The following is a 54,779-nucleotide window of genomic DNA, read 5'->3' on the forward strand; positions in this document are numbered from 1 at the left end:
GGCAGATCCAGATCGGCCTCGGTCGCGAAGCCTCGCGTGCCACCCATGCGCTGGCCGCCGCGGAGCCGTTGGCGGCGGATTACCAAGCCGTGCTGCAGCGCGACTATCCGCAACTGCAGCGCTATCCGCTGAACCGCCAGCAGTACGACCAGGCCAGCGAAGGCGCGACGGGCCCGCACCTGTGGATAGTCGATCCGCATGGCAATCTGGTGCTGCGCTATGACAACCAGGTCAAGGGCAAGGCGGTACTCAACGACCTGCGCCTGCTGCTGAAACTGTCGAATATCGGTTGAAGGGGATGCCCATGCGCAAGCCCGGATTTCGCATTGCCGTGCTCGCCACTTTGTTGGCGGTGGTGGTGGTGCTGCTCGGTGCCTACACCCGCCTGACCCATGCCGGCCTCGGCTGTCCGGACTGGCCGGGCTGCTACGGCTTCATCGGCGTACCGCAGAGCGACGTGCAGCTGGCCCATGCCGAACAGCACTTCCCCGATGCGCCGGTGGAAGCGCACAAGGGCTGGAACGAGATGGTCCACCGTTATTTCGCCGGCAGCCTCGGCCTGCTGATTCTCGGCCTCGCGGTGCATGCCCTGCGGCGCCGCGGCCGCGAGCAGCAGCCGCTGAAACTGCCGCTGCTGCTGCTCGCTGTGGTGATCGCCCAGGCCGCCTTCGGCATGTGGACGGTGACCCTGAAACTCTGGCCGCAGGTGGTCACCGCCCACCTGCTCGGCGGCTTCACCACCCTGGCGCTGCTGTTCCTCCTCAGCCTGCGCCTGTCCGGCGCCTTCGCCTCGTTGTCGGCCCTGCCGAGTCGCCTGCGGCAACTGGCGGCCCTGGGGCTGGCGCTGGTGATCGGCCAGATCGCCCTGGGTGGCTGGGTCAGCTCCAATTACGCGGCAGTGGCCTGCATCGATCTGCCGACCTGCCACGGCCAGTGGTGGCCGGCGATGGACTTCGCCAACGGCTTCCACCTGAGCCAGCACATCGGCCCCAACTACCTCGGCGGCCAGCTCGACAGTGAGGCGCGCACCGCCATCCACCTGACCCACCGCCTCGGTGCGCTGGTCGTCAGCCTGGCGTTGCTCGGCCTGGCCTGGCAGCTCTGGCGCCACGGCCTGGGCAAGCTGGCCGGCCTGTTGCTGCTGGCTCTCGCTGTGCAGATCAGCCTCGGCGTCAGCAACGTGCTGCTGCACCTGCCGCTGCCGGTGGCGGTGGCGCACAACGGTGGCGGCGCCGCCCTGTTGCTGATGCTGGTGCTGATCAATTACCGCCTGCGCGCGCCAACGGCGAAGCGTGCGGCGCAACCGCTCGATAACGGCTCCACGGCGACCCGGCTGCACTCCGGCAACGCCGCCTGAATACCCGAACAAGGAGAACCGCCATGGCCACTCTACTGCGCGAACATCAGGCCCACGCCAGCTGGCGCGACTATCTGGAGCTGACCAAGCCGAAGGTGGTGGTGCTGATGCTGATCACCTCGCTGGTCGGCATGTTCCTCGCCACCCGCGCCGGCGTGCCCTGGACCGTGCTGCTGTTCGGCAACCTGGGTATCGGCCTGTGTGCCGGCGGTGCGGCGGCGGTCAACCATGTGGTCGATCGGCGCATCGATTCGGTCATGGCGCGCACCCACAAACGGCCGCTGGCCGAGGGGCGGGTGTCGCCACTGGCGGCGCTGAGCTTCGCGCTGCTGCTGTCGGTCGCCGGCATGCTGGTGCTGCTGACCTTCACCAACGAGTTGACCGCCTGGCTGACCCTGGCCTCGCTGCTCGGCTATGCGGTGCTCTACACCGGCTTCCTCAAGCGCGCCACGCCGCAGAACATCGTCATCGGCGGGTTGGCCGGGGCGGCGCCGCCGCTGCTCGGCTGGGTGGCGGTCACCGGTCATCTGGAGCCGGGGGCGTTCCTGCTGGTGCTGATCATCTTCGCCTGGACCCCGCCGCACTTCTGGGCCCTGGCCATCCATCGCAAGGCGGAATACGCCAAGGCCAACATCCCGATGCTGCCGGTGACCCACGGCGAGCACTACACCAAGGTGCATATCCTGCTCTACACCCTGGTGCTGCTGGCGGTGAGCCTGTTGCCGTTCGCCATTCACATGAGCGGACTGCTCTATCTCGCCAGCGCCCTGCTGCTCGGCGGGCGCTTCCTGCGCTGGGCCTGGGTGCTGTACCGTGACAGTCAACCGCACGCGGCGATCAATACCTTCAAGTACTCTATTGCCTACTTGTTCCTGCTGTTTATCGCCCTACTTGTCGATCACTACCTGTTGCTGAGCCTATGACCCGCACCCAGAAAACCGTCTTCGTTCTCATCGCTCTGGTCACCCTGGTATTCGGCCTGACCGTCTACAAGGTGCTCGATGGCCGCAGCCAGGGCGACCCGGCGGCGCTGATCGATGCCGGCATCATCCTCCTGCCGCAGAGCCGCGACCTGCCGGCGCTGAGCCTGAGCAATCAGGACGGCCAGGCGGTGCAAGTCGATGAATTGAAGGGCAAGTGGAGCCTGCTGTTCTTCGGCTACACCTTCTGCCCGGACATCTGCCCGACCACCCTCGCCCAGCTGCGCGAGCTCAAGGGCAAGCTGCCGCCGGAGGCGCTCGAACGCTTGCAGGTGTACCTGGTCAGCGTCGACCCGCAGCGCGACACGCCGGTGCAGCTCAAGCAATACCTGGGCTATTTCGATCCCAGCTTCCAGGGCCTGACCGGCGAGCTGGTCAACATCCAGAAGCTCGCCAACGCGGTGAGCATCCCGTTCATCCCGGCGGATACCCGCAAGCCCAACTACACCGTCGATCACAGCGGCAACCTGGTGATCATCGGTCCGGACGGCACTCAGCGCGGCTTCATTCGCGCGCCGTTAAACAACCAGAAGCTCGCCGTGCAGCTGCCGCAGTTGCTGGCGACGGACAACTAGCCCTCGCACCAGGACGTGCCGATGCCCGATGCGGCCCATTTCAGTCGCCTGGACGGCACTGCTTGGCGGGTTACGCCGCTGCGCGGCTAACCCACCCTTGTATCTCGACTATCGTCCCGTGAGGGGGATAGTCCCCGACTGATCATCGGGGGAGGGCCTGGAAGTCGTACCCACCCTAAGGCCTCGAGCCAGCTTTGTAGATAGTGCTCCAGCCCTCCACACTCACTCGAACAGTCCGAACGGTATCTAGGGCCCACGACAGGTGAGAGCTCGCATTCACAAGGTAGGGCCGGGTGCAGTGATGATCATCCTGAATGGATTAGCTGAGGAGTCTTCATGTCCAGCATCGTCGGCATCGACATCGCCAAGCACAGTTTCGACATCGCCACCCTGCAAACCAACGGTAAGTACCGCACTAAGGCCAAGTTGGCCAACAGCGCCGCCGGTTTCCAGGTACTCCAGGAGTGGCTGCAGCAGTACGCCGAGCCGGGTGCCTGGCTCGTGATGGAGGCCACCGGCACCTATCACGAGGCGCTGGCCGAGCACCTGCACGGCCTGGGCTACCGGGTCTGTGTGATGAATCCCGCGCAGCTTGCCAGCTACGCCCGGAGCCAGCTGCAGCGGGTCAAGACGGACCAGGTCGACGCCAAGCTGATGGCCAGCTACGGCCAGCGGCACGTGGATGAGTTACGCGCCTGGCAGCCCGAGCCACCGGCGATACGCCGCCTGCGCGCGTTGGTGCGGCGTCTGCAGGACCTCAAGGAGATCGAGCAGATGGAGCGCAATCGCCTGGATGTCGCCGATGCCAGCGTGCAGGATTCGATCCGTTCGGTGCTGGAGCATGTCGAGCAGCAGATTGCCGAGACCCTGCAGGCCATCCGGGCACACATCGATGACGATCCGGGCCTGCGCGGTAAGCGCGATCTGCTGGTCAGCATCGATGGCATCGGCGAGCAGACGGCCGCCTTGCTCCTGGCGGAGCTGGGCGATCCGCTACAGTTCAAGAATGCCCGGGCGATCACCGCGTTCGCCGGGTTGAACCCGAAGCTGCAGGAGTCGGGCCAGCACAAGGGCCACGTGCGCATCTCCCGCGTGGGCTCGGCTCGTCTGCGCACCGGCCTGTACATGCCGGCGGTCGTCTCGCTGACCCACAATCCGGCCATCAAAGCCCTGGCACAGCGCCTGCGAGCCCGCGGCAAAGCCGGCAAGCAGATCGTCTGCGCGGCGATGCGCAAACTGCTGCACATCGCCTATGGCGTACTCAAGTCGGGCCAACCCTTTGATGCTCGCCTGGCCCTTGCCCACTGAGTGACAAGACGGTATCTACACAAGCGCTGCTCGATACCTAACCGATACGTGGCCAATGCAAAAGCCCGCTCGAGTGAGCGGGCTTTTTGCTTTCCAGTGTGTAGAACCTGTTCAAGATCGTCGCGAGCGCAGGTCAGGCAAGGCGAAAACAGGCGAGGGCGCGGAGTTTACAGTTGTAAATGAGCAGCCCGAGCCTGTTTTCAACGCAGCATGACCAAGCGCAGCAGATATTGGACGGGTTCTCAGAACGCTGGAACGATGGCGCCCTTGTACTTCTCCAGGATGAACTGCTTCACCTCCGGGCTGTGCAGCGCGGTCACCAGCTTCTGCATGGCGGCGCCGTCCTTGTTGTCGGGGCGCGCCACCAGGATGTTGACGTACGGCGAGTCGGCGCCTTCGATCACCAGCGCGTCCTTGGCCGGATCGAGCTTGGCCTCCAGGGCGTAGTTGGTGTTGATCAGGGCCAGGTCGACCTGGCTCAGCACGCGCGGCAGGGTCGCGGCTTCCAGCTCACGCACCTTCACGCTCTTCGGGTTCTCGGCGATGTCCTTCGGCGTGGCGGTGATGCTCTGGTTGTCCTTGAGCTTGATCACCCCGGCCTTGTCCAGCAGCAACAGGGCGCGGCCGCCGTTGGTGGCGTCGTTGGGGATCACCACGGTGGCGCCCTGCGGCAGCTCGGCGAGGCTCTTGATCTTGGTCGAATAGGCGCCCAGCGGCTCGATGTGCACGCCGGCGACGCTGACCAGGTTGGTCTTGCGGCTGCTGTTGAACTCGTCCAGATACGGCTGGTGCTGGAAGAAGTTGGCGTCCAGACGCTTCTCGGCGACCTGCACGTTGGGCTGCACGTAGTCGGTGAACACCTTGACGTTCAGCTCCACGCCTTGCTTGGCCAGGGTCGGCTTGAGGAACTCGAGGATCTCCGCGTGCGGCACCGCGGTGGCGGCCACGCTCAGCGCTTCCGCCTGGGCGGAGAAGCTGGCGACTACGGCCAGGGCTGCGAACAGTTTCTTCATCATTGACTCCTTGTGGGATCTACGACGCGGGTCCGCGGGTAGCGGTCGCCGCGCAAGGTTTCTACTTACGGGAAAAATGTACGACCAGACGGTCGCCGACGCTTTGCAGCACTTGCACCAGCACCAGCAGCAGGACCACGGTGACCACCATCACATCCGGCTGGTAACGCTGGTAGCCGTAGCGCACGGCCAGGTCGCCGAGGCCACCGCCGCCGATCAGGCCGGTCATCGCCGTGTACGACACCAGGGTGATGGCGGTAACGGTGATGGCGGCGATGATCCCCGGCCGCGCTTCCGGCAGCAGGGCGTTGAGGATGATCTGCCGGGTCGTCGCGCCCATCGCCTGGGTCGCTTCGATGATGCCGCGGTCGACCTCGCGCAGGGCGGTCTCCACCAGCCGCGCGAAGAACGGCGTGGCGCCGACCACCAGCGGTGGAATGGCGCCGGCGACGCCCAGCGAGGTGCCGGCGAGCAGCACCGTCAGCGGGATCATCACGATCAGCAGGATGATGAACGGCAGCGAACGCAGGACGTTGGTGACCAGCGACAGCACCCGATACAGGCCCTTGTGTTCGAACAGCTGGCGCGGCCCGCTGAGAAACAGCAGCACGCCCAGCGGCAGGCCGAGGAGCACGGTGAACAGCAGCGAGCCGCCGAGCATCAGCAGGGTGTCGAGGGTCGCCTGCCAGATCTCCAGCCAGTCGATATTGCTAAAGAACTCGCTCATCCGCGCAGCACCTCCACATGCACGTCGGCGACATTCAACTGGCTCATCGCCGCCTCCAGATCGCCGCCGGTGAGGGCCAGGGTCAGCTGGCCGTAGGGGGTGTCCTTGATGCGGTCGATGCGCCCGGCGAGGATGCTGTAATCCACCCCGGTCTCGCGCGCCACGGTGCCGAGCAGCGGCGCGTAGGTGGCCTCGCCCTGGAAGGTCAGGCGCAGGATGCGCCCCGGCACGTGGGCGAAGTCGTCGAGCTGCTCGTTCTCGTCGACCTGCTCGGCCTCCAGTACGAAGCGCCGGGTGGTGGGATGCTGCGGATGGAGGAACACCTCGGCCACCGGCCCCTGTTCGACTATCACGCCGGCGTCCATCACCGCCACGCGGTCGCAGACGCGGCGGATCACGTCCATCTCGTGGGTGATCAGCACTATGGTCAGCTTCAGCTCGCGGTTGATCTCCGCCAGCAGTTGCAGGACTGACGCGGTGGTCTGCGGGTCGAGGGCGCTGGTGGCTTCGTCGCAGAGCAAAATCTTCGGCCGCGTGGCCAGCGCGCGGGCGATGCCGACGCGCTGCTTCTGGCCGCCGGAGAGCTGCGCCGGGTATTTGTTGGCGTGCTCGCTCAGGCCGACGCGGGCGAGTAGCTCGGCGACCCGCTGGTCGATCTTGCGCCGGGGCAGTTCGCCGGCCAGCTTGAGCGGCAGGGCGACGTTGTCGGCGACTGTCTTCGAGGCCAGCAGATTGAAGTGCTGGAAGATCATCCCGACCTGCTGACGAAAACGCCGCAGGCCATCGGCGTCGAGCGCGGTGATGTCGTCGCCGGCGATGCGGATGCGCCCGCCGGAGGGTTCCTCGAGGCGATTGATCAGGCGTAGCAGGGTGCTCTTGCCGGCCCCGGAATGGCCGATCAGGCCGAACACCTCGCCATCGGCGATGGCCAGGGTGGTGGGCTGCAGCGCAGGAATGCTGCGGCCGTTGACGAGATACGCCTTGTGGACGCGGTCAAAATCAATCACGAAAACGAACCTTTTGGGTGCGAAGTTATAGCGAGCGTAGGCGGTTGGCCGAAGGCGCGCATTCTAGCCTGCCGGCTTATGCAATCTTAGCTTTTGTTGTCTTGGTGGCCGATGAAAAAGGCATAAGCCGATAAGCGGCTGGCCGTAGGATGGGTTGAGGCGCGCAGCGTCTATACCCATCGATCCGTGCCGCATGGGTAGCGCTGCGCTCAACCCAGCCTACGGAGCGCGGAGGGTGCGCTGCGTTTAACGCGTCGGGCTGAGCAGCAGGCGCGGCGCGGCATCGGGCTTGAGGTCCTGGACCAGGCGCAGGGCATAGCCGGGCTGCAGGCGCTTGACCCGTGCCGACAGCAGCGAGGCGACCCAGGGGTAGTCCTTGGCTTGGCGCACCTGCACGCGCACCGCGCAATCGAACTGCACCACGTCGGCGGCGACGCGGTCGAGCAGCTGGCGCAGCGCCTCGTTGTCCTGGCTGTCGAGCATCGGCAGCGGCACCACGCTGGTTGCGGCCGCCGGGTCGATCAAGTGCGGCTTGGGTTCGCTCGGCGCGTTCGGCAGGGCGGTGGCCTGCACCGCCGCGGCCTGGCGTTCGGCGGCCAGGCGCAGTTGTTTGGCCTGCTCGGCACGCGCCGCGGCTTCCTTGGCGGCGGCTTCGGCCTGCGCCTTGGCCGCGGCGGCCTGGGCGGCGCTCTGTTTGGCGCTGCGCGCCTGGCTGATCGCGCTGTCCAGTCCGGTGGTCAGCGCCGGCGCCTGCGGCATCAGGCTGCGCGCCTGGGCCAGGGCCGTGCTGGCGGTATCCAGATCACCTCTTTGCAGCGCGCTCTGGCCCTGCTGCATATAGGCATCGGCGAGACGCCGTTGCAGCGATTCCAGGCGGGTGTCGCCGGCGGCGCGTGGCTGCAGGGCGGCGAGCTGGCTTTCGGCGCTGCTCAACTGGCCGCGGTCGATGCTCTGCTCGAGTTGGCTGAGGGCGGCGACCAAGTCATCGGTCGGCAGGTTGGTGACCTGTTGCGGGGCGCTCTGGCACGCGGCCAGCAGCAGACTGATTGCGACAATGGACAGACAACGGGAGGCGTACTGCGTCATTCCGGTAGTTCTCGATTAGCGCAAAAGCGCGCAAGTCTACACTGCGCGCCGCCTGGAGCCCAAAAGCGGCGCGGCATTGGCGCCGGTTCTGTGGCGTCAGCAGGCGTCAGGCGTGGCGCCGCGGCAGGGCAAAGCTGCAGAGAAACAGGCTGGCGGCGGCCACTACTATGGACGGCCCGGCCGGGGTGTCCTGGAACCACGACAGCGCCAGCCCGGCGCCCACCGCGAGCAGGCCGAGCAGGCTGGCGCCGATCGCCATCTGCTCCGGGGTGCGGGCGTGGCGCTGGGCGGCGGCGGCGGGAATGATCAGCAGCGAGGTGATCAGCAGCACGCCGACTATCTTCATCGCCACCGCGATCACCACCGCGATCAGCAGCATCAGCGCCAGGCGCAGGCCGGCCACCGGCAGGCCTTCGACCTTGGCCAGCTCCTCGTGCACGGTCACCGCCAAGAGCGGTCGCCACAGGCCGAGCAGGGCCAGCAGCACCAGCGCGCTGCCGCCGACTATCCAGGCCAGGTCGGTGGGGCTGACGGCCAGCAGGTCGCCGAACAGGTAGCCCATCAGGTCGATGCGCACGTCCTGCATGAAACTCAGCACCACCAGGCCGAGCGACAGGGTGGTCGGCGCGAGGATGCCGAGCAGGGTGTCGGAGGCCAGCGGCTGGCGCTGCTGCAGGGTCACCAGCAGCACGGCGAGGAGCAGGCAGCCGGCGGTCACCGCCAGGGTCGGGCTGACGTTCAGCAGCAGGCCGAGGGCGACGCCGAGCAGCGCGGCGTGCGACAGGGTATCGCCGAAATAGGCCATGCGCCGCCAGACCACGAAGGCGCCGAGCGGGCCGGCGACCAGCGCCAGGGTGAGGCCGGCGATCAGGGCGTTGAGGAGAAAATCAGGCATGCTTGCAGCCGTCTCCGTGCACATGCGGTTGCCCGGAGACCGGGTTGAGGATGGTCAGCCCGCCGCCGGGCGGGCTGACCACCGCGCCGTGCAGGTCGTGGGCGTGATCGTGATGGTGGTGATAGACCGCCAGGGCCGGCGCGGCGCTGCCGAACAGCTCGACGAAGGCCGGGTCGTTGCCGACCTGTTCCGGGTGGCCTGAGCAGCACACGTGATGGTTGAGGCAGACCACCTGATCGGTGGTGCTCATCACCAGATGCAGGTCGTGGGAAACCATCAGCACGCCACAGCCGTGGCGGTCGCGCAGGCGGGTGATCAGCTGGTACAGCTCGGCCTGGCCGGCGACGTCGACACCCTGCACCGGCTCGTCGAGGACCAGCAGTTGCGGCTCGCGCAGCAGCGCGCGGGCCAGCAGCACGCGCTGCAGTTCGCCGCCGGAGATGCTCTGCAACGGGCTGTCGATCACCTGTTCGGCGCCGACTTCGGCCAGCGCCGCCAGCGCGCTGGTGCGCTTGACGCCCGGCACCAGGCGCAAAAAGCGCAGCACCGAGAGCGGCAGGGTGGAGTCGACGTGCAGCTTCTGCGGCATGTAGCCGATGCGCAGCTTGGGCTTGCGCCACACGCTGCCGCTGTCGGGCTGCAGCAGGCCGAGCACGGCGCGCACCAGAGTGGTCTTGCCGGCGCCGTTGGGGCCGATCAGGGTGACGATCTCGCCGGGCTGCACGCTCAGCTGCACATCGCTGAGCACCGGCTGGCCGGCGAAGCTGACGCCGACGCCGTCGAGTTGGATCAGCGCCGTGCTCATTCGGCGCTCCGGCAGCCGGCACAGACGCCGACCACTTCCACGGTCTGCTGCTCGACGCTGAAACCCACCGCGCCGGCACTGTCGACAATGGCCTGGCTGATCGCCGCCTGCTGCAGCTCGATGGCCGCGTGGCAGTGGCGGCAGATGAGGAACTGGCCCTGGTGCGCGTGCGCCGGATGGTTGCAGCCGACGAAGGCGTTGAGCGAGGCGATGCGGTGCACCAGGCCGTTGTCGAGGAGGAAATCCAGCGCCCGGTAGACGGTCGGCGGCGCCGCGCGGCGGCCGTCTTCCTCGGTCAGTACGCCGAGGATGTCGTAGGCGCCGAGCGGCTTGTGGCTCTGCCACACCAGCTCCAGCACGCGCTTGCGCAATGCGGTCAGGCGCAGGCCCTGGCGCGCGCACAGTTGCTCGGCCTCGGCGAGGGCGTTGTGCACGCAGTGGGAATGATCGTGGGGGCGCGAGGCCAGTGGCGTGAGCATCATCGGCGGCGACGGTGGCGGATAGAGACGTTATTCTATAACTCTTTACCCGCTGAGTGTGCGACCGTGAAGTCTTTCCTCTCCCTATGCCTCCTGACTGTCCTGAGCGCCACGGCGCAGGCCGAGGTGCGGCTGCTGACCAGCATCAAACCGCTGCAATTGATCGCCGCGGCGGTGCAGGACGGCGTCGGCCAGCCCGACGTGCTGCTGCCGCCGGGCGCCTCGCCGCACCACTATGCGTTGCGTCCCTCGGATGTGCGGCGGGTTGGCGAGGCGGACCTGCTGTACTGGATCGGCCCCGATCTGGAAGGCTTCCTGCCGCGCGTGCTGAGCGGCCGCAGCGCGCCGAGCGTCGCCGTGCAGAGCCTGCCGGGGCTGCAGTTGCGGCATTTCGCCGAGGGCCACGAGCATGCCGGCGCAGATGAGGATCACGACGAGCATGACCACGCGCACCGCCCCGGCACGCTGGACGCCCACCTGTGGCTGCTGCCGGCCAACGCGCGGGTGATCGCGACGCAGATGGCCGCCGCTCTGGCCGCCGCCGACCCGAGCAATGCGGCGCGCTACCAGGCCAACCTGAAGGCCTTCGAGCAGCGCCTGGGCGCCCTCGACCAGCGCCTCAAGCAGCGCCTGCAGGCTGTGGCGGGCAAGCCCTATTTCGTCTTTCACGAGGCCTTCGACTACTTCGAGGCGGCCTATGGCCTCGAGCATGCCGGGGTCTTCAGCGTCGCCGCCGAGGTGCAGCCGGGCGCCCGCCACGTCGCGGCGATGCGCGCGCGCCTGCAGCAGGCCGGGCCGAGCTGCGTGTTCAGCGAGCCGCCGCTGCGCCCGCGCCTGGCCGAGACCCTGAGCGCCGGGCTGCCGGTCAAGCTGGCCGAACTGGATGCGCTGGGCAGCGGCGTGGCGGTGGATGCCCAGGGTTACGAGCGGCTCTTGAGCAATCTCGCCGAGTCGTTGGGTGGTTGCCTGGAAGCCTTGTAGCAGAGCGCTCGCAGACATTGATGCCGGTCAATACCGGCGCGCGTTCGGCCCCCTAGTCTGCCCCCGTGGCCCGCCCATTGCGGGCCCAGGAATGGGGGAAAACGCAGTGACGCAACTGGTCTGGCAGAACGACCTGAACACCGGCATCGCGGTGATCGACAACCAGCACAAACGCATAGTCGAAATGATCAACCGGCTGTACAGCGCGCGCCACGGCGGTGGCGGCCGCCCCGCGGTGGCGGGCGTGATCGAGGAGTTGGTCGACTACACGCAGTCGCACTTCGCCTTCGAGGAAACCCTGATGGAGGACGCCGGCTACCCGCTGAGCCGCGCGCACAAGAAGGTCCACGAGCTGTTCATCCGTCGTGTCGACGAATACCGCCTGCGCTTCAAGGCCGGTGAAGACGTCGCCGAGGAGCTGCAGCAATTGCTCGCGCGCTGGCTGTTCAACCATATCCGCAACGACGACGCCGGCTACGCCGCCACGGTGCGCCAGAGCATGGCTACGCTGGTCGGTGACCGCAGCGAAGGCGGCTGGCTGGCGCGCTCGCTGCGGCGCTTCTTCGGCGGCGTGCCGGCCTAGCGGGTTCAGCGCGCCAGGTTGTGGATCGAGGGCGCCGGGATGTAGCAGTGGCCGCCACCGGAGTAGCAGGGCTGGAGGGCGGCGGTGCGCGCCGAGAGACTGGGCTTGAAGCTGGCCGCGGCGAGCAGCGCGACGAGGGCGGCCAGCGAGAGGCCGACAAAGAGTTTCCGGGCAGAGTGCGGCATGTGGAGCTCCGGCGCCTCGTAAGGGCGCATCTGTTGTTGTTGTCCGGTCACCATAGGCCTGCGCCGTCGCGTTGTCCCTCCCCCAAATGGAGTAGCCCGGGGAAATACGATGAGCGGCGCCGTGGACGGCTAGCCTGTCTAAGGTGTCTATAACCCTGTCGCACAGGAGGAGTGGCCATGCCCAAGTCCGGCCAGGAACCGCAGAACCGCACTTCGGCCGAGCTGCCGCTGCAGCCGGCGTCGCTGGACATCTGGGACAGCAAGTACCGCCTGCGCGACAAGCGCGGGCGGCCCGTCGACGCCGATCTCGACGGCACCTGGCAGCGGCTGGCGCAGGCGCTGGCGGCGGTCGAGCGGGATGCCGACAGCCGCGCGTACTGGGCCGAGCGCTTCCTCTGGGCGCTGCGCAACGGCGCCATTCCGGCCGGACGGATCATCGCCAACGCCGGCGCCGAGGCGCACAAGCCGGCCACTTCGACGATCAACTGCACGGTGTCGGCCAGTATCCGCGATTCGATGGACGCCATCCTCGGCAAGCTCCACGAGGCCGGCCTGACGCTCAAGGCCGGCTGCGGCATCGGCTACGAGTTCAGCACCCTGCGCCCGCGCGGCGCCTATGTCTCGGGCGCCGGCGCCTACACCAGCGGGCCGCTGTCGTTCATGGATATCTACGACAAGATGTGCTTCACCGTCAGCTCCGCCGGCGGGCGGCGCGGCGCGCAGATGGCCACCTTCGACATCGCCCACCCGGACGTGCGCGAGTTCATCCGCGCCAAGCGCGAGGACGGCCGGCTGCGCCAGTTCAACCTGAGCCTGCTGATCAGCGACGACTTCATGCAGGCGGTCGAGGACGACGGCGACTGGCCGCTGCTGTTCCCCCTGCACGGCCATGAGCGCACCGACTTCGACCTCGGCGACCCGGCCCGCGTGCGCTGGCGCGACTGGCCGCTGCACGAGGGTTACGTGGTCGACGCCGAGGGGCGAGTGGCCTGCAAGGTCTACGGCCAGGTCAAGGCCCGCCATCTGTGGGACATGATCATGCTCGCCACCTACGACTACGCCGAGCCGGGCTTCATCCTCATCGATCGGGTCAATGAGTGGAACAACAACTGGTGGTGCGAGAGCATCCGCGCCACCAACCCCTGCGGCGAGCAGCCGCTGCCGCCCTACGGCGCCTGCCTGCTCGGCTCGATCAACCTCACCGGTTTCGTCCTCGAGCCGTTCGCCGCCCAGGCGCGTTTCGACTGGGAGCGCTTCCGCGAGGTGGTGCGGGTGTTCACTCGCCTGCTCGACAACGTGGTCGAGCTCAATGGCCTGCCGTTGGCCGAGCAGCGTGCGGAGATCCTCGCCAAGCGCCGGCATGGCATGGGCTTTCTCGGCCTCGGCTCGGCGCTGTGCCTGCTCAAGCTGCGCTATGGCAGCGCCGAGGCCTGCGCGTTCACCGAGCAGGTGGCGCGCGAGCTGGCCCTGGTCGGCTGGGAGGAAGCGCTGCAGCTGGCCAAGGAGAAAGGCCCGGCGCCGCTGCTCAGTGAGGAGTTCGCGGTGAGCGCGCAGATGCTGCGCCTGCGCCCGGAAATGGCCGCCGACGGCTATAAGCTCGGCGACCGGGTGCCCGGCCGGGTGCTGCACGCCAGGTATTCGCGCTATATGCAGCGCCTCGCCGAGCACGCGCCGCAACTGGTCGCCGCGCTGGCCGAGCACGGCGCGCGCTTCACCCACCACAGCTCCATCGCGCCCACCGGCACCATCAGCCTGAGCCTGGCCAACAACGCCTCGAATGGCATCGAACCGAGCTTCGCCCACCAGTATTCGCGCAACCTGATCCGCCCCGGGCGCAAGAGCAAGGCCAAGGTCGAGGTGCTCAGCTACGAGCTGCTGGCCTACCGCAACCTGGTCAATGCCGGCGCCAAGCCCGGCGCCGGGCGCCTGCCCGACTACTTCGTCAGCGCCGACGAGATCAGCCCGCAGGAGCACGTGGACATCCAGGCGGCGGCGCAGAAATGGGTCGACTCGTCGATCTCCAAGACCGCCAACGTGCCCACCGACTACCCCTTCGAGCAGTTCAAGGACATCTACCGCTACGCCTGGCGTCAGGGCCTCAAGGGCTGCACCACCTTCCGCTTCAACCCGGCGGCGTTCCAGGGCGTGCTGGTCAAGGACGCCGACCTGACCAACACCCGCTACCGCTTCGAGCTGGAGGACGGCAGCGTGGTCGAGCTCAAGGGCAACGAGGAGGTGGAATACGACGGCGAGGTGCACAGCGCCGCCAACCTGTTCGAGGCGCTGAAGGAAGGCTATTACGGCAAGTATTGAGGCGTTTTCTCCGCGCTCCCTCTGCTGGGCGCGCGGAGTCCGTAGGGTGGATGACGCTTTTTTCATCCACCGGCTTTGCGGTGGAAAACGCTGCGCGGTTTTCCACACTACGGCCTACCTCCAGCCCGCTTCGAGGAGCGTCCGATGAGCATCAAGATCAGCCAGAAGATCAAGCGCTTCGCGGTGGTCGACGCGGAGGCCGAGCGCGCCCGCCAGGCCGCCGCGGAAGCCGCCGCCGTGGTGCAGATGGACGAGACCCTGCAGCGCCCGGAGACCCTGGTCGGCGCCACCTATAAGATCAAGTCGCCGCTGTTCGAGCACGCCCTGTACGTGACCATCAACGACATCGTCCTCAACCCCGGCACGCCCCACGAGCAGCGCCGGCCGTTCGAGATCTTCATCAATTCCAAGGGCATGGAGCACTTCCAGTGGATAGTCGCGCTGACGCGGATTATGTCGGCGGTGTTCCGCAAGGGCGGCGACTGCACTTTCCTGGTCGAGGAGCTGCAGGCGGTGTTCGACCCGCGCGGCGGCTACCTCAAGCGCGGCGGTGGCTACATGCCGTCGATCGTCGCCGAGATCGGTGCGGTGCTGGAACGCCATCTGATCGCCATCGGCCTGATGGAAGGCCCGCAGCTCGGCGAGGAACAGCGCCTGTACCTGGCCGAGAAGCGCGCTGCCTACGAGGCGCGTCTGGGCGTGTCGAAGGCCGAACCGGGCGAAGGCTTCCCGCCCGGCGCGCAGCTCTGTGGCAAGTGCAGCACCCAGGCGGTGGTGCAGATGGAAGGCTGCGCCACCTGCCTGAATTGCGGCTATTCCAAGTGCGGGTGAGACGGCAACAGGCGAACGCCCGGGCCGGGATGGCCGGGCGGGGGGGCTATGACACGGAGCGGCGCCAGGGGGGGGCTAGCCGAATACCGGTGCTGCCGCCGTGCCGAGCTGAGCGAAGCAGAACGAAGCGCTACAACGCGAACGGCAACGGCACGCTGTTCCGCTGGCGCTGCGTCAGCTGCTGGCGGTATTCACCGGGGTCCTTGATCAGCACCGCCTGGCCGGCGAAGGCTTCGGCGGCGATCAGCCGCGACAGCCAGAAGCGCACGCAGGCGACCCGCAGCAGGGTCGGCCACAGCTCGGCCTCGGCCGGGGTGAACGGCCGCAGCGTGGCGTAGGCGCCGAGCAGCGCGCGCGCGCACGGCGCGTCGAGGCTGCCGTCGGCCTCCGAGCACCAGTCGTTCACGGCGATCGCCAGGTCGTAGAGCATGGGACCGGCGCAGGCGTTGTAGAAGTCGATCACCCCGGACAGGTGGTTGCCGTCGAACAGCACGTTATCGCGGAACAGGTCGGCATGCAGGTTGGCGCGCGGCAGGGCGAGGATCTGCGCGTGGCGGCTGGCGATTTCCGCCAGCGCCGCGCGCAGCAACGGCACCTCGGCGTCGGTCAGCTGCAGGGCCAGGCTCGGGCCTTCGGCGAGCATCCAGTCGAGGCCGCGATCGCTGCGGCGTTCGAGGATGCGCGAGCGGGTCGCCAGGTGCAGGCGCGCCAGCAGCGTGCCGACTTCGGCGCAGTGATGGGTGTTGGCATAGGTGACGTGCTTGCCGGGCAGCCGTGGTTGCAGCAGCGCCGGTTTCTCCGCCAGGCTGCGCAAGGCCTCGCCCGTGCTGGTGCGCAGGGCGTAGGGCACCGGCAGCTCGGCGGCGTGCAGTACGTCGAGCAGTTCGAGGAAGAACGGCAGGTCCTGGCGCGGGCCGCGCTCGACCAGGGTGAGCACGTATTCGCCCTGCTCCAGGCTGACGAAGAAGTTGCTGTTCTCGCTGCCGGCGGCGATGCCCTGGAAGTCCTTCAGCCGGCCGAGCCCGTAGGGGGCGAGAAAGGCCTCCAGTTCGTGGCGCTCGAGGGGGGTGAACACCGACATTCTCAGCCCTGCCTTACCATTTAAAGATCTCCCAGGCCGGGATCAGCATGTCCGGGTAGTCGGAGCGCACGAAGTTGCCATCGCTGCCGTCGGCACGCACCAGGAAGTAGGGCTTGCCGGTCTTCGGCGTGACCTTGATGGCATAGAGGAAGCCGTTGACCCGGTATTCCTGAATGGTCTTGTCACCTTCCTGGCGGATGGTCACGTCCGGCTCACCACTCGGCTGCTCATCGGCGGCGTGCGCCGCCAGCGGGCTGAGGACGAGCAGGCTGGCCAGCACCAGGCGGTTGAGTGTGCGCATGATAACCTTGTCCCTTTGTCGTCAATGTTCCAGCTAGTTTAGCCCTGGCCCCGTCGAAAAGGTTGATCCCGCTCATGTCACACGCTCCCCTGGTCCTGGTCGATGGTTCTTCCTACCTGTATCGCGCCTTCCACGCCCTGCCGCTGCTGACCACCTCCAAGGGGCTGCCCACCGGCGCGGTGAAGGGCGTGCTGAACATGCTCAAGAGCCTGCGCAAGCAGTACCCGGACAGCCCCTTCGCGGTGGTCTTCGACGCCAAGGGCGGGACTTTCCGCGACGCCATGTTCGCCGAGTACAAGGCCAACCGGCCGTCGATGCCGGACGAGCTGCGCGTGCAGATCGAACCCTTGCACGCCAGCGTGCGCGCCCTCGGCCTGCCGCTGTTGTGCGTCGACGGCGTCGAGGCCGACGATGTGATCGGCACCCTGGCCCGGCGCTGCGCCGCCAGCGGCCGCGATGTGGTGATCTCCACCGGCGATAAGGACATGGCGCAGCTGGTCTGCCCGCACGTTACCCTGGTCAACACCATGACCGGTAGCGTCTACGACGTGGATGGCGTGAAAGCGAAATTCGGTGTCGGTCCTGAGCTGATCATCGACTACCTGGCGCTGATGGGCGACAAGGTCGACAACATCCCCGGCGTCCCCGGGGTCGGCGAGAAGACCGCGCTGGGCCTGCTGGTCGGCGTCGGCGGCGGCCTCGACGTGCTCTACGCCGACCTCGACAAGGTCGCCGAGCTGCCGATCCGTGGCGCCAAGACGCTGGCGGCCAAGCTCGCCGAGCACCGTGAGATGGCCTATCTGTCCTACCAGTTGGCGACCATCAAGCTGGATGTCGAACTCAACGTCGAGATCGACCAGCTGCATCCCGGCGCGCCGGACAACGCCGCGCTGCTCGAGCTGTACCGCGAGCTGGAGTTCAAGAGCTGGGTCGAGGAGGTGCAGCGCCAGGTCCTGGCCGCGCCCGCCCCGACTGGCGGGCTGTTCGACCAGGCAGCGGCGGCTGCCGAGCCGGCGCGCGAGTCGGGCGACTCTGCCAAGCACTATGAAACCATCCTCGACCCGGCGCGTTTCGACGCCTGGCTGGAGAAGCTGAAAAGCGCCGAGCTGATCGCCTTCGACACCGAGACCACCGGCCTCGACGCCCAGCAGGCCGAACTGGTCGGCCTGTCCTTCGCCGTGCAGGCGCATGAGGCCGCCTATGTGCCGCTGGCCCACGCCTACATGGGCGTGCCGCAGCAGCTCGACCGTGAAACCGTGCTGAATGCACTCAAACCGTTGCTGGAAGACCCGCACAAGGCCAAGCTCGGCCAGCACGCCAAGTACGACATCAACGTCCTCGCCCGTTACGGCATCGCCCTGCAGGGCGTGGCCTTCGACAGCATGCTCGAATCCTACGTGCTGGATTCCACCGCCACCCGCCACAACATGGACAGCCTGGCGCTGAAATACCTCGACGAGACCACCATCGCCTTCGAGGATATCGCCGGCAAGGGCGCCAAGCAGCTGCGCTTCGACCAGATCGCCCTCGAACAGGCCGGCCCCTACGCCGCCGAGGATGCCGACCTGACCCTGCGCCTGCACCAGACCTTGTGGGCCAAGTTGCAGGCCACGCCGAGCCTGGCCAAGGTGCTCAGCGAGATCGAGATGCCGCTGGTGCCGGTGCTGGCGCGCATCGAGCGCCAGGGCGCGCTGGTCGATGCCAAGCTGCTCGGCGAGCACAGCCGCGAGCTCGGCGACAAGCTGGTGGCGCTGGAACGCGAGGCCTTCGCCATCGCCGGCGAGGAGTTCAACCTCGGCTCGCCCAAGCAGCTCGGGGTGATCCTCTACGACAAGCTCGGCCTGCCGGTGCTGAGCAAGACCGCCAAGGGCCAGCCGTCGACCGCCGAAAACGTGCTCGCCGAGCTGGCCGAGCAGGACTTCCCGCTGCCCAAGGTGCTGATGCAGTACCGCACCCTGAGCAAGCTGAAGAGCACCTACACCGACCGCCTGCCGGAGCAGATCAACCCGCGCACCGGGCGCATCCACACCTCCTATCACCAGGCGGTGGCGGCCACCGGGCGCTTGTCGTCGACCGATCCGAACTTGCAGAACATCCCGATCAGAACGGTGGAAGGCCGGCGCATCCGCCAGGCCTTCATCGCCCCGCCGGGCTACCGGCTGCTGTCCGCCGACTACTCGCAGATCGAGCTGCGCATCATGGCTCACCTGGCCAAGGATGCGGGCTTGCTGGATGCCTTCCGCCACGATCGCGATGTGCACCGTGCCACCGCCGCCGAAGTGTTCGGCGTGGCTCTGGACCAGGTCAGCCACGATCAGCGGCGCAGCGCCAAGGCGATCAACTTCGGCCTGATCTACGGCATGAGCGCCTTCGGCCTGGCCAAGCAGATCGGCGTCGACCGCAAGCAGGCGCAGGCCTATATCGACCGTTACTTCGCCCGTTACCCGGGCGTGCTCGCCTATATGGAACGCACCCGCGAGCAGGCGGCGCAGCAGGGCTTCGTCGAGACCCTGTTCGGTCGCCGCCTGTACCTGCCGGAGATCAACTCGAAGAATCAGGCCCTGCGCAAAGGTGCCGAACGCACGGCGATCAACGCGCCGATGCAGGGCACCGCGGCGGACATCATCAAGCGCGCCATGGTGGCGGTGGACGCCTGGCTGGGCGAGTCCGGGCTGGATGCCAAGGTCATCCTCCAGGTCCACGACGAACTGGTGCTGGAGGTGCGCGAGGATCTGGTCGAGCAGGTGCGCGAGCAGATCCGCCCGCGCATGAGCGGTGCCGCCGAACTGGAGGTGCCGTTGCTGGTGGAGGTCGGCGTCGGCGCCAACTGGGATGAGGCGCACTGATGAATCAGTGCTTAGAGCCTATGGGAATAAACTTTTTTGTCATTATTGCTAACGAGTTTTAGCAATGGCCTGAACTTTCGTGCGAAGGCGGTGGTCAGAGTTTGCGAATGGCTGATGAAGCCCTTCGGTGCTCCTAATGTTGTGTTAAGTGTTGGCAGATCTCTGGACCCCGCCCTAGCGGTTCAGATCTTAAACCCCGAGCCTCCCCCTCCCCATACGAAGCTCGGGGTTTTTTTTGCCTGCGATTCAGCCCTCGGCCTCTGCCGCCGGCGTGTCCTCCAGCTGCAGCCAGCGCGCCAACACCGTCTGCGCCTCGTCGATGCCCAGGCGCTTGGGCGCCGAGAACAGCTGCAGGCTCGCCGCCTCGCCCCAGCCCCTGTGCAGATCCTGGCGCACCTTGAGCAGCGCGTTCTTGGCCGCACCGAAGGCCAGCTTGTCGGCCTTGGTCAGCAGGATGTGCATGGGCATGCCGCTGGCCACCGACCAGTCGAGCATCATGCAGTCGAATTCGGTCAGCGGATGGCGGATATCCATCAGCAGGATCAGCCCGGCCAGGCTCTCGCGGCTGCCCAGATAGGCCTCCAGATGGCGCTGCCAGTGCTGCTTCAGCGGGATCGGCACCTTGGCGTAGCCGTAACCCGGCAGGTCGACCAGGCGGCGCTCGTCGTCGAGGCGGAAGAAGTTCAGCAACTGGGTGCGCCCCGGGGTTTTCGAGGTGCGCGCCAGGTTGGCGTGGGTCAGGGTATTCAGGGCGCTGGACTTGCCGGCGTTGGAGCGGCCGGCGAAGGCCACTTCCAGGCCGCTGTCGTCCGGGCACTGATCGACCTTGGCGGCACTGATCAGGAAGGAGGCTTGTTGGCACAGGCCAAGAATCGGATTTTTCACAGACATGGGGGTTTCCACAGGTGCGACGCGGTGTCGCAGGGGGCGGTTTCGTTTCCGTTTGAGCGACCCCAGTATATAATGCCGCAGATTTTGTGTGCGCTTTGTCCCGCCAGGGCTGGCGTTCATGGGAACGATTTAAGCGAGTCTGCGCATCAAGAACGCAGGACGTTGCGTCCCTGATGAGGTCAATCTGATGAAATTGTCGCTGCTCGCAGCCACTAGCATACTGTTGGCCTGCAGTGCCCAGGCTGCCCAGGACCCGGAAGCGGTGTTCAGCCGTGCCTGTGGCGCCTGTCATGCTGGGCAGCTGCCGATGGCGCCGAAACAAGGCGACACGGCGGCCTGGAAGCCGCGCCTGGACCAGGGCATGGACACCCTGGTGCAGCGCGTCACCACTGGTTTCAATGCCATGCCGCCTGGCGGTTTGTGCACCGACTGTAGCGCCGCGGACTATCAGGCCGTCATCGAGTGGATGGCCCGTTAAACCCGCACTGGATTTCTCTCCCCTTAGCCGTAATTGGATTAGCTGATGAACAAAGTACTCGTGAGTCTGCTGTTGACCCTGGGCATCACCGGTATGGCTCACGCCGCAGGCGACGCCGCAGCCGGTCAGGGCAAAGCTGCTATGTGTGGCGCCTGCCACGGTGCCGACGGCAACAGCCCGGCGCCGAACTTCCCGAAACTGGCCGGCCAGGGCGAGCGTTACCTGCTCAAACAGATGCACGACATCAAGGCCGGCAACCGCCAGGTTCTGGAAATGACCGGTCTGCTGACCAATGTCAGCGACCAGGACCTGGCCGATATCGCCGCCTATTTCGCCAGCCAGAAGATGAGCGTCGGCGCCGCCGACCCGAAGCTGGTGGCCCGTGGCGAAGAGCTGTTCCGCGGTGGCAAGATGACCGAAGGCATGCCGGCCTGCACCGGTTGCCACTCGCCGAATGGCGCGGGTAATGCCGCTGCCGGCTTCCCGCAGATCGGCGGCCAGCACGCCCAGTATGTGGCCAAGCAGCTGACCGACTTCCGCGAAGGCAACCGCACCAACGATGGCGACACCCTGGTCATGCGTTCCATCGCGGCCAAGCTGAGCAACAAGGATATCGCGGCGGTTTCCAGCTATATCCAGGGCCTGCACTAAGGCTCGAACGGGTTTACGAAAAAGGGTGGCCAAGGCCACCCTTTTTCATTGGGGGCGCCGTTACAATAGCCGGAACCCGCCCCGCGCAGTGCCGGTCGAAACAAGGTCCGCCGCCAGCGGTAGCCATCTGCCAAGGAGTAAAGCATGCGTAACCTGATTCTTTCCGCCGCTCTCGTCACGGCGAGCCTGTTCGGTCTGCCTGCCCAGGCCGCCGAGCCGATCGAGGCCGGCAAGCAATACGTCGAGCTGAGCAGCCCGGTGCCGGTGTCCAAGCCCGGCCAGATCGAGGTGGTGGAGCTGTTCTGGTATGGCTGCCCGCACTGCTACCAGTTCGAGCCGACCCTCAACCCCTGGGTCGAGAAGCTGCCGGCCGACGTCAACTTCGTACGCATCCCGGCGCTGTTCGGCGGGGTGTGGAACGTCCACGGCCAGCTGTTCATTACCCTCGAGGCGATGAAGGTCGAGCAACGGGTGCACGCGGCGATTTTCGAAGCCATCCACAAGGACGGCAAGAAACTGGCGACCCCGGAAGAAATGGCCGAGTTCCTCGCCGCCCAGGGCATCGACAAGGATGCCTTCCTCAAGGCCTACAACTCCTTCGGCGTGAAGAGCCAGATGGAAAAAGCCAAGAAGCTGGCCATGGCCTATCAGATCACTGGCGTGCCGGTGCTGGTGGTGAATGGCAAGTACCGCTTCGACATCGGCTCCGCCGGCGGCCCGGAACAGGCCCTGGACGTCGCCGACCAGCTGATCGCCAAAGAGCGCGCGGCCCAGTAAGGAGCCATGACCATGCTGCGTCGCTGGGGCAATGAGCGCACGGTTGGCCTGCGGCGTCCGCAGCTCAACCGCCGCTGCCCGGAGCGCGACGGCTTGCCCGCCGACGGGCGTCTGCGGCTGCTCAGCTTCAATATTCAGGTCGGTAACAGCACCGAGCGCTTTCACCACTACCTGACCCGCGGCTGGCAGCACCTGCTGCCGCACCAAGGTCGCGCTGGCAATCTGCAGCGCATCGGCGCCCTGCTCGGCGACTACGATCTGGTCGCCCTGCAGGAGGTCGACGGCGGCAGCCTGCGCTCCGGCTACGTCAATCAGGTCGAGCACCTGGCCCAGCTCGGCGCCTTTCCCTACTGGTACCAGCAGCTCAATCGCAACCTCGGCCATCTGGCCCAGCACAGCAACGGCGTGCTCAGCCGCCTGCAGCCGTCTTTGCTGGAAGACCACCCGCTGCCCGGCCCGCCCGGGCGCGGGGCGATCCTGCTGCGCTTCGGCGAGGGCGCCGAGGCGCTGGCGGTGGTGATGATGCACCTGTCGCTCGGCCCGCGTACCCGCACCCGCCAGCTCGCCTATATCCGCGAGCTGATCGGCGGCTATCGTCATCAGGTGCTGATGGGCGACATGAACACCCATGCCAGCGACCTGCTGGAGAACTCGCCGCTGCGCGATCTCGGCCTGCTGGCGCCGCAAGTCGAGGCGACCTTCCCCAGTTGGCGACCGCAGCGCTGCCTCGACCACATCCTCCTCAGCCCCAGCCTGACCCTGGAGCGCGTGCAGGTGCTGACGCAGACGATCTCCGATCACCTGCCGGTGGCGGTGGAAATCCGCCTGCCGGAGTCTCTTGCCGGCGATACGCTGCCCATGCTGTTGTGAGGCGCCCGCTAGCAGATCCCTATGACCGACGACGCCCAGCGCTGGAAGGACAAATACTTCGATAACCTCGAGCAGCAGGAGCAGCTCGAACGGCGCTGGGATGCGCGTCTCGATCTGCTGCGCCGCGGCCTGGTGCGCAGCTCGCTGGCCGCCGAGGGGGCCGACAAGGCGGTCGACCAGTGCATGCTGGAGCTGCGCGAGATCATCCGCGGCGAGCAGATGGACGCCGGTCTGGCGGCGCTGATTCCGCGTCTGGAAAAGGCCGTGCTGGACTCCGAGCAACGCCGCCAGCAACGCCTCGAACGGACCGTCAGCGGCCTCAATGGCCTCACTCAGCAATTGCTGCAGCTGGAGCTGCCGCGCGAGGTGCGCAAGGCCCTCAAGCAGTTCGGCAAACGCATCGACGAGCGCGCCCGGCAGAGCCGCGAACTGCCGCTGCTGCTCGGCGAGCTGAGCGGCTTGCAGCGGCAGGCCCTGACCAGCCTGGAGCAGGCGGACAGCGGCGAACGCCCCGGCCTGCTGCAGCGCCTGTTCGGCGCTCGCGACGACGCCTTGGCCGACGGCGCCCAAGCGCTCGCCAGCAGCCCGCCAGCCGCCGCGGCTGGGCCGGCCGCCGTTACCAGCACGCTATCCAACGAGCATCAGCCGGCCATGCCATGGCCCGCCGAGCGGCTGGCGGCCGTGGCCGAACCCCTCGCGTCGCCGCCCGCCGCGTCGCTGCTGGACAGCCTGCCGTTGGCGGCCAGCGTGCTGCTCGGCACGGGCGATCCGGCCTTCGCCCTGCCGGCCGCCGAGCCGGGCTACAGCGCCATCGCCCCGCACGTGGCCGAGAGCCTGCGCAAGCTGCTCGACGAACTCGAGCTGCCGCCCCTGCACCAGCCGCAAGGCGAAGCGCTGCGCCAGCGCCTGCAGGGAGGGTTGAACTGGTACGAACTGGTGCCGGCGCTGGACGATCTGGCGGTGCTGGTGCTGGCGGTCACCGACAGTGGCCAGCGCGAGTTCGCCGGCTACCTCAAGCAGCTCAACGAGCGCCTGGCGGCCTTCCTCGGCAGCCTCAGCGCCGCCCACGAGGGCTATGCCGACTCGCTGCAGAGCAGACGCGCGCTCGACGACCAGCTGCGCGAACAGGTCAGCGATCTGCAGCTGAGCGTGCAGGAGGCGGCCGATCTCGACAGCCTCAAGCGCGCCCTGGAAAGTCGCCTGGAAAACCTTCTCGGCAGCATGGGTGAGTACCAGCGTCAGCGCGATGCCCGCGAGCAGGCGGTCAGCGGCCGCCTGCAGACCCTGGTCGAGCGGGTGGCGGTGATGGAGCAGGACGCCCAGGGCTTTCGCGAAAGACTGGAGGTCCAACGGCAGAAGGCCCTGGTCGACCCGCTCACCGGTCTGCCCAACCGCGCGGCCTGGGGCGAACGCCTGGAGCTGGAAGTGGCGCGCTGGCAGCGCTATGGCGGCGAGTTGCTGCTGGCGGTGCTGGACATCGACCACTTCAAGCGGATCAACGACGGCTTCGGCCATCTGGCCGGCGACAAGGTGCTGAAGATCATCGCCGGCGAACTGGCCCGGCGCCTGCGCAAGACCGACTTCATCGCCCGCTTCGGCGGCGAGGAATTCGTCCTGCTGCTGCCGGGCACGCCGCTGGCGGGCGGCCAGCAGGTGCTGGAAACCCTGCGCCAGGCCGTCGAGGCTTGCCCGTTCCACTTCAAGGGCGAGCCGCTGTGCATCACCCTGTCCGGCGGGCTGACGGCGTTCGCCGCCGGGGACCAGGCCGTGGCGGTGTTCGAACGCGCCGACCAGGCGCTGTACCGGGCCAAGCGCGGTGGGCGCAACCGTCTCGAGCTGAACTGAGGACCTGCTCACGATCTGCTGCGCGTCGGCCATACGGCGTTGGAATCGGGCTCAGAAGCCGCTTGCGGCTAACGCACTTCAGTGCGGCCCCGAAGGGGCGAGCGCAGCGAGTCATGCTCATTTACGGCTCGTAAACTGCGCTTCTTCGCCCGATTTACTCGCTGCACTCGCCCTGCGGGCCAGCCTGCAGCTGTTACTCCGCTTCGCTGCGTTTCGCCTTGTCTGGTTCTCGCTCGCGAGATCGTGAGCTGGGTTGAAAAGCCCCACGCGCGCGGCGCTTTCCTGACTGTGGCGGCCGGCGCCAGCCTCTACACTAGGCGCACCTGTTCTGGAGTGCGTCATGGATATCTTCAGCATCGCCCTGCTGCTGTTCTTCGTCATGGACCCGTTCGGCAACATCGCCATCTTCATCGCCGCGCTGAAGAGCGTCGCCCCCGAGCGCCGGGTGCGCGTGGCCCTGCGCGAGTTGCTGTTCGCCCTGGTGCTGTTGCTGCTGTTCCTCACCTTCGGCGACAAGATCCTCAGCGGCCTCGGCCTGTCGCGCGAGGCCACGGCGATCGCCGGCGGCATCATTCTCTTTGTCATCGCCATGCGCCTGATCTTCCCGCCGCCGCAGGGCGTGCTCGGCGAGCTGCCCGGTGGCGAGCCGCTGCTGGTGCCGCTGGCCACCCCGGCGGTGGCCGGGCCGTCGGCGCTGGCGGTGCTGCTGACCCTGCGCAACACCCACGCGGCGCCGCTCTGGGAGCTGTACCTGGGGGTGCTGCTGGCCTGGCTGGCGACCGCGGTGATCCTGCTCCAGGCGTCTTTCCTGCAGCGTTTCCTCGGTGCGCGCGGGCTGACGGCGATCGAACGCCTGACCGGCATGCTGCTGATCATGCTCAGTGTCGATATGCTCCTCGATAACCTGCAAAGCATTCTGCATATCAGCCCATGAAGACCCCCGCGTTCGCCCTGATCCTGGCGTTGCTGGCCGGTTGCGCCGGCGGCCCGCAAATCGACAATTCGCATCCCTCGGCCAGCTACGACAGCCGGGTGCAGTTCGTCGTCCTGCATTACACCTCCACCGACCTGCAACACTCGCTGCAACTGCTGACCCACGGCGAGCTCAGCAGCCATTACCTGATCGGCGCGGCGCCGCCGACCATCTACCGGCTGGTCGACGAAAACCAGCGCGCCTGGCATGCCGGCGAGAGTGAATGGCAGGGGCGCACCTGGCTGAACTCCAGCTCGATCGGTATCGAACTGGTCAACCCGGGCTACGCGGACAGCGCCAACGGCCGAGTCTGGTATCCCTACCGCGAGGAGCAGATCGAGGCGCTGATCGTGCTGCTCAAGGACATCGTCCAGCGCTACCGCATCGCCCCGGAGAACATTGTCGGCCACAGCGACATCGCGCCACAGCGCAAGCTCGATCCCGGGCCGCTGTTCCCCTGGCAGCGCCTCGCCGCCGCCGGCCTCGGGCGCTGGCCGGAAGCCGGCGCGGTGGCGCGCGCGCAGGCACGCTTCGCCCAGGCGCCGCCGAGCGCCGGCTGGTTCCAGCAGCAGCTACGGCGCCTCGGCTATGCCGTGCCGCAGAGTGGCGAGCTGGATGCGCCGACCCGCCAGGTGCTGGCGGCGTTCCAAATGCATTACCGGCCGAGCCGCTGCGATGGCCAGGCGGATGCGCAGACGGCGGCGCTGCTCAGCGTACTCAACGGTAGCCCGCGCTGAGCGCCGTGCCGGGGCAAGCTGCTTGGCCCTGCGCATCGTGCAAAGTGCCCTGCCGGCTTCCGGGCGAGTCATCCAAGCAGTTGAAATAAAACGGGAAAATTCAGCCGCCGCGGGGCGGTCGGCTGGAACGAAGGGTTATGCCTTCACCAGCGCTGCGACTTCACGTTTCAACGCAGTACCAACAGCGAGGCCGCGCTGATGACGTTGCGCAGCTCGCGGATATTGCCCGGCGCGGCGCGCGTAGTCCTTGACGAAGCGGGCGAGGAAGCGTTCGGCCAGAGCTCCGCCGCGCCGTGCAATTGCAGGGCGAGCCGAACTGCTGCGGATTCGGTGGGTCGGAGAGTTGGCTTGAATCTGCGCCCACCCGAGGAGGGGCGGCGCATGACCAGGGGGCCTGGCGGCTCTGAATGTGTCAGGTTCGAAGCGGTCTAGGGGTACAGGGAGTACCTCCGCGCAGGGCCGGGTCAGGCAGCAGCAACGCCGACCTCGGCGGCTACCGGTAGGTGCCCGCCGGGGTCGGCGCGCTCAACACCCCATCACGGATGGAAGTTGTGCGCGTCCTTGGCCCACACATCCAGCACCGGTTGCAGGTCCTTGAGGCTCAGCTGGGTGCTGGTGTTTTCCAGCTGCAGACCGCTGCCCTTGCGCACCACTTGCGCCACCACCTTGTTACTGGCCGCATCCAACGCCTGCATCTCGACGTAGATCGAGGTGTTCTCGTCGCGGGTGCCGGCGGCGGTGCTGGCGGCGGCGACCACAAGGGCGATGGGGATCACCTCGTAGGGTTTGAGGCCTTCCGGCGAAACATCCACCGAGCTGATCGCCGAACGCAGCACCAGGGTATTCGCCCCCGGCTGCTGAACGACCTTCATCTGGCCGTTGAGTTCGCGCTGCATGGTCTGCTGCAGGTAGGTGGCGATCTGGTCGAGGGTCTGCTGGCTGACCTGCGCGCTCGGCTGCGGCTTGGGATAGAACTGCGGGCGCTCCACCAGCACCGAGTCGTAGCGACTGAGGTCCAGGCCGGGCGAGGTCCAGCGCAGCACCGGTGCGCCGCTGGCCGAGGTGGCCGGTTTGAGTTGCGAGTAGTCGCCGAGAAAGCCCGAGTACTGCTCGGGCTGGGTGGTCGAGCTGGAGCAGCCGGCCAGCAGCAGGCCGAAGGCGAGGGCGCCGACAATAAGCGGTTTGGTCATCCGTGAAACTCCTGATGGTCTTGGAAAAATTCTGTTCCTAAGTGGTTACAGTCCGGTAGCCCGGATGGACTCCGAGAAACTGCCACATCCGCTGCCGGATTGCATCCAGAGTGCAAGGGTCGGCGGAGAATCACTGCAAACGCGTGGCCAGTTTCGCCACATGGGCGCCCTGGTACGTGGCCAGGGCCAGCTCCATGAGGCTCGGCATGCGCGAGCCATCGGCGCCGGCCACAGTCGCCGCGCCGTAGGGTGAGCCGCCGCGCAGTTCGCTGATGTCGCTCAGCTCCGGCGCGCTGTACGGCAAACCGACTATCAGCATGCCGTGGTGGGCCAGGGTATGCCAGAACGAGGTGATGGTGGTTTCCGAGCCGCCGCCGGTGCCGGTGCTGGTGAACACGCTGGCCAGCTTGCCGATCAGCGCGCCGCTGACCCACATGCCGCCGGTCTGGTCGAGGAAGCTGCGCATCTGCCCGCACATGTTGCCGAAGCGGGTCGGGGTGCCGAACAGGATGGCGTCGTAGTCCGCCAGCTCCTGCACGCTGGCCACCGGCGCGGGCTGGTCGAGCTTGGCGCCGGCGTTGCGGGCGACGTCCGCGGGCATGGTCTCGGGCACCCGCTTGAGCGTCACCTCCACCCCCGGCACGCTGCGCGCGCCTTCGACGACCGCCTCGGCCATGCGCTCGATATGGCCGTACATCGAGTAATACAGCACCAGAATCTTCTTCATCGCGGATCTCCTCAGCACTGTCGCGACACGGCTTGAACGCATCAGCCTAGCCCGCCGCCGTGAAGCTTGCGCGACGGCGGCGCGGCCGGCCGTTATCATCGGCGCGGCAGACAACCCTGGGGGACGACGATGCTCAATGGCCTGTGGCTGGGGTTTTTCCTGGTGGCGACGGTGGCGGCGCTGAACGCCTGGCTGGTCGGCGGCGACGCGACGGTGTTCGCGCGCATGGTCGAGAGCCTGTTCGCCATGGCCAAGCTGTCGGTCGAGGTGATGGTCCTGCTGTTCGGCACCCTGACCCTGTGGCTGGGCTTCCTGCGCATCGCCGAGAAGGCCGGTCTGGTCGACGCTCTCGGCCGCGCCCTCGGCCCGCTGTTCGCCCGGCTGATGCCGGAAGTGCCGCGCGGCCATCCGGCGCTCGGTCTGATCACCCTCAACTTCGCCGCCAACGGCCTGGGCCTGGACAACGCCGCCACGCCGATCGGCCTCAAGGCCATGCGCGCCCTGCAGGAGCTCAACCCGAGCAGCACCACGGCGAGCAACGCGCAGATCCTCTTCCTGTGCCTGAATGCCTCGTCGCTGACCCTGCTGCCGGTGTCGATCTTCATGTACCGCGCGCAGCAGGGCGCGGCCGACCCGACCCTGGTGTTCCTGCCGATCCTGCTGGCGCATTTCTGCGCCAACCTCACCGCGCTGCTGTCGGTGGCGCTGATGCAGCGCATCCGCCTGTGGGACCCGGTGCTCTTGGCCTGGCTGCTCGGCGGCATGCTCCTGCTCGGCAGCTTCGTCGCCTTCCTCTTCACCCTCTCGGCCGTGGCGCTGGCCGCGCTGTCGTCGCTGCTCGGCAACCTGACCCTGTTCGGCGTGATCATCGCTTTCTTGCTGCTCGGCGCGCTGAAGCAAGTGCGGGTCTACGAGAGCTTCGTCGAGGGCGCTAAGGAAGGCTTCGACGTGGCCAAGAACCTGCTGCCCTACCTGGTCGCCATGCTCTGCGCGGTCGGTGTGCTGCGCGCCTCCGGCTCGCTGGAATTCGGCCTCGATGGCATCCGCGCGCTGGTCGAGTGGGCCGGCTGGGACACGCGCTTCGTCGAGGCGCTGCCGACCGCACTGGTCAAGCCGTTCTCCGGCAGTGCGGCGCGCGCCATGCTGATCGAGACCATGCAGACCCACGGCGTCGACAGCTTCCCGGCGCTGGTGGCGGCGACCATCCAGGGCAGCACCGAAACCACCTTCTACGTGCTCGCCGTGTACTTCGGCGCGGTCGGCATCCAGCGCGCTCGCCACGCGGTCGGCTGTGCCCTGCTCGCCGACCTGGCCGGGGTGCTGGCGGCGATCGGCGTGTGCTACTGGTTCTTCGGTTGAAGGCCTTGCGCTAGCCCGGGCGCCCTCCTGGCCACGGGCTGCTTTGTAGGATGGGTTGAGCTTGCGATACCCATCGAACCGCCAGGATGGGTATCGCTGCGCTCAACCCATCCTACGGACTGGCCTCCGGATTGCCTCGGGGCTACGCCTGCTTCAACCCTAGGCGGCTGGCCAGGCGGTGCAGGTTGGCGCGGTCGAGGCCGAGTTCGCGGGCGGTCGCCGCCCAGTTGCCGTGCTGACGGTGCAGGGCAGCCTGGATCAGCTGGCGCTGGTAGGCCTCCACCGCCGTACGCAGATCCTGTCCGGCGGGCAGCGGGCTGTCGCTCTGGGTGGCTGCAAGCGCTGCGGCTGGCGTCGCCAGATCCAGATGCTCGGCCTCGATACTGAGGATGCGCGGCCGCTCGGCGTGGCCGGCCAGGGCCTTGAGCGCGGCGCGGCCGATCAGGTGTTCCAGCTCGCGCACATTGCCCGGCCAGTCGTGGGCCAGCAGTGCGGCCTGCGCCGCCGCGCCCAGGCGCAGGCTGCGCAGGTGCAGGCGGGTGCGGTTCTGTTCGAGGAAGTAGCCGGCCAGCAGCAGCACGTCGCGACCGCGCTCGCGCAGCGGCGGCACCTTCAGCGGGTAGACGCTGAGGCGGTGGTAGAGGTCGGCGCGAAAACGCCCGGCGCGCACTTCCTCGGCCAGGTCGCGGTTGCTGGCGGCGAGGATGCGCACGTCGACCCGGTGCTCGCGGTCGGAGCCGAGGCGCTGCAATTGACCGCTCTGCAGCACGCGCAGCAGCTTGGCCTGCACCGCCAGCGGCAACTCGCCGACCTCGTCGAGGAACAGGCTGCCGCCGTCGGCCAGCTCGAACTTGCCGCTGCGCTCGCTGTGGGCGCCGGAGAAGGCGCCCCGCACATGGCCGAACAGCTCGCTCTCCACCAGCGCCTCCGGCAGCGCCGCGCAGTTGAGGCTGATCAGCGGCCGCGCGGCGCGGGGCGAACGGGCGTGCAGGGTCTGCGCCACCAGTTCCTTACCGACCCCGGTCTCGCCGCCGATCAGCACGGTCAGGTCGCTGCCGGCGACCGTGTCGATCTCCGCCAGCAGGCGCTTGTGCGCCGGGCTCTGGCCGATCAACTCGGGGCTTTCAGCCTGCCCGGCGACCGCGCGGTAGCGCTCGGCCAACTGGTGCTCGGCTTCGGCGCGGCGGGTCAGGCTGACCAGCCGGCCGTTGGCCTTGACCGTGGCGGCGGCCAGGCGGGCGAAGGCCTCGAGGTTGTCCAGGTCGGCCTGGGCGAAGCGCGCCGGGTCGAGGCTGTCGAGGGTCAGCAGGCCCCAGGGCTGGTCGTCGATCAGCAGCGGACAACCCAGGCAGTCGTGCACTTCCAGCTGGCCGCTGTGCGCTTCGACCAGGCCGTCGTAGGGGTCGGGCAGGCCGCTGTCGGCGGCGAAGCGGGTCGGCGCCGGGCTGGCCAGCAGGGCCATGAAGCGCGGGTGCTCGGCGAGGGTGAAGCGGCGGCCGAGGCAGTCGGCGCTGAGGCCGTCGACCGCCAGGGGGATCAGCTGCTCGCCGTCCAGGCGCAGCAGCGCGGTGGCGTCGCAGGGGATCAGGCCGCGCAGGGCGCTGAGCAGGCGCCGGTAGCGTTCGCCTTCGGCCAGCTCGCGGCTGAGGTCGTCGACCAGCGGCAGCAGGGCCTGGAGCAGCGGGTTGGTTGTCATTAAGACTCCGTGTTGTGTTTATGACATCGACCCTGGCGTTGTCATAAATACAGCTTAGTGCATAAGTATCTGATTTATATGGGGGTAAAAGCTGGCACGAATTCTGGAAAGGTCAAGGCAGATCTTTCACTGACACGAGGAATGCCCAATGCTGTCTGCCGACCATCTCGCCCTGATCAAAGCCACGGTGCCGCTGCTGGAAAGCGGTGGTGAAGCGCTGACCACGCATTTCTACCGCCTGATGCTCAGCGAGCATCCCGAGGTGCGCCCGCTGTTCAATCAGGCCCACCAGGCCAGCGGCGAGCAACCGCGCGCGCTGGCCAACGGCGTGCTGATGTACGCCCGGCATATCGACCGCCTGCAAGCGCTCGGTCCGCTGGTCGGGCAGATCGTCAACAAGCATGTGTCGCTGCAGGTGCTGCCTGAGCATTACCCGATCGTCGGCAGCTGCCTGCTGCGGGCGATCCGCGAGGTGCTCGGCGCCGAAATCGCCACCGATGCGGTGATCGCCGCCTGGGGCGCCGCCTATGGCCAGCTGGCCGAGTTGCTGATCGGCGCCGAGGAAGCAGTCTACGCCACCAACGAACAGGCTCCCGGTGGCTGGCGCGGTGGCCGGGCGTTCCGCGTGGCGCGCAAGGTGTGCGAGAGCGAGGAGATCACTTCCTTCTACCTGCAAACGGTGGATGGTGGCGCGGTCGCCGATTACACGCCCGGCCAGTACATCGGCCTGCGCCTGCAGCTGGACGGCGAGGAAGTGCGCCGCAACTATTCGCTGTCCGCCGCACCGAACGGCCGCGAGTACCGCATCAGCGTCAAGCGCGAGGCCGGCGGGCGGGTGTCCAACCATCTGCACGAGCGGGTCAAGGAAGGCGACGAACTGGAGCTGTTCGCCCCGGCCGGCGACTTCGTCCTGCGTCCGTCGGCCAAGCCGCTGGTGCTGATCAGCGCCGGGGTCGGCATCACCCCGACGCTGGCCATGCTCGAAGCCAGCGCCGCCAGCGGCCGGCCGATCCACTTCGTGCATTGCGCGCGGCACGCTGGCGTGCAGGCCTTCGCCGAGCGGGTCGAGGCCTTGAGCGCGGCGCATGCGCAGGTGCGGCGCTTCTTCTGCTACAGCGAGCCGCGCGCCGGCGAGCGCGGCGATGCGCACGGCCTGCTCAGCCGCGAGCAACTGGCCGATTGGTTGCCGGAGAGCCGCGATGTCGACGCCTATTTCCTCGGGCCCAAGCCGTTCATGGCCCAGGTCAAGCGCCACCTGCGCGAGCTGGGGGTGCCGGAAAGCCAGAGCCACTACGAGTTCTTCGGCCCGGCGGCGGCGCTGGAAGGCTGAGGGCCTGGCCCGGGCCATCGGTGGAAAATGCTTCGCAGTTTTCCACCCTACGCGGACTGGCAGGCTGGGTAGGGTGGATAACGCTTTTCTTATCCACCATCACGCCGGCAGCACATGCTCACGGGCGAGACCTTGAATAGGTTCTAAGAGCCTGTCTCGGATCTGCTGCGCGTCGGCGATACTGCGTTAAAAACAGCCTCGGCAAGCCGCTTGCGGCTAACGCGCTTCAGCGCGACCCGGAGGGCGAGTGCAACGAGTCATGCTCATTTACAGCTCGTAAACTCCGCTTCCTCGGCCGTTTGACTCGCTCCGCTCGCCCTTTGGGCCAGCCTTCGGCTGTTACTCCCGCTGGTCGTTGCGCCTTGTCTCGCTCTAGTTCGCGAGATCCGAGACAAGCTCTAAGGCGTTTTCCCAGTCGCTGGAGCGGCTGGCGCCTCGACCGGCGCGCCTGGCGTGTCGGTGACCTCGAAGCGCAGCACGCCGATCAGCTGGCCGTTGTCGGTGACCACCTGCACCTGCCAGCGGCCGGCGACCTGGGCGGGGAAGTTCTGCTTGTGGGTCCAGGCGCGGTAGCCGTCCTTGCGCCCGCCGTGGATGTCCAGGGCGATGCGGTCGACCTCCTGACCGTTGCGCCGCCAGACGTGGAAGATGCGTTCCTCCAGGCCACGCGGCGCGTTGATCGCGGTGTAGGCGTACAGCCCGGCGCTGCGCAGCTGGGCGGCGCTGACCTGTTTCAGGCTCTCGCCCGGGGCGCGATTGTGGCTGTCGAGCTGGCTGGTCACCGCCACTTCGCTCAGCCACAGGGTCGCCGGCGGCACCCAGGAACGCAGCAGCCAGCCGGCCGCGCCGAGCGCCAGGGTCAGGCCGATCAGGGCCAGGCCGCGCCACCAGCGCTGCATCGGGAAGGTCACCAGCAGGCTGGGGAAGGACAGCAGCACCGCGGCGCCGAGGGCCAGCTGGTAGCTCTGCGAGGTGGTCAGCTGGAAGATGATCGGCAGCGCCGCCAGCAGGGCCGCGAACAGGGCGAGGGTGTGCACGGCCAGATACAGCCAGCGCCGCGGCGCCAGCCATTTGTAGTACAGCGGATCGATGATCGTCACCAGGCCGCAGAGCCCCAGCAGGCCGGTGAACAGCGCCTGGCTGCTGTTCCAGGTGGTGGTGACGAAGAAGAACGGCAGGACGAAGAACAGGCTTTCCTGGTGGATCAGCTGCGTCGCGTAGCGCAGCAGCGGCTGCGGGATGGGGCGGCCGAACAGGCGGGCGAAGACGCGGGTGAACAGGCCCTCGAGCATCAGCCACAGCCAGCTGATCAGCAGTAGCACGGCGATCAGCGGGGCGAACTTGGCCTGGCGGTCGACCAGGATGAAGCTGGCCACCCCGGAGACGAAACCGGCGGCCGCCACCAACCCTGGATAACGCTGAACAAAGGCGAGCAGGGCGAACAGACGGGTTTTCCAGATCAGCATGGGCGGGCAGTCGCGGCAGAAATCGGCAGGTGGCGGGCGTGGCGCAGGATACTGCCCCGTTAGGCTAGCGGGAAGCGCTTGCCGGCCAGCCTCCGAGCAGGCGATGCCTGGGGAGCGATGAGGGGTAGGCTGGGTTAGCCGCAGGCGTAACCCGCCAACCCTGCGGGACGCTGGAGTCCATGGCGGCAGCGCCGGTGGGTTACGCCGCTACGCGACTAACCTACAAAAGCTGTGCTCGACTCTGAACAGGCACATGCCTTCCGGGCTGCTCGCTGTGGGCGTATAGACTGACTTTGCGGTGGTCGCCCGCTCGCGCCCGCACCCAGAGGAGTTTGCGATGAAGATTCTCATAGTGCTGACCTCCCACGACCGGCTCGGCAATACCGGCCAGCCAACCGGTTTCTGGCTGGAAGAGTTCGCCGCGCCCTATTACCTGTTCAAGGACGCCGGCGCCACGCTGACCCTGGCCTCGCCGCAGGGCGGCCAGCCGCCGCTCGACCCGAAGAGCGGCGCTGCCGAGGCGCAGACCGCCGCCACCCGGCGCTTCGCCGAAGACCGCGAAACGCAGGCGGCGCTGGCCAACACCGCGGTGCTGGCCAGCGTCGACGCGGCGGACCATGACGCGGTGTTCTACCCCGGCGGCCACGGCCCGCTCTGGGACCTGGCCGAGGACGCCGTGTCCATCGCCCTGATCGAAGCCTTCATCGCCGCCGGCAAGCCGGTGGCGGCGGTCTGCCACGCGCCGGGCGTGTTGCGCCACGTCAAGGGGGCGGATGGCCACCCGCTGGTGCAGGGCAAGCGGGTCACCGGCTTCGCCAACAGTGAGGAAGCGGCGGTGCAGCTCAGCGCGGTGGTGCCCTTCCTGGTCGAGGGCATGCTCAAGGCCAACGGCGGCCACTACAGCAAGGCGGCCGACTGGCAGCCGCACATCGAGATCGACGGCCTGCTGCTGACCGGGCAAAACCCGGCGTCCTCCGAGCCGGTGGCCGCGGCCCTGCTGGAGCGCTTGCGCTAAGCAAGCGCGGAAAAATGCCCTGCTCCGGCGTTCCCGTGCAGGCGGGAAGCCGGCTGCCGCGGACTTTCTGGTTCCCCGCCGGCGCGGGGATGACCGCTGTTTCAGACTGCCCTTAACGGTGCTGGGCCGCCGCCAGCTCGGCGTCCTTGGCCCGCGCGCGGATCACCGCCGGGCGTGCGTTGATGCGCTGGATATAGGCGCTGAACACCGGCAGTTCCGGCACCAGCTTGAAGGCGCAGGTCCAGGCCAGCGCCGTGCCCCAGAGCACGTCGGCGGCGCTGAAGCGTTCGCCGAGCAGGTAGGGGCCATGGCCGAGCTGGTCGGCGAGGGTCTTGAGCATGGTGTCGAAATCGCCATAGGGCGACCGCGCCGGCGGCGCCGGGGCGTTCTGCTGGGCGCGGTCGACCACCGCCGGCTCGAAGCTGCAGCCGTAGAACGCCAGCCAGCGCAGGAACGGCCCGCGCAGCGGATCGCCGATCGGTGGGGTGAGGCCGGCCTCGGGATAGAGGTCGGCGAGGTACAGATAGACCGCCACCTGCTCGGTCACCAGCGCCTCGCCGTGCTTGAGCGCCGGCACCTTGCCCATCGGGTTGATCGCCAGGTAGGCCGGCTGGCGCAGTTCGCCGGCCTGCATGTCGAGCACTTGCAGCTGGTAGTCGACGCCGAGCTCTTCCAGGAGGATCAGCACGCCGGTGGAGCGGCTGTGCGGGGCATGGTAGAGGGTGAGCAGTGGTGAGCTGGACATGGCAAGTTGCTCGGCGGCCGGAGGTGGACGACTAAGAGCGGGTTCGCGATTTTTCCGCTGGCGGCGGAGTTGCGGCTTTCGCTCCCTCTCCCGTGCTTCATAAAAGAAAGGCGGGAGAGGGTTGGGGAGAGGGCTGAGTTGGCTGACTGACACCCTCTCCCCCGGCCCCTCTCCCACCAGTGGGAGAGGGGAGTTTCCGAGACCGTGAACAGACTCCAAGCGCTCAGCTTAGTCCAGGCCTACGCGCCACCACCGGCGACCCGACCGGCGTTTCAGGCGGGACTGTCGACGGGCTCTTCAGCGGCATCGACCACCCGGTTACGGCCGGCGCGCTTGGCCCGGTACAGCGCCGCGTCGGCGAGCTTGATCAGCTCGTCGACGCCGGCGTCGAGGTGCGGCACCTCGGCGATCAGGCCGATGCTGGCGCTCAGGCGCACGGTTTGGCCGTCATGCTGCAGGGCGAGGGCGGCGATGGCCTGGCGCAGGTTTTCCGCCAGCAGGCCGGCGGCAGTCCGATGGGTGCCCGGCAGCAGGAGGATGAATTCCTCGCCGCCAAAGCGCGCGGCCAGGTCGCCGGCGCGCTGGCTGAATTGGCGCAGCAGCACCGCCACGGCGCGCAGGCATTCGTCGCCGAACGGGTGGCCGTGGTTGTCGTTGAGCGCCTTGAAGTGGTCGATATCGATCATCAGCAGCGCCAGCGGGGTCTGGCTGCGCTTGGCCCGGCACAGCTCCTGGCGGATGCACTCGTCGAAATGGCGGCGGTTGCACAGCTCGGTCAACGGGTCGGTCTGGCTCAGCCGCGCCAGCTCGGTGATCGCGCTTTCCAGGCGCAGCTTGGCCTGCTCGAGATCCTGGGTGCGTTGCCGCACGCGCTGCTCCAGCTCTTCGTTGGTCTGCCGCTGGATGCGCAGGGCCTGTTGCTGGGCGTGCAGCTTCTCCTCGCGCTCGCGGGCCAGGCGTTCGGCATAGGCCAGGGTGTCCTGCTGGGCCTGGATGCGCTGCGCGCGCTCGCGGTTGATGCGTTCGGCCAGGGCGATGGAGAGCAGGGTGAATTCGACGGCCATGCCCAGCAGCTGGCTGTTGAGGGTCAGGTCGTTGAGCGGCAGGTGGCCAGCGAGGGCCAGCATGCACGCCAGGGAGGAGAGGATCAGCAGAGCCCAGGCGAGGGTGAACAGCTTGGCCGAGGGGTTGCCCTTGGCCCACAAATAGAGGCCGGTGGCCAGGCCGAAAACGATGGAAACCAGGCTCATCAGCTGCGGGTTGAGCAGGTGTAGCAGGGCGCTGTAAGGCGCCAGGAGCAGGAGCAGGGAGGTCAGCGACCAGTAGCCGATGCTGGCGTGGTTCAGCCATTTGAGCCAACCGCCCTGGCGCTGCAGCTCGAGAAAATGATGGAGGTACAGGCCGGCGAGGACGAAGCACAGGGTGCCACCCACGGTGTACATGCGAATCGCCAGCCAGGGCCCATCGAGGCCCAGATACAGTGGACCGAAACCGGTGAGGGCGAGGGTGTAGCACAGCGACATGAGCAGGTAGAGGGCGTAATAGCCATAGCTGCGGTCGCGGGTGAACAACCACAGGCTGGCGTTGTACAGCAGCATCACCAGCATGGCGCCGAAGAACAAACTGATGAGGATGCTGTCTAGCAACTCCTGGCGGTGCAGGCTGGGTGCATCCATCAGCGCCATCGGCACGATCAGCGGCCCGAACGACTGCACGTGCAGGTAGGCGGTGACCCGCTCGCCCGGCGCCAGGGCCAGCGGAAACACCGGCAAGCGCTGCGCCAGCGGCCGGCTGCTGGCCGGCAGCGTAGTACCGGCGTGCATCGGCGTGCTCCAGGTGGCGCTGGCATGGTGGTACAGGCGCAGCTCGACCTGCTCGAGCAGCGGTCACTTGATCATGAGGAACCAGGGCTGCGGCGGACCGCCGGGCTGGCTGAGGTCGAACTTCAGCCAGGCGCCCTGGCGCTGGATGCGCAGGTTCAGCGATTGCCGCGGGTTGCGCTGCCAGGCGGACTGGAGTTGCGCGCTGGCGATCTGCTCGAATGCCAGCGCCTCGTGGCCGAGCAGGTATTCGACCTGCGGACCGACCGGCTGCTGCGCAGCTGCAGCACCTCGGTGGCCGATGCGGCGGCGCGGGTATGCTGGCTGACGAGCAGGCCCAGGCAGGCGAGCAGGGCGAAAAGAATGCGCATGAGCGGGGCAATCCGGAGTTCTTGTTATGGCCGTGGAATCGGCCGCCACGGGCGCTTCTGTAATTGCCGCACGACTGTTCCGACGAAATGCCGGGAAGCTGGCGTCAATAATGTGATGGCTATTCAATATCGCTGGAGCCTGGACTGCAACGCCTGGCATCACCACAGCCCTCGCAGTTCTTCCATCCGTGCGCGCTGGCGAGCGGTTTTGCGCCCGGCTGGCGCAATCGGCCACGGCGGCTGGCCGGCGCTGCCACTGTTGCGGCGCCGCTGCGGGGATTAACCTGCGCCGGGCCACAACAAGAACTAGAGGCCCGTTTTCATGAATTACGACGCGAACCAGCAGCTGATTCTCGGCCTGGTGCTGGCGCTGATGATCTTCGGCGTGTCGCTGGAGCTGCGTCTGAAGCAGTTCGTCGGCGTGCTGCGCCGGCCGCAGCCGGTGCTCGCCGGCATGCTCGGCCAATGCCTGATCCTGCCCTGGGCGACCCTCGCCGTGACCCTGGCGGTCGACCTGCATCCCGGCCTCGAACTCGGCCTGCTGCTGGTCGCCTGCTGCCCGGGCGGCAACCTGTCCAACGTCATGACCCACCTGGCCGGCGGCAACGTCGCCCTGTCGATGAGCATGACCGCGCTGTCCAGCCTGCTGGCGCTGGTGCTGCTGCCGCTGAACTTCGCCCTGACCAGCTCGCTCAACCCGCAAGCCTCGGTGTACCTGGCCGGGCGCCTGAGCGCCCTGCAGGTCGACCAGGGCAGCATCGTCATCAGCCTGGTTTTCCTCCTCGGTCTGCCGCTGCTGCTCGGCATGCTGGTCGGCAACCTCTATCCGCGTTTCGCCGAGCGGGTGATGCCCTGGTTCAAACGCTTCGCCCTGCTCGCCTTCGCCGTGTTCGTGCTCGCCGCGGTGGCCGGCAACTGGCGGATGTTCGTCAGCAACCTCGGCCTGGTGTTCTTCATCGTCGTCCTGCACAACCTCAGCGCCATCGTCCTCGGCTGGCTGATGGCCAAGCTGGCGCGCCAGCACGGCGCCAACCTGCGGGCGATGGTGATCGAGATCAGCATGCACAACTCCGGCCTCGCGCTCGGGCTGATCTTCGCCCAGTTCGGCGGCGAGCCGAACATGGCCCTGGTCGCCGCCTTCTGGGGCACCTGGCACCTGGTCAGCGGCGCGCTGCTGGTGCTGTTCTGGCGCAAGCGCCCGCTGCCGGCGCCGGAGGCTCTGGCATGCGCGTCCTGATCACCGGCGCCGCCGGTTTTATCGGCCAGCAGCTGCTCGCCGACCTCAGCGCCGAGCATCCCGACTGGACCCTGATCGCCGCCGATATCCGCGCCCTCGGCAAGCAGTGGCTGAAACCGAACCTCGAGACCGTGACCCTCGACATTAGCCAGCCGGCGCAGGTGCGCGCGTGCATCGCCACCTGGCGGCCGCAGGCCATAGTCCATCTCGCCTCGGTGGTGACCCCGCCGGCGGGGATGAGCGAGGCCAAGCTGCACGCCATCGACGTCGGCGGCACCCGCGCGGTGCTCGACGCGGCGCTGGCCAACGGCGTCGGCCAGCTGATCGTCACCAGCTCCGGCGCCGCCTACGGCTACTACCCGGAGAACGCCGAGTGGATCGACGAGCACGACCCGTTGCGCGGCCATGCGCAGTTCGCCTACGCCAAGCACAAGCGCGAGGTCGAGCAGTTGCTGGCGCAGGCGCGCCGTCAGCAGCCGCGGCTCAAGCAGCTGGTGCTGCGCCCGGGCACCATCCTCGGCGAGCGGGTCAACAACCAGATCACCGCCATGTTCAAGAAACGCGCGGTGCTGGGCATCCGGGGCAGCGACAGCCGCTTCGTGTTCATCTGGGATCAGGACGTCGTCGGCATCATCCGCCAGGGCCTGGAGCAGTCCGCCGAGGGCATCTACAACCTGGCCGGCGACGGCGCGCTGAGCCTGCGCGAGATCGCGCTGATCCTCGGCAAGCCCTACCGGCCGCTGCCGGCCGGCTTGATCAGCACCGCGCTGCGCCTGCTCAAGCCACTCGGGCTGACCCAGTACGGCCCCGAGCAGCTGGACTTCCTGCGCTACCGGCCGGTGCTGGCCAACCGCCGGCTGAAGGAAGAGTTCGGCTACCAGCCGCGTTATTCCAGCCGCGAGGCGTTCATCGCCTTCCTCGCCGCCCAGGGCGTCCAGGCGCACGGCTGAAAAACCGGAGGAGGTTGCGCGCAGCGATACCCAGCCAGCCGAAGACTGGCTAGGCCCCGATGATGGGTTACGGCGCACCCAAACACTCGCCTGCCGCTGCAGCAGCGCCCAGCGCCTAACCCATCCTACGGGCTGACGCTTCCCCTGCAGGTCTCGGATGCAACCCGGGACATGCAGGTCGCGCCTTCCCGGATTGCTCCGGGCTACTGGGCCCCGCCTTCGCGGGGACGACGGTGGGGGCGGGAAATTTCCCTTCACCCCTGTCATTCCCGCGAAGGCGGGAATCCAGAGCGCGCCCTGCGGGACTCCCCCGTTGGGGAAAATCCCAGGAGGGTGGATGTCGCTTTGCACATCCACCGCCGCGCGGGTGGAAAACGCTTCGCGGTTTTCCACCCTACGAAGTCCGTAGCCCGGATGAAATCCGCCCTACAGCAGATCGCCGAGCAGCTGGCGCAGGGCCTCGCGCTGCGTCGGGTCGGCGGCCAGTTGGCGCAGCTGCGCGGCCAGGTGCTCCGGGTTCGGCGCCGGCAGGTTGAGGTGTTCGGGGTGGATCTCCGCGCCGCTGCTGACCAGCAGGGCGAAGTGGATGACGTTCTCCAGCTCGCGGGTATTGCCCGGCCAGCTGTGCGCCTCCAGCACCCGCTGGGCGGCGTGGCTGATCAGCGGCAGCGCCAGCTTCAGGCGCTGGGCGTAGAGGCCGAGGAAATATTCGGCCAGCGCCAGGATGTCGCCGGGCCGCTCGCGCAACGCCGGCAGCGGCAGGCGACCCTCGTTGAGGTAGAGATACAGGCGCTCGTGGAACTTGCCCGCCGCCACCGCCTGGGCCAGGTCGAGGCTGGTGGCCGCCACCAGACGCACCTCCACCGGGCTCGCCTGAGCGGCGCCGACGCGGGTCACCTCGCGGGTTTCCAGCGCCGCCAGCAGCTTGCCCTGCAAGGCCAGCGGCAGGTCGCCGATCTCGTCCAGATACAGCGTGCCGCCGTTGGCCGAACCGAACCAGCCGGCGCGGCTGCTGGCCGCGCCGACGTGCGCGCCGGCGGTGTGGCCGAACAGTTCGGCCTCGGCCTGGCTGGGGCTGAGGCTGCTGCAACTGAGCGCGACGAACAGCCCGGGGCGCTCGCTCTCGCGGTGGATGTGCCGGGCCAGCAGCTCCTTGCCGGTGCCGGTCTCGCCCTCGATCAGCACCGGCAGGCCGCTCGGCGCCAGCTGTTGTAGTGCCTCGCGCAGTTGCCGCGAACGCGGGTCGATGAACACCAGCGCCTTGGCGCGGATGCTCAGCGGGCTCTTGTCCGCCTCGGGCAGGGTCAGCAGCGGCTGGCTGAAGGTCTCGGTGTGGCGCATGGCGAACTCCCGCCCGGGTGGCCAGGCACAATAAATAATGGAGCGTTTAAGGGCTGTTCAGGGGATCGCGAGCTAGAGCCATTTTTAAGGCTATGTACCAGTTAAGAGTTGCGCACCGCTTTTGTAGCGGTGGGTTAGCCGCGTAGCGGCGTAACCCACCAGCGGCGCCGCCCTGGACACCCGCGTCCAGCCTGCTCGGTGGGTTACGCCTCCGGCTAACCCACCCTACGAATCATCGCTTCGGGCATCATCTGCTGGGCCTGCACGGCTCAACACCTAGCTAGGGTCTGTTGACGTTTCGTCGCGAACCGCGTTGCCGCGCCAAATGGCGCCAGGCTAGGCGCGGGACGCAGGGAATGGTCGTTCCCTTGCCAAGTCCCGCAACGACGCATGGCGCCATTTGCCGCGCAACCCGCAGGGACGGGCCTGTTTTTGCGCGGCGCGTCGTTGCTCGACGCTCATTTGGAACGACCAAACTTCGCGTCTCGCGCCTAGCCCCGCGCAAAAACAGGCTCCGTCGCGGCCGTGACGAAACGTCAACAGACCCTAGGACATAGCCATTTTTAACGCCGTATGGCCGACGCGCAGCAGCCCCTGGACAGGCTCTCAGGCGCGGCGCCTGGCCTGCTGCTCAATCTGATTCTGCAGGCGGAACAGGTGGGCGAAACCCTGCTCCCAGCGCCGATGCCCGGACTTCACGTTGATATGCCCGGCGTCGCCGAGGAGCGCCGTTTCCGCGCCCCAGAGCCGCGCCAGTTCGAGCACGCGGGGGACGCTGGCGGCGGCGTCGTTGTCGGAGCCGACCACTTGGCTGGGAAACGGCAGCAGCGCGCTCGGGATAGGCGCGAAATTGCGCAGCGGCTCCGGGCAGCCGGGGCGCTCGACATCCGCCGGGGCCACCAGCAGCGCGCCCCGCACCCGCCGCCGCGAGGCCGGCGGCGCGTTGGCGGCCCAGTGGGCGACGGTGATGCAGCCGAGGCTGTGGGCGATGAGGATGGCCGGCGTCGGTTCGGCGGCGACCGCCCGCTCCAGCGCGGCCACCCAGTCGCCGCGCTGCGGTTGTTGCCAGTCGGCCTGCGCGACCCACTGGGCGTTGGGCAGACTGCGTAGCCAATGGCTCTGCCAGTGCTCGTCCGGCGAACCCTGCCAGCCCGGCAGGATCAGATAGCGAATGCTTTGGCTGCGCATGGCGGCCTCCTGGAATGTCTCGTCGAGCGCAGTCTAGGAGCAAGTCGTATAGCTGTTAAGGAATAAGAAAATATTTGTTTATTCCATTATTTCTCATAACAGGAAGAAGCCCAGGCTCAGCAAGGCGAACAGCGGCAGCAGGATCGCGCCCGACCACAGCATGTAGCCGAAGAAGCTCGGCATGCGCACGCCGCGCTGCTCGGCGATGGCCTTGACCATGAAGTTCGGCGCATTGCCGATGTAGGTCATCGCGCCCATGAACACCGAGCCCATGGAGATCGCCAGCAGGGTGCCGGGCAATTGTTGCATCAGGGTCTGCGCGTCGCCGGCGGCGAGGTTGAAGAACACCAGGTAGGTCGGCGCGTTATCGAGGAAGCTCGACAGCGCGCCGGACAGCCAGAAATACAGGGCATTGATCGGCGCACCGTCGGCCGCGGTCACCAGCCCCACCAGCCCGGCCAACTGGCCCTGGCTGCCGGCGCGGAGGATGGCGATGGCCGGGGCGATGCAGATGAAGATGCCGGCGAACAGCTTGCCGACTTCGACGATCGGCCCCCAGCTGAACTCGTTGCCGGCGCGCACCTGCTTCGGCGTGAGCGCCAGGGAGAGCAGCGCCAGGCCGAGCAGCAAGCCGTCGCGCACCAGGTTCTGCAGCTCGACCGGAGTGCCCAGCACGTCGAAACCGATGCCCGGCTTCCACAGCCCGGACAGCAGCACCGCGCCGATCACCCCGGCGAGCAGGAGGAAATTCGCCTGGCCGTACAGCTTCAGCGGCGAGTCCGGCGACGGGTCGTGCGCCTGCAACTCGTCCTCGCGGCGGTAGTAATAACTGTCGATGGCGTAGAACAGCGCCAGCAACGCCGCCGACAGCAGCAGGACCGGCAGCGCCATGTGCTCGACGGTCCAGAGGAAATCCACGCCCTTGAGGAAGCCGAGGAACAGCGGCGGGTCGCCCAGCGGCGTCAGCCCGCCGCCGACGTTGGCGACCAGGAAGATGAAGAACACCACCACATGCACCCGGTGCTTGCGGTTGTCGTTGGCGCGCAGCAACGGGCGGATCAGCAGCATCGCCGCGCCGGTGGTGCCCATCAGCGAGGCCAGCAGGGTGCCGATCGCCAGCAGGCCGGTGTTCAGCCGTGGCGAACCGTGCAGGTTGCCCCCCACCAGGATGCCGCCGGAGATGGTGTAGAGGGCGAACAAGAGAAGGATAAAAGGCAGGTACTCGGCCAGCAGTGCATGCGCCAGCAGCGCGGCGGTGGCCTGGCCGCCAAAGCTGGCGGCGAACGGCAACAGCACGGCCAGCGCCCAGAGCGCGGTGATCTTGCCGAAATGCTGATGCCAAAGCCTGGCGGCGAAGATCGGCAGCAGGGCGATCGACAGCAGGATGCCGACGAACGGCAGCGCCCAGGCCAGGCTCAGGCTGGCGCCGTCGATTTCGGCCGCCGCCGCCAGGCCAGGAACCAGGCACAGGAGCGCCAGCAGGCGGGTGCAGAGCGCTTTCATCATTTCTCCTGACAGGCCTCAACGAACAAGCCGGGCATTAAACAAGACTGCTACGGAAAGCGACAGCCGCGGGCAGCCCTGCCCCTGCATGAAAAATATATTCTGGTTATATAAAAATTCTTAAACAGTATTTTAAAGAATATCTTCGAGCCCTCTACTATCCGCTCCACGCCCAGCGCCCCAAGCGTCACGGGTAGCCATTCAAGGAGCAGATCGAGATGAGCGCATCCCTTCGCAGCATTGAAGCTCAGGACGAAGCCAGCATCCTGCGTGAGATCCACAGCGCCCTGCAGGGCCTGCGCTTCGGTGCGGTGGAAATCACCGTGCACAACGGCCAGGTCGTGCAGATCGAGCGCAAGGAAAAATTTCGCCTGCAAGCGCCGCAAGCCAAGCAGGGCTGAATGCCAGGCCGACCGGAACGCCGGAGGAAACCACATGAATCCTAGCCCCAGGCACAGCTCGAGCATGCCCATGCAGCGCTGTCGTCCGCGAATGCGGCGTTAACGCCAACCACAACAAACAGCCAACACCCGAGCGCAATTGCCTTATTAGGAGCTACAGCATGTCTATCCGCCGTTTCGCCCTGGCCGCACTGGCCAGCGCCCTGATTGCCGGCCCGGCCGCCGCTGCCGCCAGCGCCAGCGAACTGCTCAACGTGTCCTACGACCCGACGCGCGAGCTCTATCAGGAGTACAACGCCGAGTTCAATAAATTCTGGCAGGCCCAGGGCCACGAAGCCGTGAAGGTCCAGCAATCCCACGGCGGCTCCGGCAAGCAGGCGCGCGCGGTGATCGACGGCCTCAAGGCCGACGTGGTGACCCTGGCCCTGGCCGGCGACATCGACGAACTGAACAAGCTCGGCAAGCTGATCCCGGAAAACTGGCAGGAGCGCCTGCCGGACGCGAGCACCCCCTACACCTCGACCATCGTGTTCCTGGTGCGCAAGGGCAACCCGAAAGGCATCAAGGACTGGAACGACCTGGTCAAGTCGGGCGTCGAGGTGATCACCCCGAACCCGAAAACCTCCGGCGGCGCCCGCTGGAACTTCCTCGCGGCCTGGGCCTACGGCCTCAAGCAGTACGGCAGCGAAGCCAAGGCCCAGGAGTTCGTCGAGAAGCTCTACAAGAACGTCCCGGTCCTCGACACCGGTGCCCGTGGCTCGACCATCACCTTCGTCAACAACAACATCGGCGACGTGCTGCTAGCCTGGGAGAACGAAGCCTTCCTGGCCCTCAAGGAACAGGGCGGCGAGAACTTCGAGATCGTCGCGCCGAGCCTGTCGATCCTCGCTGAACCGCCGGTGGCGGTGGTCGACAAGAACGTCGACAAGAAGGGCACCCGCGCAGTCGCCGAGGCCTATCTGAAGCATCTGTACAGCCCGGAAGGCCAGCGCATCGCGGCGAAGAACTTCTACCGCCCGCGTGACGCCAAGGTCGCCGCCGAATTCGCCAAGCAGTTCCCGCAGCTCAACCTGGTCACCATCGACAAGGATTTCGGTGGCTGGAAGAGCGCGCAGCCGAAGTTCTTCAACGACGGTGGCGTGTTCGACCAGATCTATCAGGCCCAGTAAGCTCGCAGAGCGAACGTAGGATGGGTATCGCTGCGCTCAACCCATCCTACGAGTGAACCACGAGGGGTTAGAATCGCCGCCCCGCCGCGCAACGAGAGAGGGAAGCCGCGGCTTCCCTTTGTCGCACGCGGACCCAGGCGAATCAGGACAGACGGCCCGGCCGTTTTCCGAGCGTTCCTACTTGATCAACAAGCAGGCAGATATAAGGACTGACCATGTCACGCCGCATTTCCCCCGTCATACCCGGCTTCGGGCTGACGCTGGGCTACACCCTGGTGTACCTCAGCCTGTTGGTGCTGATTCCCCTGGGTGCGATGTTCCTCAAGACCACGCAGCTGAGCTGGGAACAATTCTGGGCGATCATCTCCGCGCCGCGGGTGCTCGCCGCCCTCAAGCTCTCGTTCGGCACCGCGCTGGGCGCCGCCGTGATCAACGGCCTGATCGGCACCCTGCTGGCCTGGGTGCTGGTGCGTTACGACTTCGCCGGGCGCAAGATCATCGACGCCATGATCGACCTGCCGTTCGCCCTGCCCACCGCCGTTGCCGGCATCGCCCTGACCGCGCTGTACGCTCCGGCCGGGCTGGTCGGCCAGTTCGCCAGCGAGCTCGGTTTCAAGATCGCCTACAGCCCGCTGGGCATCTGCCTGGCGCTGACCTTCGTGACCCTGCCGTTCGTGGTGCGCACGGTGCAGCCGGTGCTCGCCGACATCCCCCGCGAAGTCGAGGAGGCCGCCGCCTGCCTCGGCGCCAAACCGCTGCAGGTGTTCCGCCACATCCTCCTGCCGGCGCTGTTGCCGGCCTGGCTGACCGGTTTCGCCCTGGCCTTTGCCCGCGGCGTCGGCGAGTACGGTTCAGTGATCTTCATCGCCGGCAATATGCCGATGAAGACCGAGATCCTGCCGCTGCTGATCATGGTCAAGCTCGACCAGTACGACTACACCGGCGCCACCGCCATCGGCGTGCTGATGCTGGTGGTCTCCTTCATCCTGCTGCTGCTGATCAACCTGTTGCAGCGCCGCATCGAAACCCCTTGAGGAGGCCGTCATGTCATCCGCAACGCTAACCGCCGCCGCCTCTGCCAACGCCGCCCGCCGCGGCAACGTCTGGGGCCGCCGCGCCTTGATCGCCGGCGCCTGGCTGGCTTTCGCCCTGTTCCTCCTGCTGCCGCTCTACATAGTGCTGAGCGAGGCGCTGAAACAGGGCCTCGGCACCTTCGCCAGCGCCATCTTCGAGGCCGACGCGCTGTCGGCCCTCAAGCTGACGCTGATCGCCGTGGCCATTTCGGTGCCGCTCAACCTGGTGTTCGGCGTCAGCGCCGCCTGGTGCGTGAGCAAGTTCGAGTTCCCCGGCAAGAGCCTGCTGGTGACCCTGATCGACCTGCCGTTCTCGGTGTCACCGGTGATCGCCGGCCTGATCTACGTGCTGCTGTTCGGTGCCCAGGGCTACTTCGGCGAGTGGCTGCAGGACCGCGACATCCAGATCGTCTTCGCCGTGCCCGGCATCGTCCTCGCCACCCTCTTCGTCACCGTGCCCTTCGTCGCCCGCGAGCTGATCCCGCTGATGCAGGAGCAGGGCACCCAGGAAGAAGAGGCCGCGCGCCTACTCGGCGCCAACGGCTGGCAGATGTTCTGGCACGTGACCCTGCCGAACATCAAATGGGGCCTGATCTACGGCGTGGTGCTGTGCACCGCGCGCGCGATGGGCGAGTTCGGCGCGGTGTCGGTGGTGTCCGGGCACATCCGCGGCGTCACCAACACTCTGCCGCTGCACGTCGAGATCCTCTACAACGAATACAACCACGTCGCCGCCTTCAGCGTCGCCAGCCTGCTGCTGATCCTGGCGCTGATCATCCTGCTGCTCAAGCAGTGGAGCGAAGCCCGCCTGTCCCGCCTCAAGTCCAAAGCTGACGAGGAATAATTCATGTCGATCGAAATCCGTAACGTCAGCAAGAACTTCAACGCCTTCAAGGCGCTCAACGACATCAACCTGGACATCCACAGCGGCGAGCTGGTGGCCCTGCTCGGCCCGTCCGGCTGCGGCAAGACCACCCTGCTGCGGATCATCGCCGGCCTGGAAACCCCGGATCAGGGCAATATCGTGTTCCACGGCGAAGACGTCTCGCAGCACGACGTGCGCGACCGCAACGTCGGCTTCGTGTTCCAGCACTACGCGCTGTTCCGCCACATGACGGTGTTCGACAACGTCGCCTTCGGCCTGCGCATGAAACCCAAGGGCGAGCGGCCGAGCGAGGCGGAGATCGCCGACAAGGTCCACGAACTGCTCAACATGGTGCAGCTCGACTGGCTGTCCGACCGCTACCCGGAACAGCTGTCCGGCGGCCAGCGCCAGCGCATCGCCCTGGCCCGCGCGCTGGCGGTGAAGCCGAAGATCCTGCTGCTCGACGAGCCCTTCGGCGCCCTCGACGCCAAGGTGCGCAAGGAGCTGCGCCGCTGGCTGGCGCGCCTGCACGAGGAGATCAACCTGACCAGCGTGTTCGTCACCCACGACCAGGAAGAGGCGATGGAAGTCGCCGACCGCATCGTGGTGATGAACAAGGGTGTGATCGAGCAGATCGGCGCGCCGGGCGAGGTCTACGAGCACCCGCAGAGCGACTTCGTCTACCACTTCCTCGGCGATTCCAACCGCCTGTTCATCGGCGAGGATCACCACGTGCTGTTCCGCCCGCATGAGGTGTCGTTGTCCCGTTCGGCGCTGGACGATCATCAGCTCGCCGAAGTGCGTGACATCCGCCCGCTCGGTGCGATCACCCGGGTGACCCTCAAGGTCGCCGGCCAGGACGAGCTGATCGAGGCCGAAGTGGTCAAGGATCACGACAGCCTGAGCGGCCTGGCACGCGGTGAAAGCCTGTACTTCAAACCCAAGGCCGGGCAGCCGGTCGCCCATCGCTGAACCTGGCGATGGCGGCGGGCTGCGGCCGCGCCGGCACAGTAATGCCTGTGAGGGGGGCTGAAAAAATCACGCTTTAGGGTAATATCCCCGCCCTAGTGGCCCAGTAACCTGTCGCCATTGCCAGTCTTCGCACTGGTATCCCTCCGGACTGCTCACAACAATAACAAGGAGCGCCTCGGTATGCGTGGAAAGTCATTGTGGTACCCGCTACTCGCCTGCACCCTGGCCTTACTGGCGAGCCTCTCCTCCCTGGCCTTCGCCGAGGCCGCCAGCCCCACCGAACAGATGCAGGTCAACGCCTGCCGCGCCACCAGCAGCCTGCTGCTGTATCGTGGCGAAGGCCAGCAGAGCGTGCATGCCGAGCGCCTGAACAGCGACCTCGCGGCGCTGGATGCGGCGCTAAAGAGCAGCCCGCAGATCAGCGACGCGATGCGCCAATCGCACCAGCTGCTGGTCAGCGAACTGCGTCGCGGCCTGACCTTCGGTCCCAACGAAGAAGACATGCCCTGGAGCTACCCACGGGACCTGAGCAAGGCCCTGCGCGACTTCCTCATGGCGGTCAACCCGCAGGCCCCGGGCAACGCCCGCGAGCTGATCCCGGTCCAGGTCGAGTACCTGACGGTGCAGTACCTGTTCCGTTCCTATATCGGCTCCTTCGAGATCGCCAAGGAAAACACCGAACAGTACCTCGGCCAGGACGAGCGCAAGCTGGTGCCTCGCATCGATGGCGAGCTCAGCCAGCTGGACGACAAGAGCACACCGCGGCTGGACAAGATCAAGCTGCGCTGGAACTACCTGAGAGTCGCCCTCAGCGACCTCAACAGCGGCGTCACCAACATGGAAAGCAGCTCCGGCCGGCCCTTCGCGCCGACCCAGGTCGACCGTCACGCCCGCTCGCTGAGCAGCCAGCTGATGGCCGCCAACTGAGCCCACCCCAACACACAAAAAGCCGGCATCAGCCGGTTTTTTTGTGGCTATGTACCAGTTAAGTGTTGGGCGGGCATCGGTGCATGGGGCTTTTTGCTTTATCCCCTCGCCCCTCCGGGGAGAGGGTTAGGGAGAGGGGTGGAGCGGTCAGGCCAACGCCTTGCCCGACCTGATTCCCTCTTCCCCAGCCCCTCTCCCCCTCTTCATAAATGAGAGCAGGGAGAGGGGAGCCAGAGCGGGCGCGCGGGTTGCAACACGTAACTGGAACATAGCTTTTTTGTTGCCTGCCGAGCTCAGCCGAGCGCCTTGCCGTGGCGAATGCAGGTCGGCCCGGCGCGCTTCTCCACCGCCCGCCGTACCTCGTCGCGCAGGCCGCAGAGGAAGGCCAGTTCGGCGACCACGAACAGCGGGCCGACCACTAGGCCCATGAGGTCATCGACGAAGGCCGGTTTGCGCCCCTCGTAGTAGTGGCCGATGAACTGGATCAGCCAGCCGATGACGAACAGCCCCAGACCGGCTCCCAGCCAGACCGCCGTGCCCTGTACCGCCAGCACCGCGCCCGCCCACAGGCTGAGCCACAGCAGCCCGGCCATCACCAGGCCGAAGCGTAGGTCCAGGCGCAGGTAGAACCACGCGGACGCCAGCGCCACCAGTGCCGCCGGCGACAGCCACAGGCCGAACACTTCCACACCCGGGCGCGACAGCAGCACGGCGACGGCGAGGACGATCAGCGGAATGCCGATGAAGTGGCTGGCGATGTTGCGCCGGTCGCGGTGGTACTCGGCGTATTGGCCAAGGTGCTCGGTGAGGGTTTTCATTAGGGTTATCCTCGCAGGCTAGTAGCGCCGATAATGCCCCGCGCGCGCCGCGCGCTCTGTCAGCTAGCCGACAAACCCCAAGGGAAAGCATGTCCGATGCCCACGCTTACCGCCCGCTGCTGCTCAGCGGCCACTGGTTCAGCCATCTGCCGGCCGAGCTGCAGGACGCCCTGCTGGACGCCGCCAGCCTGCGCCGTCTGGACGCCGGGCAACGGCTGTTCAGCCGCGGAGACAAACCCTGCGGGCTGTACGCGGTGGTCGCCGGCAGCATCCGCATCGGCGCGGTCAGCCAGACCGGCAAGGAGGCGCTGCTGACCCTGATCGAGCCGCCTTACTGGTTCGGCGAGATCGCCTTGTTCGACGGCCAGCCGCGCACCCACGACGCCTACGCCGACGGCCCCTGCGTGCTGCTCAGCGTGCCGCAGGCGGCGTTGCTCGCCCTGCTCGAACGGCAGCCGCAGCACTGGCGTGACTTCGCCCTGCTGCTCAGCCAAAAGCTGCGCCTGGCCTTTATCGCCCTGGAGGAGATGAGCCTGCTGCCGGCCGCGCCACGCCTGGCGCGCCGCCTGGTGATGATCGCCGAGGGCTATGGCGAGGTCAGTGGCGAGCGCCGGCTGATCCACCTGGCCCAGGAGCAATTGGCGCTGATGCTGGCGATCTCGCGGCAGACCACCAACCAGATTCTCAAGGACCTCGAAGCCCAGGGCGTGCTACGCCTGACCTATGGCGAGATCGAAATCCTCGACCTGGAACGCCTGCGCCAGGTCGGCAAACGCTAGTCGCGGCTACCGACCCGCACATCGTCATTCGCCATGCCGGCGGGGTCGGCCAGCGCGGCGAGCGGCGCGTGCGACTGTCCGGCCTCGGCGTGCTCGCCCAACTGGCGGCTATGGGCATGGTTGGCCGCGCCACTGGCGTGCAGCTGGGCGAGGCTGGCGGTCAGCTCGGCGAGCTGCTGCTGTTGCCTGGCGCTGTCACCGCCGATCCCGGCCAGCTGGCTTTCCACCTCGGCAGCCAAGGCGGTGACGCCCTGCAAGTGCTCGGCGGTGTCGCCGAGCTGACCGGCGGCCTGCTCCAGTTGCTCGGCCTGGGCCTGGAGATGGGCGACCACGGCGGCGCTCTGCTGGCGGATGTCGCCGACGATCTGGCCGACTTCGCCGGTGGCCGCAGCCGTGCGCCCGGCGAGGTTGCGCACCTCGTCGGCGACCACGGCGAAGCCGCGGCCCTGCTCGCCGGCCCGCGCCGCCTCGATGGTGGCGTTGAGTGCCAGCAGGTTGGTCTGGCTGGCGATCGACTGGATCGCCTGGGTGACCAGTTCGATCTGCGCGCTGCGGTCATTCAGGCCCTCGAGCAGCTCGCAGCTGGTGTGGGTCTGCTCGCCCAACGCCCGCATGCGGGTCGCCGCCTCCTGCAGTTGCGCCTGACCGGCAATGCTGTGCCGGCTGGCCTGCTGCGCGACTACCAGGGTTTGCCCGAGGCGCGCGCCGCCCGCCTGCTCCTGGTGCAGCAGCGCGTCCAGCTGCAGGCCGGTCTGCTCCAGGCCTAGCCGGTGCGCCTGCAGGCCGGCGGCCAACTGCTGCGCCGCGCCGGCCCAGTGCGCCGCGCGGGCGTTGCGCTGGGCGCAGGCCGCACAGGGCGCCGCCACTGCCGGCAACGCCGTCTGCGGCGCTGGCAGTTCGTGCTCCGCCACCTTCCAGGGCCCCAGCCATGGCCACAGCGCCAGCAGCAGGTAGGCGGGAATGCTCCAGCTCAACGGCAGCTGCCAATGGGCGTAGGTCGCCATCAGCACCCCCAGGCCGATGGCGTGTAGCAGGGCGGCATAGGGGTGGCGGGCGTAGGCAGGGCGCATCGGAGGAGCCTCGAAGGCAATCTGGGCTGGACGACGGCTCCACGCCGGACGCGCGGAACCTAAGTCTCCAGTAGATCGGCTGCAAGTACGGCGACTTGAAAACTTTGCCGCCCGCTGGCCGTTGGCTGACGCTGCCCGCCGGTCAGTCCGCCACCTGCGCCAGCGCCCGCTGCACGGACGTGGCTCCGAGCCGCAGCATCTGCGCCGCCTTGCTCGCCAGCAGACCGGCCAACTCGGGCTTCGCCGGCAGATGCGCCAGCTGGGCATCGCCACGCACCTGGCGCACCAGCTCGGCAAGCAGCCCGCGGCTCCCCGGCTCGGTATCGGCGATCAGCCCCGCGGCCCGCCACCGGTCGCCAGCGTGCTCATCGCCAGCCTCCGCAAAATGGCGGCACCTTACCCGCGCCGCCAGTTCCGGCCATCGCGCTTTGGTCGCAGGCCTTGTTCCAGGCAAAAAAAGACCCGCCGGAGCGGGTCTCAAATACGCCTGACTGGTGAGACTCAGGCGAGTTCGTCGAAGCACTCGGCGAGGATCGCCAAGCCCTGGTCCAACTGCGCGTCGGGGATGGTCACCGGCATCAGGAAACGGATGACGTTGTAGTAGGTGCCGCAGGACAGCAGGATCAGGCCCTTGTCGCGCGCCTTGGCGACGATCTTGGTGACCAGCTCGGCGTTCGGCTTGCTCTCGTCGTTGCCCTCGAACAGCTCGATGGCGACCATCGAACCGAGGCCGCGCACGTCGCCGATCACCTTGTGCTTGGCCTGGATGGCCTTGAGGCCGCCGATCAGCCGCTCGCCGACGGCCTGCGAGCGTTCCAGCAGTTTCTCTTCGTCGAACACCTTCATCACCGCCAGCGCCGCGGCGCAGGCGATCGGGCTGCCGGCATAGGTGCCGCCCAAGCCGCCGGGGGCGACGACATCCATGATCTCGGCCTTGCCGCACACGCCGGAGATCGGGAAGCCGCCGCCGACCGACTTGGCGAAGGTGGTCAGGTCCGGCACCACGCCCAGTTGCTCGGTGGCGAAGAAGGTGCCGGTGCGCCCGGCGCCGGTCTGCACTTCATCGGCGATCAGCAGGATGCCGTGCTCGTCGCACAGCGCGCGCAGGCGCTGCATGAAGGCCTTGGAGTTGACGTAGAAACCACCCTCGCCCTGCACCGGCTCGATGATGATGGCGGCGATGTCCTGCGGCTGCGCATCGTTCTTGAAGATCCGCTCGATGCTGGCGATCGACTCGTCCTCGCTGACCCCGTGCAGCGCGCACGGCGCCTGGGCACGGAAGATGCCGCCGGGCATCAGGCCCATGCCCGCGGAGTAGGGCACGACCTTGCCGGTCAGGCCGAGGGTCATCATGGTGCGGCCGTGGTAGGCGCCGGTGAAGGCGATCACGCCGGCGCGGCCGGTGGCGGCGCGGGCGATCTTCACCGCGTTCTCTACCGCTTCCGAGCCGGAGGTGACCAGCAGGGTCTTCTTGGCGAAGTTGCCCGGCACGCGCTTGGCGATTTCCTCGCACAGCTCGATGTACGGCTCGTAGGCCAGCACCTGGAAGCAGGTGTGGGTCAGCTTGGTCAGCTGCTCCTGCACCGCGGCGATCACCTTCGGGTGCAGGTGGCCGGTGTTGAGCACGGCGATGCCGCCGGCGAAGTCGATGTACTCGCGGCCCTCGACGTCCCACACGGTGGCGTTTTCCGCGCGCTCGGCGACGATCGGGTGGATCTGGCTGACACCGCGGGCGACAGCGGCAGCACGGCGTTGCAGCAGGGATTCGTTGGTTTTGCTCATGGTTTCCTCATTGGCCGCTCATCGTGCGGTTCAGTTCAAGGACAAATGCGCCTGGTTAAGCAGCACTGGCAGCATACGATGATCGACTGCAAGGGCCTGGGCCGGACGCGCGGGTTTTACAAATGCATAGGCGGATGACGCGCCTGGCGTCATCCGCCCTCATTAGTTTTGGCTTACAACCCCAGGCACAGGTATTTGATCTCGAGGTAATCCTCGATGCCGTACTTGGAGCCTTCGCGGCCCAGGCCGGAGGCCTTGACGCCGCCGAACGGCGCCACTTCGGTGGAGATCAAGCCGGTGTTGATGCCGACCATGCCGTACTCCAGCGCCTCGGCGACGCGGAACACGCGGGACAGGTCGCGGGCGTAGAAGTACGAGGCCAGGCCGAATTCTGTGTCGTTGGCCATGGC

54 protein-coding genes and 2 pseudogenes (2 of these 56 cut by a window edge) are annotated in these 54,779 nt (G+C 67.3%); 29 read left to right on the forward strand and 27 right to left on the reverse strand.

All coding sequences use genetic code 11. The features are described from left to right. The 5 genes from D3880_RS00300 to D3880_RS00320 all read left to right on the forward strand — a co-directional run. Positions 1-293: the end of a hypothetical protein gene (locus D3880_RS00300; RefSeq protein ID WP_119895634.1), read on the forward strand. It extends 304 nt beyond the left edge of the window; 293 of the gene's 597 nt are visible here — the last part of the coding sequence; the start codon falls outside the window, past its left edge; the stop codon is at positions 291-293. Positions 294-304: 11 nt separating this feature from the next. Continuing rightward, positions 305-1,357, forward strand: coding sequence for a COX15/CtaA family protein (locus D3880_RS00305; RefSeq protein ID WP_119891555.1), 1,053 nt, complete (start codon positions 305-307; stop codon positions 1,355-1,357). A 23-nt stretch (positions 1,358-1,380) separates the two neighbouring features. After that, entirely contained in the window at positions 1,381-2,280 is a 900-nt protein-coding gene (gene cyoE, locus D3880_RS00310; protein ID WP_119891556.1) for a heme o synthase, read from the forward strand. Continuing rightward, positions 2,277-2,912: an SCO family protein gene (locus D3880_RS00315; RefSeq protein ID WP_119891557.1), complete on the forward strand. Its 636-nt coding sequence runs from the start codon at positions 2,277-2,279 to the stop codon at positions 2,910-2,912. The genes cyoE and D3880_RS00315 overlap by 4 nt, the downstream gene beginning before the upstream one ends. A gap of 336 nt (positions 2,913-3,248) precedes the next feature. Beyond that, positions 3,249-4,220: an IS110 family RNA-guided transposase gene (locus tag D3880_RS00320; RefSeq protein ID WP_119891558.1), complete on the forward strand. Its 972-nt coding sequence runs from the start codon at positions 3,249-3,251 to the stop codon at positions 4,218-4,220. A gap of 242 nt (positions 4,221-4,462) precedes the next feature. Here D3880_RS00320 and D3880_RS00325 read toward each other — a convergent pair whose 3' ends face one another. From D3880_RS00325 to D3880_RS00355, 7 genes are all read right to left on the reverse strand, one after another. Then, entirely contained in the window at positions 4,463-5,233 is a 771-nt protein-coding gene (locus D3880_RS00325; protein WP_119891559.1) for a MetQ/NlpA family ABC transporter substrate-binding protein, read from the reverse strand. A gap of 61 nt (positions 5,234-5,294) precedes the next feature. After that, positions 5,295-5,960 carry a methionine ABC transporter permease gene (locus D3880_RS00330; protein ID WP_119891560.1) on the reverse strand — a complete coding sequence of 222 codons (666 nt, stop codon included), beginning with the start codon at positions 5,958-5,960 and terminating at the stop codon, positions 5,295-5,297. Then, entirely contained in the window at positions 5,957-6,967 is a 1,011-nt protein-coding gene (locus D3880_RS00335) for a methionine ABC transporter ATP-binding protein (protein WP_119891561.1), read from the reverse strand. The genes D3880_RS00330 and D3880_RS00335 overlap by 4 nt, the downstream gene beginning before the upstream one ends. Before the next feature lie 246 nt (positions 6,968-7,213). Next, positions 7,214-8,053, reverse strand: a complete 840-nt coding sequence (locus tag D3880_RS00340; protein ID WP_119891562.1) for a hypothetical protein — start codon at positions 8,051-8,053, stop codon at positions 7,214-7,216. 106 nt (positions 8,054-8,159) lie between these two features. Then, the gene (znuB, locus tag D3880_RS00345; protein WP_119891563.1) at positions 8,160-8,948 is read right to left on the reverse strand and encodes a zinc ABC transporter permease subunit ZnuB; all 789 of its coding nucleotides are present in this window, start codon (positions 8,946-8,948) and stop codon (positions 8,160-8,162) included. Continuing rightward, positions 8,941-9,753, reverse strand: coding sequence for a zinc ABC transporter ATP-binding protein ZnuC (gene znuC / locus D3880_RS00350; protein WP_119891564.1), 813 nt, complete (start codon positions 9,751-9,753; stop codon positions 8,941-8,943). The genes znuB and znuC overlap by 8 nt, the downstream gene beginning before the upstream one ends. Beyond that, the gene (locus tag D3880_RS00355; protein ID WP_119895636.1) at positions 9,750-10,235 is read right to left on the reverse strand and encodes a Fur family transcriptional regulator; all 486 of its coding nucleotides are present in this window, start codon (positions 10,233-10,235) and stop codon (positions 9,750-9,752) included. The genes znuC and D3880_RS00355 overlap by 4 nt, the downstream gene beginning before the upstream one ends. 63 nt (positions 10,236-10,298) lie before the next feature. On the opposite strand from D3880_RS00355, the gene znuA reads away from it, so the two are divergent. Both znuA and D3880_RS00365 read left to right on the forward strand, forming a co-directional pair. Further along, positions 10,299-11,213 carry a zinc ABC transporter substrate-binding protein ZnuA gene (gene znuA, locus D3880_RS00360; protein ID WP_238474389.1) on the forward strand — a complete coding sequence of 305 codons (915 nt, stop codon included), beginning with the start codon at positions 10,299-10,301 and terminating at the stop codon, positions 11,211-11,213. A gap of 106 nt (positions 11,214-11,319) precedes the next feature. Continuing rightward, positions 11,320-11,796 (forward strand): bacteriohemerythrin, encoded by a 477-nt coding sequence (locus D3880_RS00365; protein WP_119891565.1) that lies wholly within the window; start codon positions 11,320-11,322, stop codon positions 11,794-11,796. A gap of 5 nt (positions 11,797-11,801) precedes the next feature. On the opposite strand, the gene D3880_RS00370 is transcribed toward D3880_RS00365, so the two are convergent. Next, positions 11,802-11,981, reverse strand: coding sequence for a hypothetical protein (locus tag D3880_RS00370; RefSeq protein ID WP_119891566.1), 180 nt, complete (start codon positions 11,979-11,981; stop codon positions 11,802-11,804). Between the two features lie 177 nt (positions 11,982-12,158). On the opposite strand from D3880_RS00370, the gene D3880_RS00375 reads away from it, so the two are divergent. Both D3880_RS00375 and D3880_RS00380 read left to right on the forward strand, forming a co-directional pair. Then, the gene (locus D3880_RS00375) at positions 12,159-14,294 is read left to right on the forward strand and encodes an adenosylcobalamin-dependent ribonucleoside-diphosphate reductase (RefSeq protein WP_119891567.1); all 2,136 of its coding nucleotides are present in this window, start codon (positions 12,159-12,161) and stop codon (positions 14,292-14,294) included. 144 nt (positions 14,295-14,438) lie between these two features. After that, on the forward strand, positions 14,439-15,125 hold the full coding sequence (locus D3880_RS00380; RefSeq protein ID WP_119891568.1) for a TSCPD domain-containing protein: 687 nt from the start codon (positions 14,439-14,441) through the stop codon (positions 15,123-15,125). Positions 15,126-15,255: 130 nt separating this feature from the next. Here D3880_RS00380 and D3880_RS00385 read toward each other — a convergent pair whose 3' ends face one another. Together D3880_RS00385 and D3880_RS00390 are read right to left on the reverse strand one after the other, a co-directional pair. Beyond that, positions 15,256-16,206 (reverse strand): homoserine kinase, encoded by a 951-nt coding sequence (locus tag D3880_RS00385; protein ID WP_119891569.1) that lies wholly within the window; start codon positions 16,204-16,206, stop codon positions 15,256-15,258. Positions 16,207-16,219: 13 nt separating this feature from the next. Beyond that, a complete protein-coding gene (locus D3880_RS00390) occupies positions 16,220-16,507 on the reverse strand; it encodes a DUF2782 domain-containing protein (protein ID WP_119891570.1) in 288 nt (95 codons plus the stop codon). A gap of 74 nt (positions 16,508-16,581) precedes the next feature. Between D3880_RS00390 and polA the strand changes: the two genes are divergently transcribed. After that, positions 16,582-19,353, forward strand: a complete 2,772-nt coding sequence (polA, locus tag D3880_RS00395) for a DNA polymerase I (protein WP_119891571.1) — start codon at positions 16,582-16,584, stop codon at positions 19,351-19,353. 246 nt (positions 19,354-19,599) lie between these two features. Here polA and yihA read toward each other — a convergent pair whose 3' ends face one another. After that, positions 19,600-20,244 (reverse strand): ribosome biogenesis GTP-binding protein YihA/YsxC, encoded by a 645-nt coding sequence (gene yihA / locus D3880_RS00400; protein ID WP_119891572.1) that lies wholly within the window; start codon positions 20,242-20,244, stop codon positions 19,600-19,602. 187 nt (positions 20,245-20,431) lie between these two features. Between yihA and D3880_RS00405 the strand changes: the two genes are divergently transcribed. The 7 genes from D3880_RS00405 (at position 20,432) to D3880_RS00435 (ending at position 26,575) form a co-directional block, all read left to right on the forward strand. Continuing rightward, on the forward strand, positions 20,432-20,722 hold the full coding sequence (locus D3880_RS00405; protein WP_119891573.1) for a c-type cytochrome: 291 nt from the start codon (positions 20,432-20,434) through the stop codon (positions 20,720-20,722). Positions 20,723-20,767: 45 nt separating this feature from the next. Beyond that, positions 20,768-21,373 carry a c-type cytochrome gene (locus D3880_RS00410; RefSeq protein WP_119891574.1) on the forward strand — a complete coding sequence of 202 codons (606 nt, stop codon included), beginning with the start codon at positions 20,768-20,770 and terminating at the stop codon, positions 21,371-21,373. Between the two features lie 144 nt (positions 21,374-21,517). Beyond that, the gene (locus tag D3880_RS00415) at positions 21,518-22,150 is read left to right on the forward strand and encodes a thiol:disulfide interchange protein DsbA/DsbL (protein WP_119891575.1); all 633 of its coding nucleotides are present in this window, start codon (positions 21,518-21,520) and stop codon (positions 22,148-22,150) included. Between the two features lie 12 nt (positions 22,151-22,162). Then, complete coding sequence (locus D3880_RS00420) at positions 22,163-23,020, forward strand: endonuclease/exonuclease/phosphatase family protein (RefSeq protein ID WP_162934912.1); 858 nt, start codon at positions 22,163-22,165, stop codon at positions 23,018-23,020. A gap of 21 nt (positions 23,021-23,041) precedes the next feature. Continuing rightward, positions 23,042-24,865 (forward strand): GGDEF domain-containing protein, encoded by a 1,824-nt coding sequence (locus tag D3880_RS00425; RefSeq protein WP_119891576.1) that lies wholly within the window; start codon positions 23,042-23,044, stop codon positions 24,863-24,865. Positions 24,866-25,205: 340 nt separating this feature from the next. Continuing rightward, entirely contained in the window at positions 25,206-25,799 is a 594-nt protein-coding gene (locus D3880_RS00430) for a MarC family protein (RefSeq protein ID WP_119891577.1), read from the forward strand. Next, the gene (locus D3880_RS00435; protein WP_119891578.1) at positions 25,796-26,575 is read left to right on the forward strand and encodes an N-acetylmuramoyl-L-alanine amidase; all 780 of its coding nucleotides are present in this window, start codon (positions 25,796-25,798) and stop codon (positions 26,573-26,575) included. Before D3880_RS00430 ends, D3880_RS00435 begins: the two co-directional genes overlap by 4 nt. A gap of 179 nt (positions 26,576-26,754) precedes the next feature. Here D3880_RS00435 and D3880_RS23270 read toward each other — a convergent pair. The 3 genes and pseudogenes from D3880_RS23270 to wrbA form a co-directional block, all read right to left on the reverse strand. Then, positions 26,755-26,854: pseudogene (locus tag D3880_RS23270) on the reverse strand (hypothetical protein); the annotation flags it as partial. Between the two features lie 257 nt (positions 26,855-27,111). Further along, positions 27,112-27,765 carry a DUF3313 domain-containing protein gene (locus D3880_RS00440; RefSeq protein ID WP_119891579.1) on the reverse strand — a complete coding sequence of 218 codons (654 nt, stop codon included), beginning with the start codon at positions 27,763-27,765 and terminating at the stop codon, positions 27,112-27,114. Between the two features lie 130 nt (positions 27,766-27,895). Beyond that, positions 27,896-28,492 (reverse strand): NAD(P)H:quinone oxidoreductase, encoded by a 597-nt coding sequence (wrbA, locus tag D3880_RS00445; RefSeq protein WP_119891580.1) that lies wholly within the window; start codon positions 28,490-28,492, stop codon positions 27,896-27,898. 129 nt (positions 28,493-28,621) lie between these two features. Here wrbA and D3880_RS00450 point away from each other — a divergent pair, with 129 nt between their 5' ends. Further along, on the forward strand, positions 28,622-29,851 hold the full coding sequence (locus D3880_RS00450; RefSeq protein WP_119891581.1) for a nucleoside recognition domain-containing protein: 1,230 nt from the start codon (positions 28,622-28,624) through the stop codon (positions 29,849-29,851). Positions 29,852-29,993: 142 nt separating this feature from the next. Here D3880_RS00450 and norR read toward each other — a convergent pair whose 3' ends face one another. Further along, a complete protein-coding gene (norR, locus tag D3880_RS00455) occupies positions 29,994-31,547 on the reverse strand; it encodes a nitric oxide reductase transcriptional regulator NorR (protein ID WP_119891582.1) in 1,554 nt (517 codons plus the stop codon). A gap of 148 nt (positions 31,548-31,695) precedes the next feature. Between norR and hmpA the strand changes: the two genes are divergently transcribed. Beyond that, the gene (gene hmpA / locus D3880_RS00460) at positions 31,696-32,877 is read left to right on the forward strand and encodes an NO-inducible flavohemoprotein (RefSeq protein WP_119891583.1); all 1,182 of its coding nucleotides are present in this window, start codon (positions 31,696-31,698) and stop codon (positions 32,875-32,877) included. A gap of 398 nt (positions 32,878-33,275) precedes the next feature. Here the strand turns inward: hmpA and D3880_RS00465 are convergent, their stop codons facing one another. Continuing rightward, entirely contained in the window at positions 33,276-34,343 is a 1,068-nt protein-coding gene (locus D3880_RS00465; protein WP_119891584.1) for a DUF5924 family protein, read from the reverse strand. A gap of 337 nt (positions 34,344-34,680) precedes the next feature. On the opposite strand from D3880_RS00465, the gene D3880_RS00470 reads away from it, so the two are divergent. Next, positions 34,681-35,358, forward strand: a complete 678-nt coding sequence (locus D3880_RS00470) for a type 1 glutamine amidotransferase domain-containing protein (RefSeq protein ID WP_119891585.1) — start codon at positions 34,681-34,683, stop codon at positions 35,356-35,358. Between the two features lie 112 nt (positions 35,359-35,470). Here the strand turns inward: D3880_RS00470 and D3880_RS00475 are convergent, their stop codons facing one another. The 3 genes and pseudogenes from D3880_RS00475 to D3880_RS00485 all read right to left on the reverse strand — a co-directional run. Then, complete coding sequence (locus D3880_RS00475) at positions 35,471-36,103, reverse strand: glutathione S-transferase family protein (protein WP_119891586.1); 633 nt, start codon at positions 36,101-36,103, stop codon at positions 35,471-35,473. Positions 36,104-36,375: 272 nt separating this feature from the next. Beyond that, positions 36,376-37,788, reverse strand: coding sequence for a sensor domain-containing diguanylate cyclase (locus tag D3880_RS00480; protein ID WP_338014520.1), 1,413 nt, complete (start codon positions 37,786-37,788; stop codon positions 36,376-36,378). A 48-nt stretch (positions 37,789-37,836) separates the two neighbouring features. After that, positions 37,837-38,454 (reverse strand): annotated as a pseudogene (locus tag D3880_RS00485) (7TMR-DISMED2 domain-containing protein); the annotation flags it as partial. A 162-nt stretch (positions 38,455-38,616) separates the two neighbouring features. Between D3880_RS00485 and D3880_RS00490 the strand changes: the two are divergent. Further along, a complete protein-coding gene (locus tag D3880_RS00490; RefSeq protein ID WP_119891589.1) occupies positions 38,617-39,531 on the forward strand; it encodes a bile acid:sodium symporter family protein in 915 nt (304 codons plus the stop codon). After that, entirely contained in the window at positions 39,519-40,481 is a 963-nt protein-coding gene (locus D3880_RS00495; RefSeq protein ID WP_119891590.1) for an SDR family oxidoreductase, read from the forward strand. Before D3880_RS00490 ends, D3880_RS00495 begins: the two co-directional genes overlap by 13 nt. Before the next feature lie 426 nt (positions 40,482-40,907). Here the strand turns inward: D3880_RS00495 and D3880_RS00500 are convergent, their stop codons facing one another. The 3 genes from D3880_RS00500 to D3880_RS00510 all read right to left on the reverse strand — a co-directional run bounded on the left by D3880_RS00500 (position 40,908) and on the right by D3880_RS00510 (position 44,513). Further along, a complete protein-coding gene (locus tag D3880_RS00500) occupies positions 40,908-41,822 on the reverse strand; it encodes a sigma 54-interacting transcriptional regulator (protein ID WP_119891591.1) in 915 nt (304 codons plus the stop codon). A gap of 606 nt (positions 41,823-42,428) precedes the next feature. Next, a complete protein-coding gene (locus tag D3880_RS00505) occupies positions 42,429-43,010 on the reverse strand; it encodes an alpha/beta hydrolase (RefSeq protein WP_119891592.1) in 582 nt (193 codons plus the stop codon). 93 nt (positions 43,011-43,103) lie between these two features. After that, a complete protein-coding gene (locus tag D3880_RS00510; protein WP_119891593.1) occupies positions 43,104-44,513 on the reverse strand; it encodes a sodium:proton antiporter in 1,410 nt (469 codons plus the stop codon). Positions 44,514-44,731: 218 nt separating this feature from the next. Between D3880_RS00510 and oscA the strand changes: the two genes are divergently transcribed. The 6 genes from oscA to D3880_RS00540 all read left to right on the forward strand — a co-directional run bounded on the left by oscA (position 44,732) and on the right by D3880_RS00540 (position 49,920). Next, positions 44,732-44,914, forward strand: coding sequence for a sulfur starvation response protein OscA (gene oscA, locus D3880_RS00515; RefSeq protein WP_119891594.1), 183 nt, complete (start codon positions 44,732-44,734; stop codon positions 44,912-44,914). Between the two features lie 161 nt (positions 44,915-45,075). Beyond that, positions 45,076-46,083, forward strand: coding sequence for a sulfate ABC transporter substrate-binding protein (locus D3880_RS00520; protein ID WP_119891595.1), 1,008 nt, complete (start codon positions 45,076-45,078; stop codon positions 46,081-46,083). Positions 46,084-46,298: 215 nt separating this feature from the next. After that, positions 46,299-47,117 (forward strand): sulfate ABC transporter permease subunit CysT, encoded by an 819-nt coding sequence (gene cysT / locus D3880_RS00525; RefSeq protein WP_119891596.1) that lies wholly within the window; start codon positions 46,299-46,301, stop codon positions 47,115-47,117. 10 nt (positions 47,118-47,127) lie between these two features. After that, positions 47,128-48,000 carry a sulfate ABC transporter permease subunit CysW gene (cysW, locus tag D3880_RS00530; RefSeq protein WP_119891597.1) on the forward strand — a complete coding sequence of 291 codons (873 nt, stop codon included), beginning with the start codon at positions 47,128-47,130 and terminating at the stop codon, positions 47,998-48,000. A gap of 3 nt (positions 48,001-48,003) precedes the next feature. Next, positions 48,004-48,993 carry a sulfate/molybdate ABC transporter ATP-binding protein gene (locus tag D3880_RS00535; protein WP_119891598.1) on the forward strand — a complete coding sequence of 330 codons (990 nt, stop codon included), beginning with the start codon at positions 48,004-48,006 and terminating at the stop codon, positions 48,991-48,993. A 180-nt stretch (positions 48,994-49,173) separates the two neighbouring features. Beyond that, positions 49,174-49,920 (forward strand): hypothetical protein, encoded by a 747-nt coding sequence (locus D3880_RS00540; RefSeq protein WP_119891599.1) that lies wholly within the window; start codon positions 49,174-49,176, stop codon positions 49,918-49,920. Positions 49,921-50,213: 293 nt separating this feature from the next. On the opposite strand, the gene D3880_RS00545 is transcribed toward D3880_RS00540, so the two are convergent. Beyond that, positions 50,214-50,738, reverse strand: coding sequence for an Mpo1 family 2-hydroxy fatty acid dioxygenase (locus tag D3880_RS00545; protein ID WP_119891600.1), 525 nt, complete (start codon positions 50,736-50,738; stop codon positions 50,214-50,216). 89 nt (positions 50,739-50,827) lie between these two features. Between D3880_RS00545 and D3880_RS00550 the strand changes: the two genes are divergently transcribed. Then, positions 50,828-51,517, forward strand: coding sequence for a Crp/Fnr family transcriptional regulator (locus tag D3880_RS00550; RefSeq protein WP_119891601.1), 690 nt, complete (start codon positions 50,828-50,830; stop codon positions 51,515-51,517). Here D3880_RS00550 and D3880_RS22900 read toward each other — a convergent pair. The 4 genes from D3880_RS22900 to gabD all read right to left on the reverse strand — a co-directional run. After that, a complete protein-coding gene (locus D3880_RS22900; protein ID WP_119891602.1) occupies positions 51,514-52,587 on the reverse strand; it encodes a methyl-accepting chemotaxis protein in 1,074 nt (357 codons plus the stop codon). The genes D3880_RS00550 and D3880_RS22900 overlap by 4 nt on opposite strands. Before the next feature lie 142 nt (positions 52,588-52,729). Next, the gene (locus D3880_RS22970; protein WP_162934914.1) at positions 52,730-52,873 is read right to left on the reverse strand and encodes a hypothetical protein; all 144 of its coding nucleotides are present in this window, start codon (positions 52,871-52,873) and stop codon (positions 52,730-52,732) included. 215 nt (positions 52,874-53,088) lie between these two features. Continuing rightward, on the reverse strand, positions 53,089-54,369 hold the full coding sequence (gene gabT, locus D3880_RS00560) for a 4-aminobutyrate--2-oxoglutarate transaminase (RefSeq protein ID WP_119891603.1): 1,281 nt from the start codon (positions 54,367-54,369) through the stop codon (positions 53,089-53,091). A gap of 173 nt (positions 54,370-54,542) precedes the next feature. Next, positions 54,543-54,779 carry the 3' portion of an NADP-dependent succinate-semialdehyde dehydrogenase gene (gene gabD / locus D3880_RS00565; RefSeq protein ID WP_119891604.1) on the reverse strand. It continues 1,212 nt past the right edge of the window, so 237 of the gene's 1,449 nt are visible here — the last part of the coding sequence; its start codon lies beyond the right edge, outside the window; the stop codon is at positions 54,543-54,545.

Source organism: Pseudomonas cavernae (genome assembly GCF_003595175.1).
Taxonomy (GTDB): Bacteria; Pseudomonadota; Gammaproteobacteria; order Pseudomonadales; family Pseudomonadaceae; genus Aquipseudomonas; species Aquipseudomonas cavernae.

Coding starts and splice junctions, on each gene's coding strand:
- D3880_RS00305 (WP_119891555.1), top strand. CDS start 305: ATGCGCAAGCCCGGATTTCGCATTGCCGTGCTCGCCACTTTGTTGGCG.
- cyoE (WP_119891556.1), top strand. CDS start 1,381: ATGGCCACTCTACTGCGCGAACATCAGGCCCACGCCAGCTGGCGCGAC.
- D3880_RS00315 (WP_119891557.1), top strand. CDS start 2,277: ATGACCCGCACCCAGAAAACCGTCTTCGTTCTCATCGCTCTGGTCACC.
- D3880_RS00320 (WP_119891558.1), top strand. CDS start 3,249: ATGTCCAGCATCGTCGGCATCGACATCGCCAAGCACAGTTTCGACATC.
- D3880_RS00325 (WP_119891559.1), bottom strand. CDS start 5,233: ATGAAGAAACTGTTCGCAGCCCTGGCCGTAGTCGCCAGCTTCTCCGCC.
- D3880_RS00330 (WP_119891560.1), bottom strand. CDS start 5,960: ATGAGCGAGTTCTTTAGCAATATCGACTGGCTGGAGATCTGGCAGGCG.
- D3880_RS00340 (WP_119891562.1), bottom strand. CDS start 8,053: ATGACGCAGTACGCCTCCCGTTGTCTGTCCATTGTCGCAATCAGTCTG.
- znuB (WP_119891563.1), bottom strand. CDS start 8,948: ATGCCTGATTTTCTCCTCAACGCCCTGATCGCCGGCCTCACCCTGGCG.
- znuC (WP_119891564.1), bottom strand. CDS start 9,753: ATGAGCACGGCGCTGATCCAACTCGACGGCGTCGGCGTCAGCTTCGCC.
- D3880_RS00355 (WP_119895636.1), bottom strand. CDS start 10,235: ATGATGCTCACGCCACTGGCCTCGCGCCCCCACGATCATTCCCACTGC.
- D3880_RS00370 (WP_119891566.1), bottom strand. CDS start 11,981: ATGCCGCACTCTGCCCGGAAACTCTTTGTCGGCCTCTCGCTGGCCGCC.
- D3880_RS00375 (WP_119891567.1), top strand. CDS start 12,159: ATGCCCAAGTCCGGCCAGGAACCGCAGAACCGCACTTCGGCCGAGCTG.
- D3880_RS00380 (WP_119891568.1), top strand. CDS start 14,439: ATGAGCATCAAGATCAGCCAGAAGATCAAGCGCTTCGCGGTGGTCGAC.
- D3880_RS00385 (WP_119891569.1), bottom strand. CDS start 16,206: ATGTCGGTGTTCACCCCCCTCGAGCGCCACGAACTGGAGGCCTTTCTC.
- D3880_RS00390 (WP_119891570.1), bottom strand. CDS start 16,507: ATGCGCACACTCAACCGCCTGGTGCTGGCCAGCCTGCTCGTCCTCAGC.
- polA (WP_119891571.1), top strand. CDS start 16,582: ATGTCACACGCTCCCCTGGTCCTGGTCGATGGTTCTTCCTACCTGTAT.
- yihA (WP_119891572.1), bottom strand. CDS start 20,244: ATGTCTGTGAAAAATCCGATTCTTGGCCTGTGCCAACAAGCCTCCTTC.
- D3880_RS00405 (WP_119891573.1), top strand. CDS start 20,432: ATGAAATTGTCGCTGCTCGCAGCCACTAGCATACTGTTGGCCTGCAGT.
- D3880_RS00410 (WP_119891574.1), top strand. CDS start 20,768: ATGAACAAAGTACTCGTGAGTCTGCTGTTGACCCTGGGCATCACCGGT.
- D3880_RS00415 (WP_119891575.1), top strand. CDS start 21,518: ATGCGTAACCTGATTCTTTCCGCCGCTCTCGTCACGGCGAGCCTGTTC.
- D3880_RS00420 (WP_162934912.1), top strand. CDS start 22,163: ATGCTGCGTCGCTGGGGCAATGAGCGCACGGTTGGCCTGCGGCGTCCG.
- D3880_RS00425 (WP_119891576.1), top strand. CDS start 23,042: ATGACCGACGACGCCCAGCGCTGGAAGGACAAATACTTCGATAACCTC.
- D3880_RS00430 (WP_119891577.1), top strand. CDS start 25,206: ATGGATATCTTCAGCATCGCCCTGCTGCTGTTCTTCGTCATGGACCCG.
- D3880_RS00435 (WP_119891578.1), top strand. CDS start 25,796: ATGAAGACCCCCGCGTTCGCCCTGATCCTGGCGTTGCTGGCCGGTTGC.
- D3880_RS00440 (WP_119891579.1), bottom strand. CDS start 27,765: ATGACCAAACCGCTTATTGTCGGCGCCCTCGCCTTCGGCCTGCTGCTG.
- wrbA (WP_119891580.1), bottom strand. CDS start 28,492: ATGAAGAAGATTCTGGTGCTGTATTACTCGATGTACGGCCATATCGAG.
- D3880_RS00450 (WP_119891581.1), top strand. CDS start 28,622: ATGCTCAATGGCCTGTGGCTGGGGTTTTTCCTGGTGGCGACGGTGGCG.
- norR (WP_119891582.1), bottom strand. CDS start 31,547: ATGACAACCAACCCGCTGCTCCAGGCCCTGCTGCCGCTGGTCGACGAC.
- hmpA (WP_119891583.1), top strand. CDS start 31,696: ATGCTGTCTGCCGACCATCTCGCCCTGATCAAAGCCACGGTGCCGCTG.
- D3880_RS00465 (WP_119891584.1), bottom strand. CDS start 34,343: ATGCTGATCTGGAAAACCCGTCTGTTCGCCCTGCTCGCCTTTGTTCAG.
- D3880_RS00470 (WP_119891585.1), top strand. CDS start 34,681: ATGAAGATTCTCATAGTGCTGACCTCCCACGACCGGCTCGGCAATACC.
- D3880_RS00475 (WP_119891586.1), bottom strand. CDS start 36,103: ATGTCCAGCTCACCACTGCTCACCCTCTACCATGCCCCGCACAGCCGC.
- D3880_RS00480 (WP_338014520.1), bottom strand. CDS start 37,788: ATGGCGCTGATGGATGCACCCAGCCTGCACCGCCAGGAGTTGCTAGAC.
- D3880_RS00490 (WP_119891589.1), top strand. CDS start 38,617: ATGAATTACGACGCGAACCAGCAGCTGATTCTCGGCCTGGTGCTGGCG.
- D3880_RS00495 (WP_119891590.1), top strand. CDS start 39,519: ATGCGCGTCCTGATCACCGGCGCCGCCGGTTTTATCGGCCAGCAGCTG.
- D3880_RS00500 (WP_119891591.1), bottom strand. CDS start 41,822: ATGCGCCACACCGAGACCTTCAGCCAGCCGCTGCTGACCCTGCCCGAG.
- D3880_RS00505 (WP_119891592.1), bottom strand. CDS start 43,010: ATGCGCAGCCAAAGCATTCGCTATCTGATCCTGCCGGGCTGGCAGGGT.
- D3880_RS00510 (WP_119891593.1), bottom strand. CDS start 44,513: ATGAAAGCGCTCTGCACCCGCCTGCTGGCGCTCCTGTGCCTGGTTCCT.
- oscA (WP_119891594.1), top strand. CDS start 44,732: ATGAGCGCATCCCTTCGCAGCATTGAAGCTCAGGACGAAGCCAGCATC.
- D3880_RS00520 (WP_119891595.1), top strand. CDS start 45,076: ATGTCTATCCGCCGTTTCGCCCTGGCCGCACTGGCCAGCGCCCTGATT.
- cysT (WP_119891596.1), top strand. CDS start 46,299: ATGTCACGCCGCATTTCCCCCGTCATACCCGGCTTCGGGCTGACGCTG.
- cysW (WP_119891597.1), top strand. CDS start 47,128: ATGTCATCCGCAACGCTAACCGCCGCCGCCTCTGCCAACGCCGCCCGC.
- D3880_RS00535 (WP_119891598.1), top strand. CDS start 48,004: ATGTCGATCGAAATCCGTAACGTCAGCAAGAACTTCAACGCCTTCAAG.
- D3880_RS00540 (WP_119891599.1), top strand. CDS start 49,174: ATGCGTGGAAAGTCATTGTGGTACCCGCTACTCGCCTGCACCCTGGCC.
- D3880_RS00545 (WP_119891600.1), bottom strand. CDS start 50,738: ATGAAAACCCTCACCGAGCACCTTGGCCAATACGCCGAGTACCACCGC.
- D3880_RS00550 (WP_119891601.1), top strand. CDS start 50,828: ATGTCCGATGCCCACGCTTACCGCCCGCTGCTGCTCAGCGGCCACTGG.
- D3880_RS22900 (WP_119891602.1), bottom strand. CDS start 52,587: ATGCGCCCTGCCTACGCCCGCCACCCCTATGCCGCCCTGCTACACGCC.
- gabT (WP_119891603.1), bottom strand. CDS start 54,369: ATGAGCAAAACCAACGAATCCCTGCTGCAACGCCGTGCTGCCGCTGTC.